Origin of the sequence: Amycolatopsis sp. NBRC 101858 (assembly GCF_030269325.1) — a bacterium.
GTDB classification, from domain to species: Bacteria; Actinomycetota; Actinomycetes; order Mycobacteriales; family Pseudonocardiaceae; genus Amycolatopsis; species Amycolatopsis ponsaeliensis.
Genome location: NZ_BSTD01000004.1, coordinates 1 through 40,459, shown reverse-complemented (window position 1 = coordinate 40,459; position 40,459 = coordinate 1). Strand labels below are relative to the sequence as shown.

Below are 40,459 nucleotides of genomic sequence, written 5' to 3'. Positions count from 1 at the left end.
CCCGCCACCCGGAGCCCCCGAAAAGAAGGTGCGCCATCCGGGGCTTCGCCCCAGGCCGGGGGCCCCGCCACCCGGAGCCCCCGAAAAGAAGGTGACGAGCCGGCGGACCGCCCGCCCACGGTGAAGCGCGACCGCGTCCGGCGGCACCTGCTCAAGGTGATCGAGAACGCCGGCCCCGGCACCGGGCTGGCGTCGGAGCGCGACCTGGCCGCGGAGCTGGGCGTGTCCCGCCCGACCGTCCGGGCGGCCATCGACGAGCTGACCCGCACCGGGCTGCTGGTGCGCCAGCGCGGGCGGGGAACGTTCACGAGCCCGCAGAAGGTGACCCAGGAACTGGCGACCGGGCTCGCCGTCCCGCCCGCGGAGGGGCACTGGACGAGCCGGGTGGTCGCGTTCGGGATCACCCCCGCCACCCGGTCGCTGGCGAGCGACCTGGAACGCGAGCCGGGAACGCCGGTCCTGCGCGTCACGCGGGTCCGGCACGTCGACGACGAGCCGATCGCGATCGAGCAGCTCGCGCTGCCCGCGTCCCTCGTCCCGGGCCTTTCCCCGGCGCACCTGGAGTCGGGCAACTTCTACCGGCTGCTGCGCGAGCGGTTCGGGATCGTGGTGCAGGACGCGGTGCAGACGATCGAGCCCGCGGTGACGAACCCGGAGCAGGCCGAGCTGCTCGAGATCGCGGTGTACGCCCCGATCCTGCACATCGAGCGGCTCACCCGCGACACCACGGGGCAGGTGGTCGAGCTGACTCGTTCGGTGTACCGGGGCGACCGGTACCGCATCACGTCGAAACTCCGCTTCGACGCCGAATCGGGCTGAGTTTTGAGCGACACACCCGATCTCGGTCCGCTGCCCCGGCGTGTGTCCGTCGACGCGGACCAGGTGCGCCGGCTGGTCGGCGCGCAGTTCCCGGAGTGGGCCGAGCTCCCGGTGCGGCCGGTGGCGTCGGGCGGCTGGGACAACTTCACCTTCCACCTCGGCGACGGCATGGTGGCACGGCTGCCCAGCGCCGCCGAGTACGCCCTGGCTGTGGAGAAGGAACAGCGGTGGCTGCCGGTGCTCGCTTCCCGGCTGCCGCTGCCCGTTCCCGTGCCGCTGGCGCAGGGGCGTCCCGGCGCGGACTATCCGTTCCCGTGGTCGGTCTACGGATGGCTCGCCGGTTCGCCGTCCGACGCGGACCGGGTGGCCGACCCCGTTCGTTTTGCCACCGACCTGGCCGATTTCCTCGCGGCGCTGCGGAGCATCGATCCCGCCGACGGTCCCCGGCCGGGCAAGCACAACTGGTTCCGGGGCGCCACACTGCGCACGTACGACGGGCAGGCTCAGCGCGCGCTCGCGGCGCTGGACGGCCACGCCGGCCCGGCCCGGGAGATCTGGGAAACCGCGCTGGCCGCGCCGTGGGACGGGGTGGACGTCTGGTTCCACGGGGACGTCGCACCGGGGAACCTCCTGCTCGACGACAGCGGCGCGCTGGCGGCGGTCATCGACTTCGGCACCTGCGGCGTCGGCGACCCGGCCTGCGACCTGGCCATCGCCTGGACGCTGCTGACCGCCGACGGCAGGCAGGCGTTCCGCGAGCGCCTGTCCGTCGACGAGCCGGAATGGGCCCGCGGCCGCGGCTGGGCGTTGTGGAAAACGCTCGTCACCTCCGCCCGGGCCGGCGAGGAAGCGACGAACGCGCGTCGTGTCCTCGCCGGGATCCACACTGAATACGCATCCGGAAAATAATTCTTCACGCACACCGGAAACGCGCTTTCTTAGCGTCCACTCGTTACCCGAACGAGTGACGTCGTGACGGCATCAGGGTGACAGTCCGCCGAAAAGTCCTGCGCTTCACCAGGACCACACCATTTCACCTCGGTAACGAACTGCGCTGTTGGCTTCGCCTTTCTGGCGCCCGGGTGAGAGCGCTTCAACGCACTCCCGGTGCGGCATAGGATTTTCCTTCGGCCAGGAAATCATTTCTGGAACCCACCACCTGCGAAAGAATCGAGGACCGTTCATGCGAAGACGCATGCTGGGAGCAGTGCTGCCCCTGGTGCTCGTCGCGGCTTCCGCCGTCGCGCTGCCCGCGACCGCCGAAGCCGCCGCCGTCTCGGGGCTCACGAAGTCCGTGCAGGGCACCGGTTCCCCCGCCGACCACGGGGCCACCGCCAACTGGGTCATCGGCTACGACGACCAGGCCACCGGGTCCGGCGCCGCCACCATCACCGACGCCGTCGGCGCGGGCCAGGCCTTCCAGTCCGGCTCGCTGCACGCGCCGCCCGGGTGGACGCCGTCGTGGTCCACCGACGGCAGCACCTTCGCCGGCACCGAACCAGCGTCCGGCGTCACCGCCGTGCGCGCGACGAACCCGGACGCCGGGCCCGACGCGACGTCGCTGTCCGCCGCGCTCACCCCGCCCGTGCAGGCGGTGACGACCGCGACCGGCGGCGACGGCTTCTCGCCGATCCTCTACCGCACCCCGGGCGGCATCCTGCAGGCCTGGAACATCTACCACCACCTCGGGGCGACGTCGCCGAAGGTGGTCTGCACCGACCTCGCCACCGGGCAGCGCTGCCCGGGCGGCCCGTGGCCGAAGGTGCTCAACACCGCGCCCGGCCCGCTCGGCACCCTGGGCGCCGGTGACATCGCGAGCCCCATGGTTTCGCAGTACGTGCACGACCCCGCCGCGCCCGCGAAGGTCTACTACCCCGCCGTCACGGCGGCGTCGGTCGGCGTCGGCTGCCTCGACATGGCCGCCTCGGCCAACTGCGGGTACTGGCCGCTGGCCGCCACCGGTGGATCGCCGCCGGTGAACAGCATCGCCGGGTTCGTGCAGAGCGGCCCCAACCTCTACGGCCTCGTCAGCAGCGGCGCGGTCGTCTGCTGGACCATCGCCAGCCAGAGCGCCTGCGGCGGCCAGCCGTACGCGCCGATCGTGCCGGCCGCCAACCAGCCGTACGTCTACGGCGCGGTGACCCTGGTGGCGGGCAAGGTGTTCGCGTCGACGTCGAGCCCGAGCACGGCGCAGCAGCCGTCGCTGGGCTGCTTCGACCCGGCGACGGCCACGGCGTGCGCCAACTGGGCGTCGTCGAGGCCGACGGGACCGGCCGGGAACTACAACTACAACGCCTACACGGCGTTCAGCACGACCGGCGCTCCGGTGGGCGCGTGCGCGTCGACGACCGGCGGCACGAACGTGACGACCTGCTACGCGCTCGACGGGTCGACGCTGACCGCGCCACCGGGCCCGGCCGCACTGACGGGCGGGGTCTACCTCTTCCCGCCGGAGGTCGTCACCGACCCGAACGGCCACGTCCGCAGCTACCTGCCCATCTGGAACGGCGGCTACCCGGGCGGGACGCTGTGCCAGGACTGGACGACGGGGGCGGCGTGCGCGGGCCTGCCGGCCGTGATCACGCACCCGTCGGCGAACGGCGGGGCCACCCGGGACTACGGGTACACGTACGATCCGCCGTCGGGCTGCCTCATCGGCCTCGGCGACGCGGGCGTGCTGTTCTCGATGGACCCGGCGACGGGAGCGACGCCGTGCGTCCGGTCGGGCGGGCAGGTGACGCTGCGACCGGGCGACTTCTACTGTGACGGCGGTGCGCACGTCCAGGGCTACACGGCGGCGCGGCTGACGGGCGTCGACCCGGCGAACGTCGACTTCGCGGCGTCCCGGGTGACGGTGGTGGACCAGGACAACGCGGTCGTGGCGACCCCGGGCTTCGCCCCGGACGGCTCGGTCGACCTGACCGGGGTCTCGGTGGCGGCGCACCCGTCGATCACGGTGACGACGACCCTGGTGCTGCACAACGGAACCGGCTTCAGCGGGCGCCTGGTGGTCGACTACGCGGGCGACGCACCGCAGCTGTGTTTCCGCACGACGATCGCGGCGGACTGCGCGGTGGCATCGGTGGCCAACACGGCGACGGGGACGGACTCGACGGGTTCGTTCACGTCGAACACGGTGACGCTCCCGGTGGCCCCGGGCGCGTCGTGCACGCCGAACGTCAAGGTGGACAAGGAGATCTGCACATCGTCGTCGGCTTCGAAGTGCGGCCCGGGTGGAGCCGGACCGTGGGCGAAGCAGGCGGGAGTGGGTCTCCTGGGCCTGCTGAACGCGACGGCGTACTGGCGCATCACGGTGACGAACGAGGGCCCGGTCGGCATCACGTCGGCGCAGGTGGTGGACAGCGTGGAGCCGTCGTGCCAGACGGGGCCGTTCTCGTTGGCGGCGGGGCAGTCGAAGCAGGTGTACTGCTCGACGTACGCGTTGCTGAGCCTGTTCCCGATCACGAACCAGGCAAAGGCGAGTTACGTGCCGGCGAACGTTCCCCCGGGGACACCGCCATCACACACGGCCTGGTCGTCGGCGAAGGCGTGTTCGCTGCTGTGCATCCTGTAGGGGGTTGAGGTGAGCGGCCCGCGGGGGAGGTTCCCCGCGGGCCGTTTGCCGCATCAGATCGAGCGAGGACCGGTAATGCCGATGAATCGCTGCCGCGCCCACGACAAGTCGATCCAGATCGCCCAGGTCGAGGTGCTGATCCACCCCAGCCGCCGCAGCTCGAGCTGGTCCTCGCACAGCCGCAGATACGCCCGCACCACCCGCTCGTCGTCCGCCTTCACCTCGTCGGTTGCGTCGCCACGCAGACCGGGCCCACGTCGGGTCGGCATGTTGCCGACCCGAGATCGCTTGCGCGTCCGGGGCGACCAGGTTGCACGCCGTTTGCCACACTGGTCGCATGCGGCTGAACTCGCGGGCGTGGCCCCATCGCTTCGAAGAGGTTCCTTGGCGCGACATCGCCGCCCGGTTCGATGCGATGGCCGCGGTGCACCCGGAGTTCGGGCCGGTGGCCGAGATCGTCGCCAGCGTCCTGGCGTGTGGCGGCGATGCGCACCTGGCCGCGCTGACGTCGATGCACGACCTGGTGGTCACCGCCCGGCCCGTTCCGGCACACCCGCCGATCCCGGTCGTGGTGGTGCGGTCGCCTTCGTCGGGTTTCGTGGGTGCGGGCGGGGTCTTCATCGAGCACCGTTCGGTCACCGGCCACGACGACGGGATCTTCCGGGACGGCGCAGAGGCGGTGCCGCTCTTCTGGCGGTTCATGATCGAGAAGTTCGGCATCGAGTCCGGCTTCGGCGCGCAACGGTAGGAGCAGCCCCATGACCGATCTCGAAACGCGTTACCGCGCCTACCTCACCTGCCTGAACGAGCGGCGCTTCGCCGACCTGCCGGACTTCGCGCACGACCCGGTCGTCCACAACGGCCGCACCCTGAGCAACGCCGAATTCCAAGCCCTCCTCAAGCGCGACGCCGCCGAAATCCCCGATCTCGCCTACGTCATCGAAGGCCTCGTCGTCCAGGGAAACCAGGTCGCCTGCCGCATCCGGTTCGACTGCACTCCCGCCGTGGACTTCCGCGGCTTGCCGACCGCCGGCAAGGCCGTCTCCTTCGCCGAGCACGTCTTCTACCGCTACGAAAACGGCAAGATCGCCGAGATCTGGTCCCTCATCGACACCGACGCCATCCGCGACCAGCTCACACCGTGACCGGAGCTTCTTCCGGCACCACAGGAGCCGCCTCGGGCTTGATCGCCGGCGCCATCAGCACCGCGCACAGCGGGACCGCCATCGCGATCGCCGCCAGCACGAACACCGGGAACAGGAACGAAAACACCTCGACCCCCGCCGGGTCCGCCGCGTTCATGTCCATGTTCATCCGGACCGCCGCCATGCCCGTGTAGTGCATGCCCGTCACCGCCGCGGCCATCACGAACCCCGCCAGCAACCGCAGCGACAGCCGGTCCAGGAACACCGCGAACCACAGTGCCGCCGTCGCCGCCACCACCGCGATCACGACCGACAGCGCCACCAGGCCGCCGTCGTAGCCGAAGTCGCCCTTGACGCGCAGGGCCGACATTCCCGTGTAGTGCATGACGTTCACCGCCAGGCCCGTGATCACGCCGCCGAGCGCGAGGCGCCACCAGCCGAACTTCGCACGGCCGCCCACCACCACGAGACCGGCGAACACCGCCGACACGGACAGGATCGCCGACAGCACCGTGCGGAAGACGTCGTAGCGGACCGGCATCCCCGGGGTGCTGAACCCGAGCATCGCCACGAAGTGCATCAGCCAGATGCCGACGCCGCCGATCGAGATCGCCGCCAGCGCCAGCCACCGCATGCGGTGGCGCGGGTTCGCCGCGTGGCGGGCCTGCACCGCGCACGCCAGCCCGAGCGCGCAGCCCACCACCGACGTCAGGTACGCGAGCACGAGCAGCCAGTGCCCGAGCGCGAAGTGCTCCATCGCAAGGTCCTCTCTAGAGGTCGCGCAGCCCGTGCAGCACGCGTTCCATCAGGTCGTGGCGTTCGTCCCAGGTGGACGTGTCCGACAGCGTGTCGCGGACGATCACCAGGTTGTCCTGCATCAGGTCCGACACGAGCACGCGGACCACGCCGAGCGGCAACGACAGCAGCGCGGCGATCTCCATCAGCGACCGCGGCCGGGCGCACAGCTCGGTGACCTCCGCCAGCGCGCTCGACATGAGGTACGCCGCCTCGGCCCGGCCCGCCGCCGTCGTCTCGACCAGCGCTTCGACGGCGATCTCGACCGTCGGCGCCGTCCGGCCTTCCGTCCAGGCGTACGGGCGGGCCAGCGACGGGCTGCGCCGCGGCTCCTCCCCGTACGGCCCGGGCGGCGGGTCGTCGATCACCGGTGGTCCTGGGCCACCGGCATCTCGCGCGCGGGCACGTCGACCTTCTGCCCGACCCGCTCGACCAGCATCGTCATCTCGTAGCCGACCAGCCCGATGTCGCAGCCGGTCGAGGCGAGCACGACGAGGTTGGAGCCGTCGCCCACGCTCATCAGCAGCAGGAAACCCTGCTCCATCTCGATCACCGACTGCACCACCCGCCCGGCGGTGAACAGCTCCGCGGTACCCAGCGACAGGCTGGACAGCCCGGCCGCGATGGCCGCCAGCTGGTCGGCGCGCTCGCGGGGCAGGGCCTCGTCGGCGGCCACGAGCAGGCCGTCGGCCGAGACCAGCACGGCGTGCGCGACCCCCGAGACGTCTTGGACGAACCCGCTGACCAGCCAGTTCAGCGTCGCCGTCCGTTCGGGCGGCGCGGCGGGACCGGGGAAGCCCAGGCTCCCGCCGAGGGCCCGGGCCGACGGTTCGGCGCCGGTGCGTCGCGGCTGCACGTCGGGAAGTTCCGTCATCGCGGATCCACTTCGTCCTTTCCGGTTTCTTCGGCGCGGGCCGCGGTCTCCTGCCGGGCCGCGCGCATCCCCTGGTAGTGCCGGGAGAGGCTGGTGCGGACGGCGGCGGCGTCGCGGAACGACGCCCCGCCGGTCTGCTCGCGCACGCGCGGGACGACCGCGCCGGGGGCGAGCTGGGCGCCGGGCCGCCGCGTCGGCAAGCCGGCGTCGGTGAGCCGCTGCGCGACCGCGGGCTTGAGAGCGCTTTCGGCGGCCTGGCGCGTGCGGTCGGCGGGGGTGTCCCACTCCCCGACCGGCGCGGCGGCGGGTTCGGCGCGGGACACGGGCTTGTCGACCGAAGCCGGCCAGTCCGACCCCGGGATCGCGCCCGGATCGGCCGCGTGCGACGCCGAGGCCGCGGCGGGTTCGGCCGAGGCGTGGTGTGCCGCGGGGGTTCCGGCCGCGGGGGTTCCGGCCGCGGGGGCTTGGTCCGCCGCGAAGTCGGCGCGGCCGGCCGGATCCGCCGGTTCGGTGGCGGAAGCGCGGTGTGCCGCGGAGCTGCCGTTGCGGGCCGCCCAGCCCAAGAGATCGGGCGAAGCAGCGCGGTCCGAGTCGGTCGGAGCGCTCCGCTCCGCGGCCGACCCCGGCCAACCGGCCCGATCAGCCGGCGAGTTTTCGGCGCGAGCAGCCGAATCAGCCCGCTCCCCAGCCGACCCCGGCCAGCCGGCGCGATCAACCGAATCCGCCGTCTCGGCCGAACCCGTCCGATCCGCCGCACCGGGCTTGGCGGTCCGCCCGTTCGATACAGCCGGCGGCCACTCCACCGGGGCACCTTCCGCCGCCGGCGGCCACTCCACCGGTGCGTCCCGCCTGGGCAGCGGCTTCGCGACCGGCTCGCTGAACCAGCTCGTCACGACCTGCTCGAAGATCGGCGTCGGCGCCTGCGTCGGCACCACCGGCGGCCGGGTGTGGCCGTTGCGGCCGTTCACCGCCGCTCCGGCCGTCGCCAGCCGGCCTGCGCCGATCGGGCGGGCCAGGTCCGCGATCACCAGCGCGCCCGGGACGTGCACGCTCGCCGTCACCCCCGCGTGCCGGGCGCCCGTCCCGGTCGCGCGCAGCCGCACCGTCACCCCGTGCAGCGCGGCGAGCCTGCCGACCACGAACAACCCCATCCGGCGGGTCGTCTCCGGGCCGACGGTCCCGGCCGCCGCGAGCCGCTCGTTCACCGACACGAGCTCCGCCGGGGTCATCCCGAGGCCCTGGTCGACGACCTCGATGAGCAGGCCGCCGTCGGCGCCGCGGTCGGCCGTCAGCGCGACCTTGTGCTCCGGCGGGGAGAACCGCGTCGCGTTCTCCAGCAGCTCGGCGAGGATGTGCACCACGTCCGCGGCCGCCTCGGGCTGCACCGAACTGCGCGGCGCGTTGCCCATCGCCACCCGCCGGTAGTCCTTGACCTCCGACGTCGCGGCACGCAGCAGGTCACGCGTCGGCACCGGCTCCCGGCCGTGCCGGACCGGCCGGCCACCCGCGAGGACGTGCAGGTTCTCGCCGTTGCGGCGCAGCCGGGTCGCGATGTGGTCGATCCGGAACAGCTCGTCGAGCCGGCGGGGGTTCTGCTCGCCCGACTCGAGGTCCTCGATGATCGACAACTGCTGCTCGACGAGGGATTGGCTCCGCCGCGAGAGCGTCATGAACATCTCGCTGACCTGCTTGCGCAGCTCGGCCTGCTCGACGGCGAGCCGGACCGCCTGGCGGTGCATGTCGTCGAAGGCGTGGGCCAGCTGCCCGATCTCCTCCTCGGTGTCGACCCCGGAACCGGGCACCGCGCGCCAGTCGACGTCGTGGCCCTCGCGGACCTGCCGGACGGTCTCCGGGAGCTGCTCGTTCGCCGCGCGCAGGGCGGCCGCGCGCAGCCGGCGCACCGGCGTGACGAGCGAGCGCACCACCAGCAGGGCGATCGCGAGCGCGCCGAGCAGTGCGCCGAGCACCAGGGCCGTGTCCCGCAGCGAGTCCGACCGGGCGCGGTCGGCCGCGTTCGAGACGTCGGCGGACAGCTTCGCCGCGACGTCGGTCAGCACGGCCGTCACCCCGATGGTCTCGGCGGTGATCGAGGGGAGGAACGACACGAGCGCCGCGGCGTCGCCGGGGCCGGAGTTCTGCAAGGTGTCGAGGCGGCCGTCGGCGGAGCTCGTCGCCGCCTTGAACCGGTTCAGCGCGTCGCCCGAGAGCTGGTGTTCGACCTGCTCGCTGAGCACCTCCTGCTCGGCGGCGGCCTGCACCACGGCCGGGCGCAGCGAAGCGTCGTCCGGGCTGTTCTCCGCCGCCCGCGCGTAGGTCTCCTCGGTGGCCAGCTCGCCGCGCAGGTGCACCAGCAGCCGGGCGGTTTCCGCGCCGGTGGCCGTTTCGCTGCCGGCGTCGGCCGGGGCGAGGGTGGGCACGAGGTCGCCGAGGGTGGAGATGATGTCGTTGTAACCGGCTGCCTTCGTGCGGACGTCGCCGCCGCCCACGCCGGCCGCGCGGATGCCGGAGAGCTTGCCCAGCGCGGTGTTCAGCGCCCGGCCGCCGTCCGAGGGCAGCGGCGCGAAGCCGATGTCGCGCTGGATGGCGGCCACCTTCGCGTCGACCGCGTCGGTCAACGTGCCCGGCGCCCCCGCGGGAACCGCCACCGCCGCGACCATCTCCTGGCCCAGCGACGCGGTCAGGTCGATCGTGTCCCGCAGCACCGGCAGCCGGTCACGCGCCGCGCTGAGCGCGGTCGCCCGGTCGAGCTCGCCCTGGATCCGGATCTCCGCGAGCGCCACCGCGACCAGGACGGGCAGCAGCAGGACGACGCTGATCTTGGTGCGGACGCTCCAGTGCGCCGGCGACCACGCGGCGTCCGCCGACCGGCGGAGCGTGGTTCTGCTTTCGTGCATGGCGGAATCGCTCGATTCCCAGCCGCGCGGACGGCTGACGTCGAACTCGGACAGGACGAGGGCCCAGGGCCGATCGCCGGGCTCCCGGGGTCCGGGGAAGACTTGGCGTTGATCGAGCCGACCAGCAGAAGACATCACGCCCGCCATCCTTGTCAACCCTAAGGACCGGCGTTTCGGAACGCGGGGAATGAATTCCTTCGAGCCCGCTCCGACAGTTCACGCTTTGTGTCCCGGCGGTCGCTGCTTGTACATCGTACAAGCATGTTCGCGCAGCTCCAGGGGCTGAGCTGACGTAAATAACGATCCTGTCGCACTGGCGGCAGAATTACCCACAGAAGTCGCCGAGACCATTTCGTGGCGAAGTCGGCCATTGTTCGAATGGTTTGTTATTAATTCCCCCGCCGCCCGGGTGGGCGCCGCGGCGGGGCGACCCGGCAGAATCGTCGCGTGACCGATGTGGACGAAAGCGGCAAGGGCACGGCGGCCCACGGCAAGCGGGTCGGCTGGGTCGAGCTGTACCTCGACCTGGTCTTCGTGTTCGCGGTGGCCCAGGTGGCGCACGGCGTGGTCGCGGACCCGCACTGGATGCGCGCCGCCGCCGCGCTCGGCCTGTTCGCGACGCTGTGGTGGACGTGGATCGGCTTCGCCGTGCTCTACAACCGCCGCGGCGACGACAGCCGCGCCGCCGACCGGCTGTTCGTGCTGGCCGGCACCATCCCCTGCGGAATCGCCGCCACCCAGGCGCACCACGTCTTCGAGGGGCACCCGGCGGTGTTCGCGGTGGCCATGGCCGGGGTCCGCCTGATCCTGGCGGCGGCGCACCGCTGGCCCGCACGCCCGGGTCTCGACCAGAGCCGGATCAGCTGGGGTTACGCGGTTTCGGCGGTCCTGTTCGGCGTTTCGGCGATCTTCCCGTACACGTGGGTGCTGTGGGTGTTCGCGCTGCTGCAGGAGGCGGGGTTCCTGCTGCTCGGCGACCGCCGCCGCCGGCACCGCGGCGAGTCCCCGCAGCGGCCTTCACCGGCGGACCAGTGGCGGGTGCTGCTGAAGCCGCCGAGCGACCCGAACCTGGCGGTCGACTCCGCGCACCTCGCCGAGCGCTTCGGGCTGTTCATGATCCTGCTCCTCGGCGAGCTGGTGATCACGGTCGGCACCGCGGCGCTGGAGCGCCCGGCCGACGACGTCGCGTACTGGGCGTCCCTGGTCGCCGGCCTGGTGATGGCGGGCGCGCTGTGGTGGCTGTACTTCTCTTCGGCCGCGCGGATCTACGAACGCATGCTCGACCTCTCCGGCGGCAACCCCGCGCTCGCGTACTCGCTGTACGCCGTCGGCCATCTCTTCCCGGCCTTCGCGCTGCTGCTCATCGCCGCCGGGGTGAACCTGTCGCTGCACGAGTCCCCGCCGCAGGCGGCGGTCTGGTTCACGACCATCGGCTTGGCGATGTACCTGGCCGGCACCCGCGTCTTCTCGGTGCCCGGGCGCCCGCACTGGTACACCAGCCTGGCCCGGGGCGCCGCACTGGCGGCCACGGTGTGCCTCGCCTTCCTGGGCCGGGTCCTGCCGGCGCCGGTGGTGGTCGTGGTGATCGCCGCGTGGGCGGTGGGCAGTGCGGTCGTGTCGGCGGGGATCCGCCACCGCGCGCTCGACCGCATGGGCGACGACCCGGTGGCGTTCCTGCGCGACATCCAGGAGCAGCGGCTGCGCCGGGCCACCGAAGGCCGGGTTCCCCCGAACCGGTGACGCCGCACGCGCATACTGGGAGACGTCCTCGGCACAGGGAGGCGATGTGAGCGCGTCCCCTTTCGCGCACCCGGCGTTGTTCTACCGCGACGACGCCGAGTACCTGACCGGCACCGTGCCGTTCGTGTGGAGCGGGCTCGCCGCGGGTGAGCCGGTCGCCGTCGCCGTGCCGGGGCGCAACCTCGAGCTGCTGCGCCGGGAGCTCGGCGCGGACGCCGGGCGGGTCCGCCTGCTGGACATGACCGACGCCGGGCGCAACCCCGGGCGGATCATCCCCCGCGTGCTGCGCGCGTTCGCCGACGCCCACCCCGGCCCGGTGCGGATCATCGGCGAGCCGGTCTGGGCGGAGCGCTCGGCCGTCGAGTACCCGGCGTGCGTGCAGCACGAAGCCCTCATCAACAGCGCCTTCGCCGGCCGGGACGTGACGATCCTGTGCCCGTACGACGTCGCGCGCCTCGACCCGGCCGCGCTCGCCGACGCCGAGGCCACCCACCCCGTCGTGATCGACGGCGCCGGCCGCCGCCCGAGCAGCGCGTACGACCCCGACGACGTCCTCGCCCGGTACAACCGGCCGCTGCCGCCGGCCTCGGATCGCGTGGCCGAGCTGCCGGACACGACGAACCTCGCGGCCGCCCGGGCGATGGCGACCACCCACGCGGCCGCCGGCGGGCTGAGCGCCGAGCAGGTCTCCGACGTCCTGGTGGTCGTCACGGAGCTGCTCTCCAACTCCGTGGAACACGGCAGCGGCACCGGCACGGTCCGGCTGTGGAGCGAGGGCGGCGAGTTCGTCTGCGAGGTCCACGACGGCGGCAAGCTGACCGACCCCCTGGCCGGCCGCCGGCCCGCGACACCGGAGCAGCGCCGGGGCCGCGGGCTGCTACTGGTCAACTACCTGGCCGACCTGGTCCGCCTGCACACCGGCGACCACGGCACGACGTTCCGCGCGTACTTCCGCACCTGAGCTCCGGCACACCGGCGGCCACGACGCACCCTTCCGCGCCTGAGCCGGCTCGGGACAGGCCGGCGCACGGCCGCCGTGAGGTCCGGCTTGCCGCCACCGGCAGGCCACCCGGCGCCGCCGGAACGGCCCCTTGGTCGGCGCCGGGCCGGACGCCGCTCAGGGCAGGCCGGCGAGGTCGGCCAGCAGGGCCATGTGGTGCCCGAAGTACTCGGCGCGCGCCTGGACCATGTCGTCGAGGCGGTGGAAGACCTCGAAGTTGACCTGGCCGAACAGGTGCGTCCACGCCAGCAGCGCACGGTCCAGCCGTTCCTCGGACAGGCCGCCGCCCTGGTCGTCGATCAGGCGGCGCAGGTCGGTGCGGACTCCGCCGGGCAGCGGCGGCCCGGGCGGGACCTCCGGGGCCTCGCCGGCGATCGCCGCCAGCAGCAGGATCACCTTCGACGCCGGCACCACCGTTTCCGGCGGCGCCGCGTAGCCGGGGACGGGGTTGCCGTAGAGCAGGCCGTACTCGGCCGGGTGCACCAGGGCCCACGACCGCACGGCGTGGCACGCGGCGAGCCAGCGGCCGCGCAGGTCGGCGCGCGGGATCGCCGCTTCCGCCTCGGCCGCCGCCTCCCCCAGGCCGTCGTAGGCGTCGATGATCAACGCCGTCAGCAGGGCGTCGCGGCTCGGGAAGTACCGGTACAGCGCCGAAGCGACGATGCCCATGTCCCGGGCGACCGCCCGCAGCGAGAGGTTCGCGCCCTCCGTGGCCAGACGGCGGCGGGCGGCTTCCTTGATCTCCTGGTGCATCTCCGAGCGGACCCGGGCGCGCAGTGACGAGGCGGACACGCCCCCAGTGTCGCACAGGGCGAGAACACCCGAACTCGACGAGAACACTGTTCTTGACCCGGCGGCGTCCGGCGCAGTACGGTGTTCTTGTCCGAGAACAGTGTTCTCTCCTGGGGGTTTCCATGGCTCTGCACGTCATCGTCGGCGCCGGTCCGGTCGGCTCGGCCACCGCGCGCCTGCTCGCCGGCCGCGGCGAAGAGGTCCGCCTGATCACCCGCCGCGGCGGCGGGCCGTCGGTGCCGGGCGTGCAGCTGGTCGCCGCGGACGCCACCGACGCCGCCACGCTCGCGCGGCACGCGGCCGGCGCGGCCGCGTTGTACAGCTGCGCGGGACCCGCGTACCACCGCTGGCCCACCGACTGGCCGCCGCTCGGTGCCGCTCTCCTGCACGCGGCCGAGAGCAGCGGCGCGGTGCTCGTCACGACCGGCAACCTCTACGCGTACGGCGCCGTCGACGGCCCGATGACCGAGCAGCTGCCGCCGCGGCCCAACTCGGTCAAGGGTGCGGTGCGGGCCGAGCTCTGGGCCGGCCAGCTGGCGGCGCACGAAGCCGGCCGGATCCGCACGGCCGAGGTCCGCGGGTCGGACTACCTCGGCGCCGGAACCATGTCGGCGTTCACGGCTTTGGTGCTGCCGAAGGTCCTGGCCGGCAAGCGCGCTTCGGCCCCGGCCGACCTCGACGCCCCGCACAGCTGGACCTACGTCGGCGACGTGGCCCGCACGCTGGTCGCGGTCGCGGACGACAAAGAAGCGTGGGGCCGCCCCTGGCACGTGCCGACGGCCCCGCCGATGTCGCTGCGCCGGCTGGCGACCCGCGCGGCGGAGCTGGCGGGAGCACCGGCGGCGCGCGTGACGACGATGCCGGGCATCGCCCTGCGCCTGGCCGGCCTCTTCACCCCGGCCGCGCGGGAGATGGTGGAGATGCAGTACCAGCTGCGCGCGCCGTTCGTCCTGGACTCCTCGGCGGCGACGGCGGCGTTCGGCATCGAGCCGACCCCCACCGACGACGCCCTGCGGGAGACGATCGAAAGCCTGCGCGAGAGCTGAGCCCCGGAAGCGGTTGCCCCCGGCCGGCGAGCCGCGTGGGAAGGCAGGCTAGTTCGGGATCTCCGTCGCCCGCTCCCAGCCCGACGGCAGCGGACTCAGGTTCAGCGCGTGGTCGAGGCCGCTCCCGGCCAGCGCCCGGCGCACGACCCGGTTGTCGCCCGTGACGATCCGGAGCGTGGTGCTCTCGCGGACCGTCCGGACGTGGATGCCGGCGAGCACCGACAGCCCGGCCGAATCCAGGAAGTCGACCTCGGACAGGTCGAGCACCAGGACCGGGAACTTCCGGTGCGCCCAGGTGCTGAGGACCGAGGCGAGCTCGGCGGCGCTGTCTTCGTCGAGCGCGCCGCGGATCCGGACCATCACCGCCCCGAAGTACGGGCGGATCACCTTGATGTCGAACGGGCTTCGTTCGGCGAGGGGGGACGGCGACGCCATGGGGATCGCCGTCGCGGGGTGCTGCACGACCAACATTCTGCTACGCCTTCAGTCGCGGATGGCGTGTCGAGCGGTGTCCACTGCCCGCTCGAACGCCGGCAAGTCGGGGGAGGGCGGCTGGCTCTGAACCGCACCCTGCCAGCGTAGTGCTTGATCCAAACGGCGCAACCCCGCCAACGGCCGAAATGCCATTCTCCCACTGTCCGCCAAAAGCACGTCTTCCCGGCGTCCGTACCAAAATCCGGCACTCGCGGCCCGCGCTCTTGACAGCCCGTGCGGGTGACAGTCATGCTCGATGACGTCTCAGGGTTCCTGATATAGAGCACGGGAGGTGCCCGGCGTGCCCCGATCGCCGCACGGACCGGCCGACTTCGGCCTCGGCAGCTGGCCCGCGCGCCGGGCGCGGATCTCCCCCGGCCGCACCGCGCTCGTCCAGCCCGGCCGCACGCGCACCTACGCCGAGCTCGCCGACCGCGTCGAACGGCTGGCCGGCGCGCTCGCCCGGCTCGGCGTGCGCCCGGGCGACCGCGTCGCCTACCTCGGTGTCAACGACGTCGCCGTCTTCGAGACGCTCTTCGCCACCGCCCGCCTCGGCGCGCTCTTCGTGCCGCTCAACTACCGGCTCTCCCCCACCGAGATCCGCTACATGCTCGACGACAGCGGCGCTTCGGTCCTGGTGCACAGCCCGGACACCGACGCCCTGCTGACCGGCCCGCTGCCGGAGACCCTCCGGCACGTCGTCGCGACGGACCCGGCGTCGTGCCCGGCCGGCGGGCTGGACTACGAAGCGGAACTGGCCGCCGCCGCCGACCCGCCGTCCCCCGAGGTCCGGCTCGACGACCCGTGCGTGCTGCTCTACACCTCCGGCACCACCGGCCGGCCGAAGGCGGCGGTGCTGACCCACGGGAACCTCACCTGGAACACCGTCAACCAGCTCGCCCACCTCGACGTCCTGGGCACCGACAAGGCGCTGTGCATCGCGCCGCTGTTCCACTGCGTCGGGCTGGGCCAGATCACGCTGCCGACGCTGTTCAAGGGCGGCAGCGTGGAACCGGTGGCGAAGGTCGACCCGGGCGCGATCCTCGGCCGGATCGGCGAAGCCGGGATCACGAGCTTCTCCGCGGTCCCCACCATGCTGGAGATGCTGTGCCGCCACGAGTCCTGGGACCGCACGGACCTGAGCTCGCTGACGTGCGTGCTCTACGGCGGCTCGCCGGTCGCCGAGCGCGTCGCCCGCGCGTGGCTCGACCGCGGTGTGAAGCTCCTTCAGGGCTACGGCATGACCGAAGCCTCGCCGGGCGTCTCGATGGCCACCCACGAGGGCACGCTCGACCACCCCGTCGCCGCGGGCGTGCCGCACTTCTTCACCGACGTGGCCGGCCTCGGCCCGGACCTCGTTCCCGAGCCGCTCGGTGAGACGCCCGCCGAGCTGCTGGTGCGCGGCCCGCACGTGTTCGGCGGTTACTGGAACCGGCCGGAAGAGTCGAAGGCGAGCTTCGTCGACGGCGACTGGTTCCGCACCGGTGACGTCGTCCGCGTCGAGGACGACGGCTGGGCCCACGTCGTCGACCGCGTCAAGGACCTGATCATTTCCGGCGGCGAGAACGTCTACCCCGCCGAGATCGAGGCGGTCGCGGTCCGGCTCGACGAGGTCGACGCGTGCGCCGTCGTGGGCGTGGCCGACGAGCGCTGGGGAGAGGTCGGCGCCGCCTTCGTCGTCCGCCGGGACGGCACCCAGCTCGACGAAGCCGCCTTCCGCGCCCACCTCGAACAGCACCTCGCCCGCTACAAGGTGCCCAAGTACGTGCAGTTCACCGAAGCCCTGCCGGTCAACGCCACCGGCAAGATCCGCCGCGTCGAGCTCCGCGCGCGAGCCGCCGCGTCCTTCCCGAACGGACCCGCATGACGACCCCTCTCCTGCCCCCTTCGCTGCGTCTGGAGCTGCTCGACGAAGTCGCCGTGCTGCGGCTGGCCCGCCCCGAGAAGCGCAACGCCCTCGACGACGCCACTGTGCTCGGCCTCGAAACGTTCTTCGGCGCGCCGCCGCGCGGGGTCAAGGCCGTCGTGCTCGACGCCGTGGGCGAGCACTTCTCCGCCGGGCTCGACCTTTCCGAGCTCACCGAGCGCGACGCGTTCGAAGGCCTGGAGCACTCGATGATGTGGCACCGCGCCTTCGAGCGGCTCGAACGCGGGCGCGTCCCGGTCGTCGCCGTGCTCCGGGGCGCGGTCGTCGGCGGCGGCCTGGAGCTCGCGGCGGCCGCGCACATCCGCGTCGCCGAGCCCTCGGCCTTCTACGCGCTGCCGGAGGGCCAGCGCGGGCTGTTCGTCGGCGGCGGCGCGTCGGTGCGGGTGCCGCGGCTGATCGGCGTGCACCGGATGGCCGACATGATGCTCACCGGCCGCGTCCTCGACGCCGACGAAGGCCACGCCGCCGGGCTGTCGCACTACCGCGCCGACGACGGCTTCGAGCACGCGCTCGGCCTGGCCCGCAAGATCGCCGCGAACTCCCCGATCACGAACTTCGCCGTCCTGCAGGCCCTCCCCCGCATCGCCGAGGCCAACCCGGCCGAGGGCTACCTGATGGAGTCCTTGATGTCCGCGGTGGCGAGCGGCAGCGCGGAGGCCAAGGAACGGATGCGGGCGTTCCTCGACAAGCGCGCCGGGAAGGTCGGCCGATGATCCTGCGCCCGGTCGCGCCCGACGTCCGCGAAACCACCGAGATCGGCCGGTTCCTGACGTGGCTGGCCGGCCGCGGCCACGACTTCGACGGCTACGCCGCGCTGCACCGCTGGTCGGTGACCGACCTCGACGGCTTCTGGTCGTCGGTCAAGGACTTCTTCGGCGTCCGCTTCCACTCCCCCGCCTCGAGCGTCGTGCCGGACCGGCGGATGCCCGGCACCGAGTGGTTCCCCGGCGCGACCCTCAACTACGCCGAGCACGCCCTCGGCGGCCCCGCCGACGACGTCGCCGTCATCGCGTACTCCCAGACCCGCGACCGCGCCGAGCTGACGTGGGGCGAGCTGCGCGACCAGGTCGCCCGGGCCCGCGCCGGGCTCGCCCGGCTCGGGGTCGGACGCGGCGACCGCGTTGTCGCGTACCTGCCGAACATCCCGGAAACCGTGGTCGCCTACCTGGCGACCGCGAGCCTCGGCGCGGTCTGGGCCTCCTGCGCGCCCGAGTTCGGCGCCCGTTCGGTCGTCGACCGGTTCGGCCAGATCGAGCCGCGGGTGCTGCTGACCGTGGCCGGGTACCGCTACGGCGCCAAGGACGTCGACCGCCGCGCGGAGGTCGCCGAGATCCGGGCCGGCCTGCCCACCGTCGAGCACGTCGTCCACGTTCCCTACGGCGGCCACGACCTCCCGGACGCGCTCGCCTGGAGCGATCTGCTCACCGAGAGCAGTGACATCCGGGCCTTCGGCCCGAGCCGGGGGCTCCGCCACCCGGAACCCCCGAAGGCGTGCGTGCCCGGGTTCGAGCCGGTCGGGTTCGCGCACCCGCTGTGCGTGCTGTTCTCCTCCGGCACCACCGGCAAGCCGAAGGCGATCGTGCACGGCCACGGCGGGATCCTCCTCGAACACCTGAAGAACCACGGCCTCAGCTGGGACCTGCGCCCCGGTGACCGGATCCTGTGGTTCTCCACCACCGCCTGGATGATGTGGAACGCGCTCGTCTCGGGGCTGCTCACCGGCGCGTCGATCGTGCTCGTCGACGGCAACCCGCTGCACCCCGACCTGGCGTGGCAGTGGCGGCTCGCCGCCGAGACCCGCGCGACGCTGCTGGGCGCGAGCCCGGGCTTCCTGATGGCGTGCCGGAAGGCGGGCCTCGACCCGGCCGCGTCGTTCGACCTGACCGCGCTGCGGCAGATCGGCGCGGCGGGCAGCCCGCTGCCGGCCGAGGGCTACCACTGGGTGCGCGACGTCTTCGGCCCCGACGTCCTGCTCAACGTCGGCAGCGGCGGCACCGACGTCTGCAGCGGGATCGTCCAGGGCGGCCCGCTGCAGCCCGTCATCGCCGGCGAGATCGCCGGACCGTGCCTCGGGGTCGACGCGCGGGCGTTCGACGAGCACGGCACCCGGGTGGTCGGCGAGCTGGGCGAGCTGGTCATCACCGCGCCGATGCCGTCGATGCCGGTCGGGTTCTGGGGCGACGACACGGGTTCGCGGCACCGCGAGACGTACTTCGCCACCTACCCCGGCGTCTGGCGCCACGGCGACTGGATCCGGTTCTCCCCCGAGGGCAGCTGCGTCATCTCCGGGCGCTCGGACGCGACCCTCAACCGCGGCGGCGTCCGGCTCGGCACCGCGGAGTTCTACGCCGTCGTCGAGGAGCTGCCCGAGATCGACGACTCCCTCGTCGTGCACCTCGAAGACCCCGCCGGCGGCAACGGCGACCTCCGCCTCTACGTCGTCCTCCGCGACGGCGCCTTGGACGCGCCGCTGCGCGAGAAGATCGCGACGGCGTTGAAGAGCGCGCTCTCGCCGCGGCACGTGCCGGACACGATCACCGCGGTCCCGGTGATCCCCCGCAACCGCACCGGGAAGAAACTGGAGCTGCCCGTGAAGAAACTCCTGCTCGGTGCCCGGGCCGACGACGTCGTCGGCCAGGACGTCCTGGCCGATCCCACCGCCCTCGACCACTTCCGGGCACGCGCATGAGCACCGTCGCGGTCATCGGCACCGGCGTGATCGGCGCGAGCTGGGCGGGGCTGTTCCTCGCCCACGGCCACGACGTCGTCGCCACGGACCCGGCGCCCGGCGCCGAAGAGCGGTTACGAACGGCTCTCGAAGACGCGCCGGCGGATCGGCTGCGGTTCGTCGCCGACGCCGGGGAAGCGGCCGCGGCGGCGGATTTCGTGCAGGAGAACGGGCCTGAGCGCGAGGACGTCAAGCACGCGCTGTTCGCGGTCCTCGACGAGGCCGCGCGGCCGGACGTGGTCCTGGCGAGCAGCTCGTCCGGGCTGCTGCCCAGCGTCATCGCCCGCGGCTGCCCGCGCCATCCCGAGCGGGTCGTCATCGGGCACCCGTTCAACCCGCCGCACCTGATCCCGCTCGTCGAGGTCGTGCCCGGCCGCGACACCGCGCCCGAAGTCGTCGACCGGGCCGTGGCGTTCTACGCCTCGGTCGGGAAGCGGCCGATCCGGTTGTCGCGGGAAGTGCCCGGCCACATCGCGAACCGGCTGCAGGCCGCGCTGTGGCAGGAGGCGTATTCACTCGTCGAACGCGGGGTCGCGACGGTCGCCGACATCGACACGGCGATCGCGTACGGGCCCGGGCTGCGCTGGGCCGTGCTCGGCCCGTTCCTCAACCAGCACCTCTCCGGCGGCGCGGGCGGGCTCGCGCACGTCCTGGCGCACCTCGGCCCGCCCACCGAAGAGTGGTGGCGCGACCTCGGCCGCGTCCACCTGACCCCGGAGCTGGCCGACAAGCTCGTCGCCGGGGTCGACGCCGAACGGGCCGGCACCGACGACCGCGCCCTCGTCGCCGCCCGCGACGCCGTCCTGAACCGCCTGCTGGCCGCGAAGGCCGCTCAGCCCGACCTGCCGTGACTGGAGTTTCCCCGTGGACCTTTCCGCACTGACCGCCATCGACGTCCACACCCACGTCGAACAGGACGGGCACGGCTGCTTCGCCCTCGACCAGGAGCTCCTGGACGCGTCGGCGAAGTACTTCCGCGCCGACCAGGACCGCACGCCGACGGTGACCGCGATCGCCGAGCACTACCGGGCGCGGAACATGGCCGCCGTCGTCTTCACCGTCGAGGCGCCGGCCGCGACCGGGCACCCCGCGCTCTCGAGCGAGGAGATCGCCGACGCGGCCGCCGAGCACGCGGACGTGCTCATCCCGTTCGGCTCGGTCGACCCGCACGCCGGCAAGGCCGCCGTGCGCCGCGCGCGGGCGCTGGTCGCCGAGCACGGTGTGCGCGGCTTCAAGTTCCACCCCAGCCTGCAGGCGTTCGAACCGAACGACGTCCGCCACTACCCGCTGTACGAGGCCATCCAGGAGCTGGGCGTGCCGGCGCTGTTCCACACCGGGCAGACCGGGATCGGCGCCGGGCTGCCGGGCGGGCACGGCATCAAGCTGCGGTACTCGAACCCGATGCTGCTCGACGACGTCGCCGCCGACTTCCCGGGGCTGACGATCATCCTGGCGCACCCGTCGGTGCCGTGGCAGGACGAGGCGATCTCGGTCGCGACGCACAAGGCGAACGTGTACATCGACCTGTCCGGCTGGTCGCCGAAGTACTTCCCGCCGCAGCTGGTCCGCGCGGCGAACTCGCTGCTCAAGCGCAAGGTGCTGTTCGGCTCGGACTTCCCGGTGCTCACCCCCGACCGCTGGCTCGCCGACTTCGCCGGCCTCGACCTCAAGGACGAGGTGCGGCCGCTGATCCTCAAGGACAACGCCGTCCGGGTGCTCGGCCTGGCCTGAACGTTTGCCCGGCGCGTCCCCGGGAATACCGCCGGGGACACCGGGAGGGGGCGCCATGGCCGAGGGTGACGTGCACACCTACTTCGAAGACGGGCTCTGGAAGAACCGCGTCGAAGGCGGGCGGCGGGCGTCCAACACGTCTCCGCGCCGGACCGACGCCGTGCTGTCCGGCCGGCTGATCGCGAAGAAGCGGCGCGTCGGGCACGTGGTCCACACGCCCGAGGGCGAGGTCGAATCCGAACGCGACTTCCGGCGTCCACAGTAGACGAAGACCCGCCCCCGCTCGGCGAAGGCTGGGGGTGTACCTGCGAGCGGAGGCGGGAGCCTGTATCCGTTACAACGCAGGGGAAACGCGGGTGTTCCCGGACGTGACGCGGACCTCAGCGCCGGCGCAGCACGGCCCACACGGTCTTGCCGCCGGACCGGCACCGGCTGCTCCCCCACGTCTTCGCGACCTTGGCCACCATCCGCAACCCGAGTCCCGCTTCGATCGGGTCGAGCCCTTCGCGGACCACCGCCGGGTGCGGGCTTTCGTCGGCCACCTCGACGGTCAGCTTCCCGTGCCGCAGCTCCATCGCCAGCCGCGGCACCGAGTCCGTGTGCCGCAACACGTTCTCGACGAACTCGGTCGCGATCAGCTCCGCGTCCTCGGCCAGCTCCGGCACCTCCCACCGATCGCAGGCACCGCGGACGAACCCGCGGGCGCGAGCCGACGTCCGGGCGGGCACCCGCCCGGCCCGCCGGCGTTCCGGGCGTTTCAGCGCGGCTTCCGCCGAAGCGGCGTCCGGGTACACCGGCACGGCCTGGCCGGCCAGCAGCGCGAGCTGGTCGGCCCGCCTGGTGACGAGCGCGAAGGGAATGGCCGGCCAGTCGCCGATCCGCAGGGCGACCAGCGCGAAGACCCCGACGAGCGCCGGATCGGCGAGTTCGAGGTGCTGGATGTCGACGAGCAGGCCGTCGGGCGATTCGGCCGCGAAGGCCAGCAGACCGTCTTTGAGGAGTGGCCGGGTGCTCTGGTCGAGCACACCGTCGACGGCCGCCGTCGTCGTCGCACCGTAACGGGGCACGATCCGCACCGAGCTGGGCCGGGCGAGCACGGCGAACACCTCCTTGGCGGCCGGAACCGGCCGAACACCACGGATAGCCGGTCCGGGACCGCTCAAACCCGGATCAGCCGGACCGATCCGGCACGGCCGGGCCGGTCAGCCGGCCTTCCGGGCCACCAGCCGCTCGACCAGCCCCAGCTTGAAGCGCTCCCGCCGCTCGATCGGCAGCCCGAGCGCCTCCACGAGCTTGAGCGGACGCCGCCGGAAGTGCTCGCCCGCCAACGGGACGCTCGCCAGCTCCACCAGCCACTGCGCGGCGCGCACCACGAACGACGAGCCGGCCACGTGGTCGACCAGGATCAGCCGGCCGCCGGGACGCAGGACGCGCGCCATCTCGCCCACCGCCGTCGCGGGGTCCGGGATCGCGCACAGGCCGAACGTGCACACCACGGTGTCGAACGACGCTTCGGCGAAGGGCAGCTTGTGCGCACTGCCCTGGCGCAGGGTCACCGCGCGGCCGAGGTCGCGGGCCCGGGACCGCGCTAGCTCGAGCATCCCGGAGCTCAGGTCGAGCCCGGTGAGCGTCACCCCGGCGGGGTACCAGGACAGGTTGAGCCCGGTCCCGACGGCGACCTCCAGCACTTCGCCGGTGGCCTGCCCGCACGCCCACTCGCGCGAGTCCCCGAAGAGGCGGCGGTCCCAGACGCCCATCTCCGCGTCGTAGGTCGCCGACTTGCGGTCCCAGTACCGGTTCCACCGCTCCGCCTTGCCCATGCCCCCAGCGAAGCACGAACCGGCCCGGGAGCGCGCGCTCCCGGGCCGGAACCGCTCAGCCGAACATGCCGGGCTCGTACGACCCGCCCTTCTGGTGCAGGATCACCGCGAGCCGGTTGGCCGAGTTCATCTGGGCCACGAGCGCGACCAGCGCGGCGGTCCGGTCGTCGTCGTAGTGCTTGCGCACGCGGTCCCAGGTGTCGTCGGAGACGCCGGGGCCGGCATCGGCGATCCGGGTGCCCTCCTCGGCCAGCGCCAGCGCGGCCTGCTCGGCCTCGCTGAACACCGTGGCCTCGCGCCAGGCGGCGACCAGGTTGATCCGCACCGCGGGCTCCCCGGCGGCGGCCAGCTCCTTGGCGTGGATGTCGACGCACCAGCCGCAGCCGTTGATCTGGCTGACGCGCAGCGACACCAGCTCCTGCGTGACCTTCGGCAGCGTCGACTGGATGATCGCCAGGCTCGCGGTGCCGAACCGCTTGGCGAACTTGGCGCCGACTTCGGTGCCGGTCAGGGCGAAACGGGGTTCCATGGTTCCTCTTTCGGGTTCGCGGAACGGACGACCACGAGATGCCGGACCACCCCCGCGCCGTGACAGTGACGACGGTCACGGTCACACGGCGGCCCCGAAGAGCATCTGGTGGGAAACTCCCCGAGACCGAAAGAGGAGCCACCATGGCCGACCCCGCCACCGAGGCGTTCCTCGCGCACCGGAACCTGCTGTTCACCGTCGCCTACCAGCTGCTCGGCTCGGCCGCCGACGCCGAGGACGTCCTGCAGGAGACCTGGCTTCGCTGGGCGGGCGTGGACCTGGCCGCCGTGCGCGAGGAGCGTGCGTACCTGGTCCGGATCACCACGCGCCTGGCCCTGATGCGGCTGCGGACGCGGACCCGGCGCCGGGAGTCCTACGTCGGCCCGTGGCTGCCCGAGCCGCTGCTGACCGCGCCCGACGTCGCCGACGACGTCGAGCTGGCCGACAGCGTCTCGATGGCGATGCTGCTGGTGCTGGAGACGCTGACCCCGGCCGAGCGCGCGGTGTTCGTGCTGCACGAGGTGTTCGCCCTGGGCTACGACGAGATCGCCGAAGCCGTCGGCAAGAACCCGGCCGCGGTCCGCCAGATCGCCCACCGCGCCCGCTCCCACGTGGCGGCGCGCCGGCCCCGCGGCGACGTCTCCCCCGCCACGTCCCGCGACGCGCTGGCGGCGTTCCAGCGCGCGGTCGAGACGGGCGATCTGCAGCACCTGCTGGACATCCTGGCCCCGGACGTGGTGTTCCTGGGCGACGGCGGCGGGGTCGTGCAGGCGGTGCTGGAACCGGTCGTGGGCGCTGCCGACGTGGCTCGCCTGCTGGCGGCCGGACTGGGCAACTTCGCCGACGGGACGCTGGCGGCAGCGCAGGTCAACGGCTACCCCGCGTTGCTGCTGCGCCGCGACGGCGAGGTCGACACGGTACTGGCGGTCCGCATCGACGACGGGCTGATCACGGGACTCTACGCGGTACGCAACCCCGAGAAGCTGTCCCGGTTGGACGAGGAGACGACGCTACGACGATGACCGTGCGTCGAGCGCCGCCCGCAGCCGCAGCCGCGGGCAGCGGCTCCTGCGGGTGCCACGCCGCCGCGAGCGTCCGCTGGTCCCGTACCCGAGGCCTGGCGGGATCGTGTGCGGCGGCTTCGGCGCCGGTCAACCTAGTGGTGCTTCTCCTTGAGGTCCTTCGCCTTCACGCCCACCAGCAGCACGGCCACCGCCACCAGCACGATCCCCGCGCTGATCACCAGCCCGAGCGACAGGCTCCCGGTCGCCGCCTGGATGAAGCCCAGCAACGACGGGGACGCCGCCGCCGCGAACGAGCCCATCGACGTCACCACCGCGATCCCCGTCGCCGCCGCGCGCTCGCTCAGGTAGATCGACGGGATCGAATAGAACACCGTCAGGCCCGAATAGTGCGCCGCCGCCATCACCGCCAGCAGGACGACCACCACCAGCACGCTGCCGCCGGAGAACGCCAGGGCCAGCATCGCCGCCGCGGCCACCAGCCAGCTCAGCGCCGCGTGCCAGCGGCGTTCCAGCGTCCGGTCGGAGTGGCGGCCGACCAGCAGCATCACGACGATGCCGAGCAGCGGCGGGATCGCCGAGAAGAAGCCGAGGTTCAGCACGTCGCCGACGCCGGCCTCGGCGATGATCCGCGGCGTCCAGTACGAGACGGCGTTGGCCAGCGTGTACGCCCCGCACGCGCACAGCCCGAGGATCCAGACCTTCGGGTCGCGCAACGCCGACAGCATGCCGCCGTGCCGGACCGCAGGCTCCTCCTTCGACTGCCGCTCGGCCTCCAGGTCCGCCCGGACCACCGCCTTCTGCGCCGGCGTCAGCCACTTCGCCTGCTCCGGCTCGTCGACGAGGAAGAACGCCACCAGCACGGCGAGCAGGATCGGCGGGACGCCTTCGATGAGGAACAGCCACTGCCAGTCGGCCAGGCCGGCGACGCCGCCGAGCGCGTGCATGATCCAGCCGGAGACCAGCGAGCCGAGCACGCCCGACACCGGGACGCCGATGAAGAACACCGCGGTCATCCGCGTCCGGCGCGCGGACGGGAACCACCGCGACAGCAGGTAAAGCGCTCCCGGGAAGAAGCCCGCTTCGGCGACGCCGAGCAGGAACCGGGCGATGTAGAACGTGGTTTCGTCGCGCACGAACACCGTCACGATCGTGACGACGCCCCAGGTCGCCATGATCCGGACCAGCGTCTTGCGGGCGCCGATCCGCGCCAGCAGGGCGTTGCTGGGGACCTCGAAGAGGATGAACCCGACGAAGAACAGCGTGACACCGAGCCCGTAGACCGCGGAGCCGAAGCCGAGGTCGCGCTTGAGCCCCTGCTGCGCGATGCCGATGTTCGTCCGGTCGATGAAGCTGACGACGTAGCAGACCACGAGCAGCGGCATGACCCGCAGGGCGATGGTCCGGTAGGTGGACGCGCGGCCGGCGTCGCCGACTGCGGGCGGCCGTCCGGTGACGGCGGGGTGTTCGGCCACGGCTACTCGACTCCTTCGTCAGGCGGGGCGTGCGGCGCCAGTCTCGGCATCCGGTGTTGTGTTTGTCAACACCTGGTCGGCAACGGCTACGATGACCGGCATGGCGGAACGCGCGGACGGCCGAGACCTGGTGCCCATCTCCGGACTCCTCTCCTACCGGCTCTCCCGCACGTCGTCGGCGATGTCGCGCAGCGCCGCCCTGCGCTACCGGCGGGAGTTCGACGTCAGCCTCGGCGAATGGCGGGCGATCTCGCTCATCGCCGCCGACCCCACCCTCACCCTCAACCGCCTCGCCCGCCGGGCGGGGCTGGACAAAGCGCAGATGAGCCGGGTGGTCAGCCGCCTGACCGAACGCGGGCTGGTGGACCGGACGGCCGGCTCGGGCCGCACGTCCCAGCTCGCCCTCACCACCGAGGGCACGCGCGTCTACCGCGGCCTGATCACCGCGGCGAACGAGCGCGACGCGGAGTTCCTCGCCGCACTGACCCCGGCCGAGGCGGCGACCCTGAGCAGCGCGCTGGACAAGCTGGCCGACCTGGCCCTGGCCGTCGAGGATCGTGAGCGCGCCCACCCCGGCGACGTCGACTGTTGACTTTATCAACAGAGCCGCGTAGTTCTGGAGCCACCGAACAGGAGGTGGCCCGATGCCCGACGCCGTCACGATCTGCGAGTGCTTCGCCCGCGACGGGCTGCAGCACGAACCGGAGTTCGTGCCGACCGCGACCAAGGTCGCGCTGCTGGACTCCTTCGCGGACGCGGGGTTCCGGCGGATCGAGGCGACCAGCTACAGCCACCCTGCGCGCGTCCCCGGCTTCTCCGACGCCTCCGAGGTCCTGACGAAGATCCGGCGCCACCCCGGCGTCGCGGTCAAGGCGACCTGCCCGAACCCGCACGCGGTGCGGCGCGCCCTCGACGACCTCGACGCCGGCCACGGCGCCGACGAGCTGAGCCTGCTGGTCTCGGCCAGTGAAAGCCACACCGAGCGCAACCTCCGCACGTCGAGAGCCGGGCAGTGGGAGCGGGTAGAGGAGATGGTCGCGCTGGCCGGCGGCCGGTTCAAGCTGGTCGGCGTCGTCTCGGTGGCGTTCGGCTGCCCGTTCGAAGGCGCCGTCGACCCCGGCCGGGTCGCCGAGGACGTCGCCCGGTTCGCCGACCTCGGCGCCGACCTGGTCACCCTCGGCGACACGACCGGCGTCGCGACCCCGGCGTCCGTGCGCGCGTTGTTCGCCCGGCTGAACGCCGGACCGCCCGTGGTCGCGCACTTCCACAACACCCGCGGCACCGGGATCGCCAACGCCGTCGCGGCCCTCGAGGCCGGCTGCCGGAACTTCGACACCGCGATGGGCGGCGTCGGCGGCCACCCGTCGGCGATCCGGTACGGCGCCGGGCTCACCGGCAACGTCTGCACCGAGGACCTCGTCAGCCTCTTCGACGCGATGGGCGTCGTGACCGGACTCGACCTCGACCTGCTCGCGAAGGCTTCGGCCGCCTGCGAGGAAGCCCTCGGCCGCCCCCTGCACAGCATGGTGGCCCGCGCCGGCTTCACCCCGACCCCGAACCAGGAGAACCCGTGACCGTCATCGTCGAGGACCACGGACCCGTCCGCGTCCTGACCCTGAACCGGCCCGAAAAGCTCAACGCCCTCGACACGGCGCTGACCCGCTCGCTCAGCGAAGCGTTCACCGCCGCCGACGCCGACCGGGACGTCCGCGCGGTCGTGCTCACCGGTGCCGGCCGAGGCTTCTGCGCGGGCGCCGACCTCGACGAGTTCTCGTCCCTGACGCCCGAGCACGCCGACGCCGTGCTCGAGCGCGCCGCGCTCACCGCGAAACTGCAGGTCCAGGCGCGCGAACTGCGTGTCCCGGTCGTGGCGGCCGTGCGCGGGGCCGCGGTCGGCGGTGGCGCGGGCCTGGCGATCGGCGCGGACATGGTCGTCGCCGGCACCGACCTGAAGTTCGGCTACCCCGAGCTCAAGCACTCCATCGTCCCGGCGCTCGTGATGACCGGGCTCGTGCAGCACCTCGGCCGCAAGCTCGCGTTCGAACTGGTCAGCACCGGACGTCTGCTCACCGCCGGCGAGGCCTTCGAACACGGCCTGATCAACCGGATCGTCGCCCCTTCCGAAATCCTGCCGGCCGCGCTGGAAATCGCCGAGCTGTGGGCCAAGGTCGAGCCTCGGGCCATCGCCGCCGCGAAGGACCTCCTCTACCGCGTCGCCGACCTGCCGACGGACGCCGCGATGCGGGCCGGCCAGGACGTCAACGCGCTGATGCGGGGGTTCCGCGCATGACCGGCCCGCTCTCCGGCATCACCGTGCTGGACTTCTCCCGCGTCCTCGCCGCTCCCCTGGCGACCCAGGTCCTCGCCGAGCTGGGTGCCACCGTCATCAAGGTCGAGCGGCCGGGATCCGGCGACGAGACCCGCGGCTTCGAACCCCGGCTGCCCCACGGCGAAAGCGCGTACTTCTTCGCCTTCAACCGGGGCAAGAAGTCCGTCACGCTCGACCTCAAGGCCCCGCGCGGCCAGGAGGTGGCACGCAAGCTGGCGGCCCGCGCCGACGTCGTCGTCGAGAACTTCCTCCCCGGCGCCCTGGACCGCCTCGGCCTCGGGTACGCGGACCTCGCCGCCGCGAACCCCGGGCTGGTCTACGTGTCGGCCACCGGGTTCGGGCAGACCGGCCCGGACCGCGACCGCAAGGGCTACGACACGGTCTTCCAGGCGCTGTCCGGCGTCATGGCGATGACCGGTGAGCCGGCCGGGCCGCCGTCGAAGACCGGGATTCCGGTGGCGGACCTGACGTCCGGGCTCTGGGTCGTCATCGCGGTGCTGTCCGGGCTGGCCGGGCGCGCGGCGTCGGGGCGGGGCCGCCACCTGGACGTGTCCATGATGGACGTCCAGCTGAGCCTGCACGCGCTCAACGCGGCCCGGCTCTTCGCGCTCGGCGAGGACCCGGTGCGGACCGGCACCGAGCACCCCGGCCGCGTGCCGTCGGCCGCGTTCCAGGCCGGCGACGGCGAATGGCTGCACATCAGCGGCAGCGACCAGCACTGGGGTCCACTGTGCACGGTCCTCGGGCTCGGCGACCTCGCCGCGGATCCCGCGCTGCGGGGGAACTCCGGCCGGGTCGAGCAGCGCACCCGGGTGATGAAGGCCCTGCGCGGCGCCATCGCGCAGCACGACCGGGATCCGCTGGTGAAGGAGCTGCGCGCGGCCGACGTCCCGGTCGGCGCGGTCCGCTCGGTCCGGGAAGCCCTCGCCGACCCGCACGCCGTCGCGCGGGGCGTCGTCGGCGAGTTCACCCACCCGTCGGAGGGGACGTTCCCGGCGCTGCGGACGCCCCTGCGTGAGACTGGCGGGGAACCGTTGAGCGTGGGCGTGCCGCCCCGGCTCGGCGCCGACACCGACGACGTCCTGGCGGAGCTGGGGCTCGCCGCCGCCGAAATCGAGGACCTGCGGACCGACGGGGTGATCCGATGACCGAGCGCGTGAGTGTCTCCGTCGAGGCCGGGATCGCCCGGGTCGAGCTGACCCGGCCCGAGGCCCGCAACGCCGTCGACCTGCCGATGTGCCACCAGCTGCGGGAGGCGTTCGAGTCCCTCGAAGACGACGTCCGGGTGGTGCTGCTGAGCGGGCGCGGGCCGGTGTTCTGCGCGGGCGCCGACCTCAAGGAACGCACCGGCAAGGACGCCGCCTGGGTGCGTCGCCGCCGCGTCGCCTCCTTCGCCGCGTACTCGGCGATCGAGCAGTGCCGGGTGCCGGTCGTCGCCCTGGTGCAGGGCGCCGTCGTCGGCTCGGGCGGCGAAATCGCCCTCGCTGCGGACTTCGCGCTGGCCGCTTCGGGGACTGTCTTCCGGTTCCCCGAGCCGCACTGGGGCACCGTCGGCGCGACCCAGCGCCTGCAGCGCGCCATCGGCAAGCGCCGGGCCAAGGAACTGCTGTTCACCAACCGCGCGCTCGCCGCCGAAGAGGCCGCCGAGCTGGGCATCGTCACCCGCGTCGTCCCGGCCGACGAGTTGCGCGCGGCCGGGGACGAGACCGCCGCGAGCATCGCCAAGGCACCACCGCTGGCCATCTCGCTCACCAAGCGCGCGGTCGACCTCGGCTCGGAAACCGACCTCGACCGCGGGATCCGCATCGAACTGGCCGCCATCGAACAGTGCCTCGCCGACGGCGGCTGGCGCGAGGGCGTCGCCCGCTTCACCGCCGGGAACGGAGACCCGCGATGACCGACCTGCGCACCGCCTGCCCGCTCACCACGCACGAGGTCCTGGCGCGCGCGGCCCTGCTCGCGGCGGACGTCGAAGCCGTCGTCACGGCCACGGAACGGGTCACCTACGGCGAGCTGGCCACCCGGGTCACGCGGATCCGGGCCGGGCTGGCCGCCGCCGGCATCGGGCGCGGCGACCGCGTCGGGATCTGCCTCGGCAACGGCCCGGACTGGGTGGCGCTGTTCCACGCGATCGGGGCGGCGGGCGCGGTCGCCGTGCCGGTCAACACCCGGTTCACGGCCGACGAAGTGCGGTACACGCTCGAACACGCGCAGGTGCGGACGCTGTTCGTCGCGTCCCGGGTGCTCAATGTGGACTTCGCTTCGATGCTGCGGGAGATCGGCGTCGAGTCCCTTCCTGCGCTGGAGAAGGTCGTCGTGCTCGGGGACGACGTTCCTTCGTTCGCTTCGTCATGGGACGAGTTCTTGTCCGATTCGGTTGCTCCTCCGCCTGCTGGTTCGCCGGACGACGTACTGCTCGTGCAGTACACCTCCGGGACGACGTCGCGGCCGAAGGGCGTCCTGCTCACCCACCGCAGCATGTGCGCGGACGCGTTCTTCTCCGGCGCGCGGATGGGCCTGCGCCCGGGCGACCGGTTCCACTCGGCGCGGCCGTTCTTCCACGTGGCAGGCAGCACGCTGTCGGTGCTCGCCTCCGCCCAGCACGCCACGACGCTGGTGACGATGCCGAAGTTCGAGCCGGAAGAGGCGTTGCGGCTCCTGGAAGCCGAGCGCTGCACGCACTTCTCCGGCAACGACACCATCGCTCTGCTGCTGCTCAACCACCCTTCGCGCGCGCAGCGCCGGCTGGCGTTGCGCGGCGCGTGGGTGGCGGCGTCGCCGACCGTGATCCGGCGCGTCATCGACGAGTTGGGCGCGCACGAATGTGTGGCGGGATACGGCCTTTCCGAGGCATCGCCGAACGTCGCGCAGTCGGCGTGGTGGGAGCCCGCGGAAATCCGCGCGTCCGGTGCGATGGCCGTGCAGCCCGGTGTCGAGGTGCGGATCCGCGCGCTCGACGCCGACCGCGACTGCGGTCCGGGCGAGCCGGGCGTGGTGCTGGTGCGCGGCTGGAACGTGATGGCCGGCTACCTCGACGACCCGGTGAAGACGGCCGAGACGATCGACGCCGACGGCTGGCTGTCCACCGGGGACGTCGGGCTGCTCGACTCCTCCGGCCGGTTCCACTTCACCGGCCGCACGAAGGACATCATCCGCGTCGGCGGCGAGAACGTCGCGCCCGCCGACATCGAGGACACCCTGCACCGGCACCCGCTGGTCCGGCAGGCGGCGGTCGTCGGCGTCCCGGACGCACGGCTGGTGGAGGTGCCGTTCGCGTTCGTCGTGCTGACGTCGCCGGAGGTCACCGAGGCCGAGCTGCTGGGGTGGGCGCGGGCGCGGATGGCGGGGTTCAAGGTGCCGCGGCACCTGCGGATCGTGGACGGCTTCGAGAGCATCGGGATGACGGCGAGTTCGAAGGTGCAGAAGAACCGGCTGGCCGCGCACGCGCGTTCCCTGCTGGAGGAGGCGTGATTTCCACTTCGGTGACCCGGTTGCTGGGCATCGACCTGCCGATCGTGCAGGCCGGGATGTCGTGGGCGTCGTCGAGTTCGGCGCTGCCGCTGGCCGTGTCGAACGCGGGTGGCCTGGGCGTGGTGGCGGCGGGCCCGATGCGGCTGCCCGATCTGGACCGGGTGCTGGCGGAGGTGGCGGCGGGCACGGACCGGCCGTGGGCGGTGAACCTCCCGCTGTACCGGGAGGGCGTCGACGAGGTGATCGAGCTGGTCCTGCGGCACCGGCCCCCGGTGCTGATCGCTTCCCAGGGCGGGCCGCGCCGGTACCTGGCCCGGTTCCACGACGTCGGGACGCGGTGCCTGCACGTGGTGGCCGGGGTGTCGCACGCGCTCAAGGCGGCCTCGGCCGGTGTCGACGGCTTGGTCGTCGTCGGCGCCGAGGCCGGTGGGCATCCGCCGCCCGCGATGGTGGCGACGTCGGTGCTGGTGCGAGCGGTCTCCCGGGCGGTTTCCCTGCCCCTGATCGCTTCGGGCGGGGTGGCGGACGGCTACGGCTTGGCGGCGGTGCTGGCCCTCGGCGCGGGTGCCGCCCAGTTCGGCACGCGGTTCCTGGCCAGCACGGAGGCTTCGGTGCATCCCGCGTACAAGGAGGCCGTGCTCGCGGCCGGCGTCGACGGCACGCGGACGGTCGGCCACGGCTTGGGGGTCATCCGGGCCCTGGACAACGACTTCACCGCCCGGATGCTGTCCTTGGAGACTTCCGGCGCGGAGGAGTCATTGCGACGTAAGACTTTCCAGGCTTCGTCTCTTCGCGATGCCGCCCTCCACGGTGACGTGACGGAAGGCAAGCTCGAGGCGGGCCAGTCGGCCGGGCTCGTCGACGAGGTGCTTCCGGCGGCCGAGATCGTGGCCGGGATCGTGCGGGAGTACGGCGAAGCGCGCGCCGGTCTGCCGCCGGTCGGCTAGGTTGCGGGTGTGTTCCGAGACTTCAACTTCAAGCTGGTCGTCGTCGAAAAGCTGATGTACCAGGACGAGGTGCTGACGCCGGCGTTCCGTTTCGCGGACGTGGTTCCCGGTGGCGACGCGTGGCAGTACGCCTACGACCGCGGGCTGGCGTACCAGGTGCAGCCCGAGGCCCGCGCGTACTTCGAAGCGCTGGAGATCAGCCCCGAGCTGCTGGCAACGGTCGACGAGCTGCTCCTCGACGGCGGCTTGCAGGTGTACCAGGAGTGCGCCCCGGTCTGGGACGGCGAGGACGACCTGTTCGACATCACGTCGCTGGCGGACTTGGCTCTGGTTCCCGGCCTGCGCCGGGTGGTGAACTCGGAGTTCCTGGGCCCGGAGCTGAGGGCCGAACTGACGTCACGCGGCATCGAAGCGGCTTGACCCGCTTCGCGGTGCGGACCGGGACGGGTCCCGGTCCGCACCGCCAGGCTCACTCCGTGGCGTCGGCCGCCGCCGCGATCACCTCGGCCACCGTCGCCGGCTGGGAGACCGCCACCGCGTGCGAAGCGTCGATCCGGCGGACCGTCGAGGACGCGCGCTCGGCCATGAACTCCTGGGCCGCCGCCGGGATCGCGTTGTCCTGGTTGGCGATCAGCGTCCACGACGGGAGCTTCGCCCACGCCGGCGTGCCCTCGAACGGGGCCGCCAGCGCCTGCTGCGCGACCGGCCGCTGGGTCACCGCCAGGATCGCGGCCGTCTCCGCCGGGACGTCGGCCGCGAAGACCTCGGCGAAGTCCGCCGGCTTGATCGACAGCTCGGGCACCTCGTCGTGGACGAGCACGTTCGTCGTCTCCGGGCCGAGCTTGGCGCCCGGGTAGCGGCCGGACAGCTCGAAAACGCTCTCGCCCGCATCGGGCTGGAACGCCGCGATGTAGACCAGCGCGCGGACGTTCGGCGTGTCGGTCGCCGCGCGGGTGATCAGCGCGCCCCCGTAGGAGTGGCCGGCGAGGACGACCGGGCCTTCGACGCTCTTGACCACGTCGGCGACGTAGGCCGCATCGGACTCGACGCCGCGCAGCGGGTTCGCCACCGCGACGACCGGGAAGCCCTGCTCCCGCAGCTTCGCGACGACGCCGGTCCAGCTCGACGAGTCGGCGAAAGCGCCGTGGACCAGGACGATGGTGGGCTTGCTCATGACGGGCTCCTCAGAGAGAACGACTGGTCTTTCTGTCTCCATACTCTGGCCACTTGGAGACGCCCTGGCAATGTGACGTAGCCGATCTTGCAGAACGACCAGTCTTTCTCTATGCTCGCGGGATGAAGTCCGCCGAGGTGCACCCGAAGGACCGGTTGCTGGCGACCGCGTCCCGGCTCTTCTACGCGGAGGGCATCCACGCGGTCGGGGTGGAACGCCTGGTCAGCGAGGCGTCCGTGACGCGGGCGACGTTCTACCGGCACTACCCCACGAAGGACGACCTGGTGGCGGCGTACCTCGCGGAGACGAGCCGGCGGATCCGGGTGGCGGTCGACGCGGCTCGCGAGGGCAAGCCGCCCCGCGAAGCGCTGGCGTCGGCACTGGCGGTGGTGGGCGACGCGACGTGCGGCGAAGACTTCCGCGGCTGCCAGTTCCTCAACGCGGCGGCGGAGTACCCCGACGCGGAGTCCCAGGTCCGCCGCGTGATCGACGACCACCGGCAGTGGTTCTTCGAGGTCCTCCGCAGCGAGGCGGCGGCACTCGGCCACCCGGAACCGAACCACGCGGCCAGGGTCCTGGTCCTCCTCCGCGACGGCGCCCTGCACGGCGGAGAGCTGGACGACGCGGAGACGGTGCGGGCCACCCTCCAGCGCGCGGTGGACGACTTCTTCCCCGCCTGAGCCCGACTGGGGCACCACCAGCTTTCACCTGCGGAAACCGAGCAGAACTAGGCCGATCGGGTTACCGTCTGAACAGCACAGACGGAGGTCCGGCATGGCTGCTCACGACGCTTCCCGCGTCCCCGCGTGGGTCGAGCCGATGCTCGCCAAGGCCGACGGCGGCCGGCTGCGCAGCGGCGCCGAGTGGGCGTACGAGTACAAGCTGGACGGCTACCGCGCCGCCATGCGGATCGCCCCGGACGGCACCACCGTGCTCACCAGCCGCAACAACATCGACTTCACCGCCGAGTTCGCCGACCTGGCCGGCGTCCTCGACCTCGGCGGGCAGGCCGCCCACCTCGACGGCGAAGTCGTCGTCTACGGCGACGACGGCCGGATCGACTTCGAGCTCATGCAGGAACGCCGTGGCCGCTGGGTCCGGCACCAGAGTGCCCCGAAGAGCGCGAAGTTCGACGACGTCCCGGTCCGCTTCCTCGCCTTCGACCTCCTGCAGCTGGGCGAGCGCTCCCTCCTCAAGGAGCCGTACGACGAACGCCGCCGCCTGCTGGCCGGCCTGCCGATGCCCGATCCCTACCGCGTCTCGGTGGTCCGCGCCGTCACCTTCGACGAGCTCGCCGCCGACCGCCGCACGCCGGCGGACTTCCTGGCCGATGCCGCGTCCGCCGGCTACGAAGGTGTCGTCGCGAAGCTGCGCAGCTCCGCGTATTCGCCGGGCCAGCGGCCGGACTCCTGGCTCAAGCACCCGCTGATCCGCACCCAGGAGGTCATCGTCTGCGGCTGGCGCCCCGGGCAGCGCAGCTTCACCGGCACCCTCGGCGGTCTCCTGCTCGGCGCGCACGACCCCGCCACCGGCGACCTCGTCTACCTCGGCGACGTCGGCACCGGCTTCAGCCAGGCCGCGCGTGCCGATCTGATGGCGCAGCTCCAGCCCCTCGAACGCCGCGCCCACCCGTTCGCGTCGACGCCGCCACGCGAGGACACCGTCCGTGCCCGCTGGGTCGAACCCCGGCTCGTCGGCGAGATCGTCTACCGCCAGTTCACGCGGGCCGGGCGCGTCCGCCACACCGCGTGGCGCGGGCTGCGGGCGGACAAAAAACCCGACGACGTCCTCGCCCCGCGCGCCGGCACCCCGGATCCGGTCGCGCCGCCGGCTCCCGAACCCGTCGGGCAGAAGATCACCGTGCAGGCCGGAAACCGGCAGCTCACCTTGTCCAATTTGGACAAGGTGCTGTACCCGGCGGACGGGTTCACCAAGGGTGAAGTGATCAACTACTACTCGCGGATCGCGCCGGTCCTGCTGCCGCACCTCGCCGGCCGCCCGGTGACGTTCATCCGCTACCCCGACGGGGTCGACGGCGAGAAGTGGTTCGGGAAGAACGTCCCCCGGGGCGCCCCGTCGTGGCTGCGCACGGTCCGGCTGGCCGGCACCGGTTCCCGCGGTAGCGGCGACACCATCGACTACCCGCTCCTCGACGACCTCCCGGCCCTGGTCTGGGCGGCCAACATCGCCGCACTCGAACTCCATGTTCCACAGTGGACGGTGGACGCGGAGACCCGGCAGCCGCCCGACCGCCTGGTGTTCGACCTCGATCCCGGGCCGGGGACGTCGGTCGTCGACTGCGCGCGCGTCGCCGAACGCCTGCACGACATCCTGGTCGCCGACGGGCTGACGCCGTACGCGAAGACATCCGGATCCAAGGGAATGCAGCTGTACTGCGGCATCCGCACCGAAGACGCGACGGCGCCGTCGGCCTACGCCAAGCGGCTCGCGCAGCAGCTCGCGCGAGAGACGCCGGACTCGGTGACCGCGCTGATGGCCAAGGCGCAACGCGCCGGCCGGGTGTTCGTCGACTGGAGCCAGAACAACCCGGCGAAGACGACGGTCGCGCCCTACTCCCTGCGCGGCCGCGACCACCCGACCGTGTCGACGCCGGTCACGTGGGACGAGGTCCGCGCCTGCCGGCACGTGAACCACCTGACGTTCACCGCCGACGAGGTCCTGGACCGCGTCGTCGACTACGGTGACCTGCTCGCCGGGCTCGGCGAGAACCGCGCGCCCCTCCCCTAGGCCTGTATCGAAGCCGGTCAGAGCCATTCGTTGATCGCGGCGATGTGGACGGTGGCTTCGTAGCAGACGGCGAGCTTGTCGTAGCGAGTGGCGACAGCGCCGTGGCGTTTGAGCCGGTTGATGCCGCACTCCACGGCGTGACGCTGTTTGTAGATCTCGGGTCGAACGCTGGTGGCCGCCCGCCCTCGGCCCCCTTGGCCTTGCGGTGCGCGTCCTGATCAGCCTTACTCGGAATGGTCGCCTTGATCCCACGATCGCACAGGTGAGCCCGGTTGGCCTTCGAGGTGTAGGCCTGTCTGCCAGCACCCGATCAGGACGCGTCCGCGGCCGGCCGCCATCCGGCCGAGGCACCCTGATCCCGGCCAGGACCGGAGTGAACTGCGGGCTATCGCCACGCTGCCCCGGCGGTCAGTACGATCGACAACAGCTTCTGCCCCTGCTCACACGCCAGATGCAGGCTCGTGGTCAACCCGCCTCGTGAGCGTCCCAGCGCATGATCCTCAGGTTCGACGGTTGTCCCGCCCGGCGGCTCGGCCTGCAGATCCCCTTTCCGCGCACCCGCGCATGTTGATGCGCCCGCGCGATCGTGGAGTCCACGCTCACGTCCCACGTGATCCGTCCAGCCGCCTCAGCCAGTGCCTGCAGAGCAGTCACGATCGCCTGCCAGACATCAGTACGTTGCCGGCGCCGGAACAACCCATAAACGGCTGACCAGGACACCCATAGCCTGCCGGCATGTCCCGCCACGGCGCGCCGGTGCGCACGCGCCACCGGATCCCGTCGATCAGCTGCCGCTTGCTCCACAACGACAGCGACCCGGCCGTAACAGCACTGGCAGCGGCTCCAGCACTGCCCACTGCTCGTCAGTCAGGTCAAACCGCCCTGCCACCACTAGGGTCTCCACTCGGTCTCCGATGTTCAGGTTCTTCTTGGTCGACGAACCCCCTACCGGAGACTTCACCCATTTCAACCGCCGACACGCCCCACAACGTCAAATCAGCACGACCTGCCGGGGTCGACTTCGATACAGGCCCTAGAACACCGACGGTCGCTTCCCGTCATCCCAACGAGTTGCACAGGGTCCCGAAAGAGGCCGTCGAATCCACCGTGGACCACCCCGTGCAGAGGTGCCGCTGGGCCAGACGGGCAACGCCCGGCCAGCGCGAGTGAAGCTCCTTGTCCCCGCGAATCGTTCCTCGCTAGCGTCGGTGGTGAGGGGACGATGCCGGGCGCCCGGTGCGTTTCCTTGCCCGCCAAGGAAAAACGAACGAGGAGTTTCTCGATGACGGCTCTCGACCAGCCCGTGACCCGCACCGCGTACCAGCAGTCGGTCGCCGACTACTGGAACGCGGAGAAGGATCCGGTGAACCTCCGGCTGGGCGACGTCGACGGTCTCTACCACCACCACTACGGCCTCGGCGACTACGACCCGGCCGTCCTCGATGCCCCCGAAGACCGGCGCGACCAGGCGATCATCGACGAGATGCACCGCCTGGAGACCGCGCAGGCCGACGTCCTCCTCGACCACCTCGGCCCGATCGGGCCCGCCGACCGGCTGCTCGACGCCGGCTGCGGCCGTGGCGGCACCAGCGTCATGGCCCACCAGCGCTTCGGCTGCCAGGTCGACGGGATCTCCATCTCCGAGCAGCAGGTCGGGTTCGCCAACGAGCACGTCCGGCAGCGCGGGATCGACGGCTCGGTGCGCTACCACTTGCGCAACATGCTCGACACCGGCTTCGAATCCGGTGCGTTCCAAGGCATCTGGAACAACGAGAGCACGATGTACGTCGACCTGCACGAGCTGTTCGCCGAGCACGCGCGGCAGCTCAAGCCCGGCGGCCGGTACGTGACCATCACCGGGTGCTACAACGACGTGACCGGCGGCCGGTCGCGCGCGGTCAGCCAGATCGACCAGCACTACATCTGCAACATCCACGCCCGCGGCGACTACTTCAAGGCGTTGTCGGACAACGGGTTCGTCCCGATCAACGTCGTCGACCTGACGGCCGCGACGATCCCGTACTGGGAGCTGCGGGAGCGGTCCTCGGTCGCCACCGGGGTGGAGAAGCCGTTCCTGACCGCCTACCGCGAAGGCAGCTTCCACTACCTGCTCATCGCCGCCGACCGCGTCTGAGGCGGGCGTGCCGAGGGAGAGCACCATGACGACCGGGACCACGTGTCCACAGTGGACCACCGGGGGCGCCGCGAGCCTGCTCGCGGGCCCGTTCGGCCTCGGCACGGCCGCGGCGCGGATCGCGACCCAGTTCGCGCCGGCGCCCGGGCAGGATCCGGCCTACGCGTACCTGCCGTGGGGTGACGGCAGCGCGACGCCGTTGTACTGCCCGGTCGTGGGCCGGGTCGACGACGCTCTCGCGGGTGAGGTCGACCGGCGGCTGGTCACGTGGGCCGGGGACTGCGGGTTCACCGGCGAGGGCCTCGACCAGATCGCCCACGCCGGGTTCGGCAGGCTGGTGATGCTCGCCCACTCCGACTGCGACGACCCGGACCGGCTGCTCGTCGCCGCGCAGCTCAACGCGGTCTGGTGGGCGGCGGACGACTTCTACGCCGACGACAGCGCGCTGGGCGCGGCGCCGACCGAACTGCCGCCACGCCTGGCGCTCGTCATGGCGGCCATGGACCCGGTCGCGCCGGCCGGGGAGTTCTCGGCGCCCCTCGACGAAGCGCTGCGGGCGGACCCGATCCTCGTCGGGCTGCACTCGGCGACCGACCACCTGGGCCGGCACGGCTCCCCCGTGCTCGTGCAGCGGGTCTGCTATTCGACGTTCGCGATGTTCGTCAGCTGGGACGCCTACGCGGCGTGGCGCCACACCGGCCGCTACCCGCCCGCGTGGGAGTACCTGGCGGCCCGCCAGCACGACAGCTTCTACACGTCGATGACCCTCATCGACGCCGTCGGCGGCTACGAGCTGGCCGCGCCGTACTACTACGACCCGCGCGTGCGGGAGGCGATGATGCGGGCCGGGACGGCGTCGGTGCTGGTCAACGACCTGCACTCGGTCACCAAGGATGCCGCCGACGAGAAGCCGGTCTGCAACATGGTCCTGCAGATCGCCGCGGACCGGGGCTGCTCGGTCGACGAGGCGGTCGAGGCCACCGTCGAGCTGCACAACCAGATCGTCCACGAGTTCGAGGACGGCCACCGGGAGCTGATGGCGGTGCCGTCGCCGGAGCTGCAACGGTTCCTCGTGGGTGTCCGTTCCTGGATGGGCGGCGGCTTCACCTGGCACGCCACCAATCCCCGTTACCAGTCTTGACCTACGAATGATTGGGTGGTTCTCGCTGTGACTGTCACCGACCCGGTGGACTCCGACCAGGCCCCGCTGAGCCTCGGACGGGCCGCCGCCCGCACCCTGGCCACGACGACCAAGTCGGTCCCCCAGATGC

Annotated in this window: 39 protein-coding genes and 1 pseudogene; 27 read left to right on the top strand and 13 right to left on the bottom strand. The window is 72.4% G+C overall.

What is annotated here, in order from left to right; all coding sequences use genetic code 11:
• The first annotated feature begins 120 nt into the window (after positions 1–120).
• From QSK39_RS28820 to QSK39_RS28810, 3 genes are all read left to right on the top strand, one after another.
• The gene (locus tag QSK39_RS28820; protein WP_285480972.1) at positions 121–819 is read left to right on the top strand and encodes a GntR family transcriptional regulator; all 699 of its coding nucleotides are present in this window, start codon (positions 121–123) and stop codon (positions 817–819) included.
• Positions 820–822: 3 nt separating this feature from the next.
• Positions 823–1,728 (top strand): aminoglycoside phosphotransferase family protein, encoded by a 906-nt coding sequence (locus QSK39_RS28815; RefSeq protein ID WP_285480971.1) that lies wholly within the window; start codon positions 823–825, stop codon positions 1,726–1,728.
• Positions 1,729–2,002: 274 nt separating this feature from the next.
• Complete coding sequence (locus QSK39_RS28810; RefSeq protein WP_285480970.1) at positions 2,003–4,393, top strand: DUF7617 domain-containing protein; 2,391 nt, start codon at positions 2,003–2,005, stop codon at positions 4,391–4,393.
• Positions 4,394–4,446: 53 nt separating this feature from the next.
• Here the strand turns inward: QSK39_RS28810 and QSK39_RS28805 are convergent, their stop codons facing one another.
• Complete coding sequence (locus tag QSK39_RS28805; RefSeq protein ID WP_285480969.1) at positions 4,447–4,662, bottom strand: hypothetical protein; 216 nt, start codon at positions 4,660–4,662, stop codon at positions 4,447–4,449.
• Between the two features lie 68 nt (positions 4,663–4,730).
• On the opposite strand from QSK39_RS28805, the gene QSK39_RS28800 reads away from it, so the two are divergent.
• Together QSK39_RS28800 and QSK39_RS28795 are read left to right on the top strand one after the other, a co-directional pair.
• On the top strand, positions 4,731–5,141 hold the full coding sequence (locus tag QSK39_RS28800) for a hypothetical protein (RefSeq protein ID WP_285480968.1): 411 nt from the start codon (positions 4,731–4,733) through the stop codon (positions 5,139–5,141).
• A gap of 10 nt (positions 5,142–5,151) precedes the next feature.
• Positions 5,152–5,538 (top strand): ester cyclase, encoded by a 387-nt coding sequence (locus QSK39_RS28795; protein WP_285480967.1) that lies wholly within the window; start codon positions 5,152–5,154, stop codon positions 5,536–5,538.
• Here the strand turns inward: QSK39_RS28795 and QSK39_RS28790 are convergent.
• Genes QSK39_RS28790 through QSK39_RS28775 form a run of 4 tightly spaced genes read right to left on the bottom strand, consistent with a single transcriptional unit; the run spans position 5,528 to position 10,101 of the window.
• The gene (locus QSK39_RS28790) at positions 5,528–6,295 is read right to left on the bottom strand and encodes an MHYT domain-containing protein (RefSeq protein WP_285480966.1); all 768 of its coding nucleotides are present in this window, start codon (positions 6,293–6,295) and stop codon (positions 5,528–5,530) included. The two genes, QSK39_RS28795 and QSK39_RS28790, sit on opposite strands and share 11 nt — an antisense overlap.
• Before the next feature lie 13 nt (positions 6,296–6,308).
• On the bottom strand, positions 6,309–6,701 hold the full coding sequence (locus QSK39_RS28785; RefSeq protein WP_285480965.1) for a DUF742 domain-containing protein: 393 nt from the start codon (positions 6,699–6,701) through the stop codon (positions 6,309–6,311).
• Positions 6,698–7,207, bottom strand: a complete 510-nt coding sequence (locus tag QSK39_RS28780; RefSeq protein WP_285480964.1) for a roadblock/LC7 domain-containing protein — start codon at positions 7,205–7,207, stop codon at positions 6,698–6,700. The genes QSK39_RS28785 and QSK39_RS28780 overlap by 4 nt, the downstream gene beginning before the upstream one ends.
• Complete coding sequence (locus QSK39_RS28775) at positions 7,204–10,101, bottom strand: sensor histidine kinase (RefSeq protein WP_285480963.1); 2,898 nt, start codon at positions 10,099–10,101, stop codon at positions 7,204–7,206. Before QSK39_RS28775 ends, QSK39_RS28780 begins: the two co-directional genes overlap by 4 nt.
• Positions 10,102–10,548: 447 nt before the next feature.
• Between QSK39_RS28775 and QSK39_RS28770 the strand changes: the two genes are divergently transcribed.
• Both QSK39_RS28770 and QSK39_RS28765 read left to right on the top strand, forming a co-directional pair.
• Positions 10,549–11,841 carry a low temperature requirement protein A gene (locus tag QSK39_RS28770; RefSeq protein ID WP_285480962.1) on the top strand — a complete coding sequence of 431 codons (1,293 nt, stop codon included), beginning with the start codon at positions 10,549–10,551 and terminating at the stop codon, positions 11,839–11,841.
• A 46-nt stretch (positions 11,842–11,887) separates the two neighbouring features.
• Positions 11,888–12,802, top strand: a complete 915-nt coding sequence (locus tag QSK39_RS28765; RefSeq protein ID WP_285480961.1) for an anti-sigma factor RsbA family regulatory protein — start codon at positions 11,888–11,890, stop codon at positions 12,800–12,802.
• 156 nt (positions 12,803–12,958) lie between these two features.
• On the opposite strand, the gene QSK39_RS28760 is transcribed toward QSK39_RS28765, so the two are convergent.
• Entirely contained in the window at positions 12,959–13,633 is a 675-nt protein-coding gene (locus tag QSK39_RS28760) for a TetR/AcrR family transcriptional regulator (RefSeq protein ID WP_285480960.1), read from the bottom strand.
• 122 nt (positions 13,634–13,755) lie between these two features.
• Here QSK39_RS28760 and QSK39_RS28755 point away from each other — a divergent pair, with 122 nt between their 5' ends.
• A complete protein-coding gene (locus tag QSK39_RS28755) occupies positions 13,756–14,679 on the top strand; it encodes an NAD-dependent epimerase/dehydratase family protein (protein ID WP_285480959.1) in 924 nt (307 codons plus the stop codon).
• A gap of 48 nt (positions 14,680–14,727) precedes the next feature.
• On the opposite strand, the gene QSK39_RS28750 is transcribed toward QSK39_RS28755, so the two are convergent.
• On the bottom strand, positions 14,728–15,150 hold the full coding sequence (locus tag QSK39_RS28750) for an STAS domain-containing protein (RefSeq protein WP_285480958.1): 423 nt from the start codon (positions 15,148–15,150) through the stop codon (positions 14,728–14,730).
• A gap of 304 nt (positions 15,151–15,454) precedes the next feature.
• On the opposite strand from QSK39_RS28750, the gene QSK39_RS28745 reads away from it, so the two are divergent.
• Genes QSK39_RS28745 through QSK39_RS28720 form a run of 6 tightly spaced genes read left to right on the top strand, consistent with a single transcriptional unit; the run spans position 15,455 to position 21,804 of the window.
• Positions 15,455–17,020, top strand: a complete 1,566-nt coding sequence (locus QSK39_RS28745) for an acyl-CoA synthetase (protein ID WP_285480957.1) — start codon at positions 15,455–15,457, stop codon at positions 17,018–17,020.
• A complete protein-coding gene (locus tag QSK39_RS28740; protein ID WP_285480956.1) occupies positions 17,017–17,793 on the top strand; it encodes a crotonase/enoyl-CoA hydratase family protein in 777 nt (258 codons plus the stop codon). Before QSK39_RS28745 ends, QSK39_RS28740 begins: the two co-directional genes overlap by 4 nt.
• The gene (locus QSK39_RS28735) at positions 17,790–19,769 is read left to right on the top strand and encodes an acetoacetate--CoA ligase (RefSeq protein ID WP_285480955.1); all 1,980 of its coding nucleotides are present in this window, start codon (positions 17,790–17,792) and stop codon (positions 19,767–19,769) included. The genes QSK39_RS28740 and QSK39_RS28735 overlap by 4 nt, the downstream gene beginning before the upstream one ends.
• Positions 19,766–20,659 carry a 3-hydroxyacyl-CoA dehydrogenase NAD-binding domain-containing protein gene (locus tag QSK39_RS28730; RefSeq protein ID WP_285480954.1) on the top strand — a complete coding sequence of 298 codons (894 nt, stop codon included), beginning with the start codon at positions 19,766–19,768 and terminating at the stop codon, positions 20,657–20,659. The genes QSK39_RS28735 and QSK39_RS28730 overlap by 4 nt, the downstream gene beginning before the upstream one ends.
• Positions 20,660–20,672: 13 nt before the next feature.
• On the top strand, positions 20,673–21,539 hold the full coding sequence (gene couO, locus QSK39_RS28725) for a 4-hydroxyphenyl-beta-ketoacyl-CoA hydrolase (protein ID WP_285480953.1): 867 nt from the start codon (positions 20,673–20,675) through the stop codon (positions 21,537–21,539).
• Between the two features lie 55 nt (positions 21,540–21,594).
• Complete coding sequence (locus tag QSK39_RS28720) at positions 21,595–21,804, top strand: DUF2188 domain-containing protein (RefSeq protein WP_285480952.1); 210 nt, start codon at positions 21,595–21,597, stop codon at positions 21,802–21,804.
• Between the two features lie 115 nt (positions 21,805–21,919).
• Here QSK39_RS28720 and QSK39_RS28715 read toward each other — a convergent pair whose 3' ends face one another.
• From QSK39_RS28715 to QSK39_RS28705, 3 genes are all read right to left on the bottom strand, one after another.
• Positions 21,920–22,636, bottom strand: a complete 717-nt coding sequence (locus QSK39_RS28715) for an ATP-binding protein (protein WP_285480951.1) — start codon at positions 22,634–22,636, stop codon at positions 21,920–21,922.
• A 105-nt stretch (positions 22,637–22,741) separates the two neighbouring features.
• Positions 22,742–23,359 carry a class I SAM-dependent methyltransferase gene (locus QSK39_RS28710; protein ID WP_285480950.1) on the bottom strand — a complete coding sequence of 206 codons (618 nt, stop codon included), beginning with the start codon at positions 23,357–23,359 and terminating at the stop codon, positions 22,742–22,744.
• Between the two features lie 55 nt (positions 23,360–23,414).
• Complete coding sequence (locus QSK39_RS28705; RefSeq protein ID WP_285480949.1) at positions 23,415–23,888, bottom strand: carboxymuconolactone decarboxylase family protein; 474 nt, start codon at positions 23,886–23,888, stop codon at positions 23,415–23,417.
• Positions 23,889–24,031: 143 nt separating this feature from the next.
• Between QSK39_RS28705 and QSK39_RS28700 the strand changes: the two genes are divergently transcribed.
• The gene (locus QSK39_RS28700; RefSeq protein ID WP_285480948.1) at positions 24,032–24,910 is read left to right on the top strand and encodes an RNA polymerase sigma-70 factor; all 879 of its coding nucleotides are present in this window, start codon (positions 24,032–24,034) and stop codon (positions 24,908–24,910) included.
• 134 nt (positions 24,911–25,044) lie between these two features.
• Here the strand turns inward: QSK39_RS28700 and QSK39_RS28695 are convergent, their stop codons facing one another.
• Complete coding sequence (locus tag QSK39_RS28695; RefSeq protein ID WP_285480947.1) at positions 25,045–26,385, bottom strand: MFS transporter; 1,341 nt, start codon at positions 26,383–26,385, stop codon at positions 25,045–25,047.
• 100 nt (positions 26,386–26,485) lie between these two features.
• Here QSK39_RS28695 and QSK39_RS28690 point away from each other — a divergent pair, with 100 nt between their 5' ends.
• Genes QSK39_RS28690 through QSK39_RS28655 form a run of 8 tightly spaced genes read left to right on the top strand, consistent with a single transcriptional unit; the run spans position 26,486 to position 33,552 of the window.
• Complete coding sequence (locus QSK39_RS28690; protein WP_285480946.1) at positions 26,486–26,977, top strand: MarR family winged helix-turn-helix transcriptional regulator; 492 nt, start codon at positions 26,486–26,488, stop codon at positions 26,975–26,977.
• Positions 26,978–27,029: 52 nt separating this feature from the next.
• Positions 27,030–27,959: a hydroxymethylglutaryl-CoA lyase gene (locus QSK39_RS28685; RefSeq protein ID WP_285480945.1), complete on the top strand. Its 930-nt coding sequence runs from the start codon at positions 27,030–27,032 to the stop codon at positions 27,957–27,959.
• Complete coding sequence (locus QSK39_RS28680; RefSeq protein WP_285480944.1) at positions 27,956–28,675, top strand: enoyl-CoA hydratase/isomerase family protein; 720 nt, start codon at positions 27,956–27,958, stop codon at positions 28,673–28,675. The genes QSK39_RS28685 and QSK39_RS28680 overlap by 4 nt, the downstream gene beginning before the upstream one ends.
• Positions 28,672–29,862 carry a CaiB/BaiF CoA transferase family protein gene (locus QSK39_RS28675; protein WP_285480943.1) on the top strand — a complete coding sequence of 397 codons (1,191 nt, stop codon included), beginning with the start codon at positions 28,672–28,674 and terminating at the stop codon, positions 29,860–29,862. Before QSK39_RS28680 ends, QSK39_RS28675 begins: the two co-directional genes overlap by 4 nt.
• Positions 29,859–30,611, top strand: coding sequence for an enoyl-CoA hydratase/isomerase family protein (locus QSK39_RS28670; RefSeq protein ID WP_285480942.1), 753 nt, complete (start codon positions 29,859–29,861; stop codon positions 30,609–30,611). Before QSK39_RS28675 ends, QSK39_RS28670 begins: the two co-directional genes overlap by 4 nt.
• The gene (locus QSK39_RS28665) at positions 30,608–32,185 is read left to right on the top strand and encodes an AMP-binding protein (protein ID WP_285480941.1); all 1,578 of its coding nucleotides are present in this window, start codon (positions 30,608–30,610) and stop codon (positions 32,183–32,185) included. The genes QSK39_RS28670 and QSK39_RS28665 overlap by 4 nt, the downstream gene beginning before the upstream one ends.
• Complete coding sequence (locus tag QSK39_RS28660) at positions 32,182–33,132, top strand: NAD(P)H-dependent flavin oxidoreductase (protein WP_285480940.1); 951 nt, start codon at positions 32,182–32,184, stop codon at positions 33,130–33,132. The genes QSK39_RS28665 and QSK39_RS28660 overlap by 4 nt, the downstream gene beginning before the upstream one ends.
• Before the next feature lie 9 nt (positions 33,133–33,141).
• Positions 33,142–33,552 carry a DUF6892 domain-containing protein gene (locus QSK39_RS28655; protein WP_285480939.1) on the top strand — a complete coding sequence of 137 codons (411 nt, stop codon included), beginning with the start codon at positions 33,142–33,144 and terminating at the stop codon, positions 33,550–33,552.
• Positions 33,553–33,601: 49 nt separating this feature from the next.
• Here QSK39_RS28655 and QSK39_RS28650 read toward each other — a convergent pair whose 3' ends face one another.
• Entirely contained in the window at positions 33,602–34,306 is a 705-nt protein-coding gene (locus tag QSK39_RS28650; RefSeq protein WP_285480938.1) for an alpha/beta fold hydrolase, read from the bottom strand.
• Between the two features lie 122 nt (positions 34,307–34,428).
• Here QSK39_RS28650 and QSK39_RS28645 point away from each other — a divergent pair, with 122 nt between their 5' ends.
• Both QSK39_RS28645 and ligD read left to right on the top strand, forming a co-directional pair.
• Complete coding sequence (locus QSK39_RS28645) at positions 34,429–34,986, top strand: TetR/AcrR family transcriptional regulator (RefSeq protein ID WP_285480937.1); 558 nt, start codon at positions 34,429–34,431, stop codon at positions 34,984–34,986.
• A gap of 94 nt (positions 34,987–35,080) precedes the next feature.
• Entirely contained in the window at positions 35,081–37,054 is a 1,974-nt protein-coding gene (gene ligD, locus QSK39_RS28640) for a DNA ligase D (RefSeq protein WP_285480936.1), read from the top strand.
• 17 nt (positions 37,055–37,071) lie between these two features.
• Here the strand turns inward: ligD and QSK39_RS28635 are convergent.
• A pseudogene (locus QSK39_RS28635) lies at positions 37,072–37,943 on the bottom strand (IS5 family transposase).
• Between the two features lie 393 nt (positions 37,944–38,336).
• On the opposite strand from QSK39_RS28635, the gene QSK39_RS28630 reads away from it, so the two are divergent.
• Together QSK39_RS28630 and QSK39_RS28625 are read left to right on the top strand one after the other, a co-directional pair.
• Entirely contained in the window at positions 38,337–39,188 is an 852-nt protein-coding gene (locus tag QSK39_RS28630; RefSeq protein WP_285480935.1) for a geranyl diphosphate 2-C-methyltransferase, read from the top strand.
• A gap of 25 nt (positions 39,189–39,213) precedes the next feature.
• Positions 39,214–40,329, top strand: coding sequence for a family 2 encapsulin nanocompartment cargo protein terpene cyclase (locus tag QSK39_RS28625; RefSeq protein ID WP_285480934.1), 1,116 nt, complete (start codon positions 39,214–39,216; stop codon positions 40,327–40,329).
• Positions 40,330–40,459: the final 130 nt, after the last annotated feature.

Bases quoted from the DNA above. Each gene is read 5' to 3' on its own strand.
- QSK39_RS28810 (WP_285480970.1), top strand. From the start codon at position 2,003: ATGCGAAGACGCATGCTGGGAGCAGTGCTGCCCCTGGTGCTCGTCGCG.
- QSK39_RS28805 (WP_285480969.1), bottom strand. From the start codon at position 4,662: ATGCCGACCCGACGTGGGCCCGGTCTGCGTGGCGACGCAACCGACGAG.
- QSK39_RS28800 (WP_285480968.1), top strand. From the start codon at position 4,731: ATGCGGCTGAACTCGCGGGCGTGGCCCCATCGCTTCGAAGAGGTTCCT.
- QSK39_RS28795 (WP_285480967.1), top strand. From the start codon at position 5,152: ATGACCGATCTCGAAACGCGTTACCGCGCCTACCTCACCTGCCTGAAC.
- QSK39_RS28790 (WP_285480966.1), bottom strand. From the start codon at position 6,295: ATGGAGCACTTCGCGCTCGGGCACTGGCTGCTCGTGCTCGCGTACCTG.
- QSK39_RS28780 (WP_285480964.1), bottom strand. From the start codon at position 7,207: ATGACGGAACTTCCCGACGTGCAGCCGCGACGCACCGGCGCCGAACCG.
- QSK39_RS28775 (WP_285480963.1), bottom strand. From the start codon at position 10,101: ATGCACGAAAGCAGAACCACGCTCCGCCGGTCGGCGGACGCCGCGTGG.
- QSK39_RS28755 (WP_285480959.1), top strand. From the start codon at position 13,756: ATGGCTCTGCACGTCATCGTCGGCGCCGGTCCGGTCGGCTCGGCCACC.
- QSK39_RS28750 (WP_285480958.1), bottom strand. From the start codon at position 15,150: ATGTTGGTCGTGCAGCACCCCGCGACGGCGATCCCCATGGCGTCGCCG.
- QSK39_RS28740 (WP_285480956.1), top strand. From the start codon at position 17,017: ATGACGACCCCTCTCCTGCCCCCTTCGCTGCGTCTGGAGCTGCTCGAC.
- QSK39_RS28735 (WP_285480955.1), top strand. From the start codon at position 17,790: ATGATCCTGCGCCCGGTCGCGCCCGACGTCCGCGAAACCACCGAGATC.
- QSK39_RS28730 (WP_285480954.1), top strand. From the start codon at position 19,766: ATGAGCACCGTCGCGGTCATCGGCACCGGCGTGATCGGCGCGAGCTGG.
- QSK39_RS28720 (WP_285480952.1), top strand. From the start codon at position 21,595: ATGGCCGAGGGTGACGTGCACACCTACTTCGAAGACGGGCTCTGGAAG.
- QSK39_RS28710 (WP_285480950.1), bottom strand. From the start codon at position 23,359: ATGGGCAAGGCGGAGCGGTGGAACCGGTACTGGGACCGCAAGTCGGCG.
- QSK39_RS28705 (WP_285480949.1), bottom strand. From the start codon at position 23,888: ATGGAACCCCGTTTCGCCCTGACCGGCACCGAAGTCGGCGCCAAGTTC.
- QSK39_RS28700 (WP_285480948.1), top strand. From the start codon at position 24,032: ATGGCCGACCCCGCCACCGAGGCGTTCCTCGCGCACCGGAACCTGCTG.
- QSK39_RS28690 (WP_285480946.1), top strand. From the start codon at position 26,486: ATGGCGGAACGCGCGGACGGCCGAGACCTGGTGCCCATCTCCGGACTC.
- QSK39_RS28685 (WP_285480945.1), top strand. From the start codon at position 27,030: ATGCCCGACGCCGTCACGATCTGCGAGTGCTTCGCCCGCGACGGGCTG.
- QSK39_RS28675 (WP_285480943.1), top strand. From the start codon at position 28,672: ATGACCGGCCCGCTCTCCGGCATCACCGTGCTGGACTTCTCCCGCGTC.
- QSK39_RS28670 (WP_285480942.1), top strand. From the start codon at position 29,859: ATGACCGAGCGCGTGAGTGTCTCCGTCGAGGCCGGGATCGCCCGGGTC.
- QSK39_RS28665 (WP_285480941.1), top strand. From the start codon at position 30,608: ATGACCGACCTGCGCACCGCCTGCCCGCTCACCACGCACGAGGTCCTG.
- QSK39_RS28650 (WP_285480938.1), bottom strand. From the start codon at position 34,306: ATGAGCAAGCCCACCATCGTCCTGGTCCACGGCGCTTTCGCCGACTCG.
- QSK39_RS28645 (WP_285480937.1), top strand. From the start codon at position 34,429: ATGAAGTCCGCCGAGGTGCACCCGAAGGACCGGTTGCTGGCGACCGCG.
- ligD (WP_285480936.1), top strand. From the start codon at position 35,081: ATGGCTGCTCACGACGCTTCCCGCGTCCCCGCGTGGGTCGAGCCGATG.
- QSK39_RS28630 (WP_285480935.1), top strand. From the start codon at position 38,337: ATGACGGCTCTCGACCAGCCCGTGACCCGCACCGCGTACCAGCAGTCG.
- QSK39_RS28625 (WP_285480934.1), top strand. From the start codon at position 39,214: ATGACGACCGGGACCACGTGTCCACAGTGGACCACCGGGGGCGCCGCG.